The 57,388-nt window shown below is 42.5% G+C and carries 35 protein-coding genes; 27 read left to right on the plus strand and 8 right to left on the minus strand.

Features of this window, described 5'->3' with window-relative positions; translation table 11 throughout:
• Positions 1–154, minus strand: a 154-nt coding sequence (locus tag AC1DV1_RS25080) for a DUF4372 domain-containing protein (RefSeq protein WP_477365371.1), incomplete at its 3' end; no start/stop codon positions are given.
• A gap of 328 nt (positions 155–482) precedes the next feature.
• Here AC1DV1_RS25080 and AC1DV1_RS25085 point away from each other — a divergent pair.
• Positions 483–908: a DUF3592 domain-containing protein gene (locus AC1DV1_RS25085; RefSeq protein WP_477365266.1), complete on the plus strand. Its 426-nt coding sequence runs from the start codon at positions 483–485 to the stop codon at positions 906–908.
• A gap of 277 nt (positions 909–1,185) precedes the next feature.
• Here AC1DV1_RS25085 and AC1DV1_RS25090 read toward each other — a convergent pair whose 3' ends face one another.
• Positions 1,186–1,749 carry an OmpH/Skp family outer membrane protein gene (locus tag AC1DV1_RS25090; RefSeq protein WP_477365270.1) on the minus strand — a complete coding sequence of 188 codons (564 nt, stop codon included), beginning with the start codon at positions 1,747–1,749 and terminating at the stop codon, positions 1,186–1,188.
• Between the two features lie 437 nt (positions 1,750–2,186).
• On the opposite strand from AC1DV1_RS25090, the gene AC1DV1_RS25095 reads away from it, so the two are divergent.
• The 5 genes from AC1DV1_RS25095 to AC1DV1_RS25115 all read left to right on the plus strand — a co-directional run bounded on the left by AC1DV1_RS25095 (position 2,187) and on the right by AC1DV1_RS25115 (position 9,064).
• Entirely contained in the window at positions 2,187–3,359 is a 1,173-nt protein-coding gene (locus AC1DV1_RS25095) for a dipeptidase (protein ID WP_477365274.1), read from the plus strand.
• Positions 3,360–3,389: 30 nt separating this feature from the next.
• Positions 3,390–4,340 (plus strand): energy transducer TonB, encoded by a 951-nt coding sequence (locus tag AC1DV1_RS25100; RefSeq protein ID WP_477365277.1) that lies wholly within the window; start codon positions 3,390–3,392, stop codon positions 4,338–4,340.
• Positions 4,341–4,406: 66 nt separating this feature from the next.
• Positions 4,407–5,363, plus strand: coding sequence for a thioredoxin-disulfide reductase (gene trxB, locus AC1DV1_RS25105; protein ID WP_477365280.1), 957 nt, complete (start codon positions 4,407–4,409; stop codon positions 5,361–5,363).
• Positions 5,364–5,982: 619 nt separating this feature from the next.
• On the plus strand, positions 5,983–8,283 hold the full coding sequence (locus tag AC1DV1_RS25110; RefSeq protein WP_477365283.1) for a family 20 glycosylhydrolase: 2,301 nt from the start codon (positions 5,983–5,985) through the stop codon (positions 8,281–8,283).
• A gap of 19 nt (positions 8,284–8,302) precedes the next feature.
• On the plus strand, positions 8,303–9,064 hold the full coding sequence (locus tag AC1DV1_RS25115) for a hypothetical protein (protein WP_477365286.1): 762 nt from the start codon (positions 8,303–8,305) through the stop codon (positions 9,062–9,064).
• Positions 9,065–9,132: 68 nt separating this feature from the next.
• On the opposite strand, the gene AC1DV1_RS25120 is transcribed toward AC1DV1_RS25115, so the two are convergent.
• Both AC1DV1_RS25120 and AC1DV1_RS25125 read right to left on the minus strand, forming a co-directional pair.
• On the minus strand, positions 9,133–11,418 hold the full coding sequence (locus AC1DV1_RS25120; RefSeq protein ID WP_477365289.1) for a GH92 family glycosyl hydrolase: 2,286 nt from the start codon (positions 11,416–11,418) through the stop codon (positions 9,133–9,135).
• Positions 11,419–11,546: 128 nt separating this feature from the next.
• Positions 11,547–12,449: an AraC family transcriptional regulator gene (locus AC1DV1_RS25125; RefSeq protein WP_477365292.1), complete on the minus strand. Its 903-nt coding sequence runs from the start codon at positions 12,447–12,449 to the stop codon at positions 11,547–11,549.
• A gap of 427 nt (positions 12,450–12,876) precedes the next feature.
• On the opposite strand from AC1DV1_RS25125, the gene AC1DV1_RS25130 reads away from it, so the two are divergent.
• The 18 genes from AC1DV1_RS25130 to AC1DV1_RS25215 all read left to right on the plus strand — a co-directional run bounded on the left by AC1DV1_RS25130 (position 12,877) and on the right by AC1DV1_RS25215 (position 45,427).
• Positions 12,877–13,659, plus strand: a complete 783-nt coding sequence (locus AC1DV1_RS25130) for an SDR family NAD(P)-dependent oxidoreductase (RefSeq protein WP_477365295.1) — start codon at positions 12,877–12,879, stop codon at positions 13,657–13,659.
• Positions 13,660–13,686: 27 nt separating this feature from the next.
• Positions 13,687–14,916 carry an enolase C-terminal domain-like protein gene (locus tag AC1DV1_RS25135; protein WP_477365298.1) on the plus strand — a complete coding sequence of 410 codons (1,230 nt, stop codon included), beginning with the start codon at positions 13,687–13,689 and terminating at the stop codon, positions 14,914–14,916.
• A gap of 110 nt (positions 14,917–15,026) precedes the next feature.
• Entirely contained in the window at positions 15,027–16,682 is a 1,656-nt protein-coding gene (locus tag AC1DV1_RS25140) for a sodium:solute symporter (RefSeq protein ID WP_477365301.1), read from the plus strand.
• Between the two features lie 7 nt (positions 16,683–16,689).
• Positions 16,690–17,172 carry an L-rhamnose mutarotase gene (locus tag AC1DV1_RS25145; protein WP_477365304.1) on the plus strand — a complete coding sequence of 161 codons (483 nt, stop codon included), beginning with the start codon at positions 16,690–16,692 and terminating at the stop codon, positions 17,170–17,172.
• 482 nt (positions 17,173–17,654) lie between these two features.
• Positions 17,655–18,242 (plus strand): sigma-70 family RNA polymerase sigma factor, encoded by a 588-nt coding sequence (locus AC1DV1_RS25150; protein WP_477365307.1) that lies wholly within the window; start codon positions 17,655–17,657, stop codon positions 18,240–18,242.
• 108 nt (positions 18,243–18,350) lie between these two features.
• Positions 18,351–19,499, plus strand: coding sequence for a FecR family protein (locus AC1DV1_RS25155; protein WP_477365310.1), 1,149 nt, complete (start codon positions 18,351–18,353; stop codon positions 19,497–19,499).
• Positions 19,500–19,692: 193 nt separating this feature from the next.
• Positions 19,693–23,217: a TonB-dependent receptor gene (locus AC1DV1_RS25160; protein ID WP_477365313.1), complete on the plus strand. Its 3,525-nt coding sequence runs from the start codon at positions 19,693–19,695 to the stop codon at positions 23,215–23,217.
• Between the two features lie 39 nt (positions 23,218–23,256).
• Positions 23,257–25,140, plus strand: a complete 1,884-nt coding sequence (locus AC1DV1_RS25165; RefSeq protein WP_477365316.1) for a RagB/SusD family nutrient uptake outer membrane protein — start codon at positions 23,257–23,259, stop codon at positions 25,138–25,140.
• A 39-nt stretch (positions 25,141–25,179) separates the two neighbouring features.
• A complete protein-coding gene (locus AC1DV1_RS25170) occupies positions 25,180–26,409 on the plus strand; it encodes a DUF4959 domain-containing protein (protein ID WP_477365319.1) in 1,230 nt (409 codons plus the stop codon).
• A 23-nt stretch (positions 26,410–26,432) separates the two neighbouring features.
• Positions 26,433–27,644 (plus strand): DUF4998 domain-containing protein, encoded by a 1,212-nt coding sequence (locus AC1DV1_RS25175; RefSeq protein ID WP_477365322.1) that lies wholly within the window; start codon positions 26,433–26,435, stop codon positions 27,642–27,644.
• Between the two features lie 172 nt (positions 27,645–27,816).
• Positions 27,817–30,099, plus strand: a complete 2,283-nt coding sequence (locus AC1DV1_RS25180) for a glycoside hydrolase family 95 protein (RefSeq protein WP_477365325.1) — start codon at positions 27,817–27,819, stop codon at positions 30,097–30,099.
• 34 nt (positions 30,100–30,133) lie between these two features.
• Positions 30,134–31,951, plus strand: a complete 1,818-nt coding sequence (locus tag AC1DV1_RS25185) for a right-handed parallel beta-helix repeat-containing protein (protein WP_477365328.1) — start codon at positions 30,134–30,136, stop codon at positions 31,949–31,951.
• A 377-nt stretch (positions 31,952–32,328) separates the two neighbouring features.
• Complete coding sequence (locus AC1DV1_RS25190) at positions 32,329–34,263, plus strand: SGNH/GDSL hydrolase family protein (RefSeq protein WP_477365331.1); 1,935 nt, start codon at positions 32,329–32,331, stop codon at positions 34,261–34,263.
• Positions 34,264–34,407: 144 nt separating this feature from the next.
• Complete coding sequence (locus AC1DV1_RS25195; protein WP_477365334.1) at positions 34,408–35,721, plus strand: alpha-L-fucosidase; 1,314 nt, start codon at positions 34,408–34,410, stop codon at positions 35,719–35,721.
• A gap of 9 nt (positions 35,722–35,730) precedes the next feature.
• On the plus strand, positions 35,731–38,067 hold the full coding sequence (locus tag AC1DV1_RS25200) for a glycoside hydrolase family 95 protein (RefSeq protein WP_477365337.1): 2,337 nt from the start codon (positions 35,731–35,733) through the stop codon (positions 38,065–38,067).
• A 73-nt stretch (positions 38,068–38,140) separates the two neighbouring features.
• Positions 38,141–40,171: an alpha-galactosidase gene (locus AC1DV1_RS25205; RefSeq protein ID WP_477365340.1), complete on the plus strand. Its 2,031-nt coding sequence runs from the start codon at positions 38,141–38,143 to the stop codon at positions 40,169–40,171.
• Positions 40,172–40,218: 47 nt separating this feature from the next.
• Entirely contained in the window at positions 40,219–42,426 is a 2,208-nt protein-coding gene (locus AC1DV1_RS25210; RefSeq protein ID WP_477365343.1) for an alpha-galactosidase, read from the plus strand.
• A gap of 193 nt (positions 42,427–42,619) precedes the next feature.
• On the plus strand, positions 42,620–45,427 hold the full coding sequence (locus AC1DV1_RS25215) for an outer membrane beta-barrel family protein (RefSeq protein WP_477365346.1): 2,808 nt from the start codon (positions 42,620–42,622) through the stop codon (positions 45,425–45,427).
• Positions 45,428–45,518: 91 nt separating this feature from the next.
• Here the strand turns inward: AC1DV1_RS25215 and AC1DV1_RS25220 are convergent, their stop codons facing one another.
• From AC1DV1_RS25220 to AC1DV1_RS25235, 4 genes are read right to left on the minus strand one after another with little or no spacing between them, the layout of a single operon-like run.
• A complete protein-coding gene (locus AC1DV1_RS25220; RefSeq protein WP_477365349.1) occupies positions 45,519–46,172 on the minus strand; it encodes a response regulator in 654 nt (217 codons plus the stop codon).
• Positions 46,173–46,178: 6 nt separating this feature from the next.
• The gene (locus AC1DV1_RS25225) at positions 46,179–46,967 is read right to left on the minus strand and encodes a sensor histidine kinase (RefSeq protein ID WP_477365353.1); all 789 of its coding nucleotides are present in this window, start codon (positions 46,965–46,967) and stop codon (positions 46,179–46,181) included.
• Positions 46,934–47,590, minus strand: coding sequence for a hypothetical protein (locus AC1DV1_RS25230; protein ID WP_477365356.1), 657 nt, complete (start codon positions 47,588–47,590; stop codon positions 46,934–46,936). Before AC1DV1_RS25230 ends, AC1DV1_RS25225 begins: the two co-directional genes overlap by 34 nt.
• An 11-nt stretch (positions 47,591–47,601) precedes the next feature.
• Entirely contained in the window at positions 47,602–48,195 is a 594-nt protein-coding gene (locus AC1DV1_RS25235; RefSeq protein WP_477365359.1) for a hypothetical protein, read from the minus strand.
• Positions 48,196–48,657: 462 nt separating this feature from the next.
• Here AC1DV1_RS25235 and AC1DV1_RS25240 point away from each other — a divergent pair, with 462 nt between their 5' ends.
• From AC1DV1_RS25240 to AC1DV1_RS25250, 3 genes are all read left to right on the plus strand, one after another.
• The gene (locus AC1DV1_RS25240; protein ID WP_477365362.1) at positions 48,658–49,197 is read left to right on the plus strand and encodes a phage tail protein; all 540 of its coding nucleotides are present in this window, start codon (positions 48,658–48,660) and stop codon (positions 49,195–49,197) included.
• A 37-nt stretch (positions 49,198–49,234) separates the two neighbouring features.
• The gene (locus AC1DV1_RS25245) at positions 49,235–50,155 is read left to right on the plus strand and encodes a methionyl-tRNA formyltransferase (RefSeq protein ID WP_477365365.1); all 921 of its coding nucleotides are present in this window, start codon (positions 49,235–49,237) and stop codon (positions 50,153–50,155) included.
• Positions 50,156–50,194: 39 nt separating this feature from the next.
• Positions 50,195–57,388, plus strand: a 7,194-nt coding sequence (locus AC1DV1_RS25250; RefSeq protein ID WP_477365368.1) for a beta strand repeat-containing protein, incomplete at its 3' end; no start/stop codon positions are given.

The following is a 57,388-nucleotide window of genomic DNA, read 5'->3' on the forward strand; positions in this document are numbered from 1 at the left end:
AAAGCATAGTTACCAGATGGTCATATGTCTTAAACTTCTTACAATAATGATTGGAATTGTGCGCAAGGGTTAACTGTTCGACTTTAGCGCCCGGGATATAAGAAAGTAGCTGATTGAAGATCGGCTGTCCGGTAAAAAATGTACTTTTGGGCATAAGTTCAAACTTTGGGTGTGGTAATTCAAAGTTAAACTTTACAGGGGCTATTTGCCCCTGTTTTTTTCTTTAATATGTTTACCGGACAACAGTGAGTAGTGAGTAGTGAGTAGTGAGTAGTTGTGAGTTGTGAGGTCTGAGTTGTGAGTTGTGAGTTGTGAGTTGTGAGGTCTGAGTTGTGAGTTGTGAGGTCTGAGGTCTGAGTTGTGAGGTCTGAGGTCTGAATAAAATAGCCAACAAGATAAAAAATCCAAAAAATCTGATCAATCTGCTTAATCGCGGTTCAGAAAAAAATCCTGTTAATCTTGCTAAATCCTTAAATCGTGTTATGAATGCAACAATTGACGAATTAATATTATTGGCTGGTGGAACCTTTCTTATAGTTTGGGGGATAGGGAAAATAAATGAACGTCGTAAATTACTGAAATCCGGAATTAAGGTTGATGGTGTTGTTTTTAGATTAGAAGAGCGCTTAAGCAGCGGAACAGACCGGATGCTTTTATACTATCCGGTAATTAGGTATGTTACTTTAGATAAAAACTGGATAACCGAAGAATATGGTGTTGGTTCTAATCCTTCTGTATATAAAGAAGGGGACATTGTCAAAATAATATATGACCCTGCAGATCAAAAGCATTTTATAATTGATAACTTTTCAACTAAAATTTTCGGATGGGTCCTTGCCTTAATAGGTGTGGCAATATTAGCAGGTGTATTAATTTACTATATATTAAACCAATATTCTTCAAATTAACGGATGATTGTCAATCTTAATCTGCCGGTTGTGAAGGAGGAATGACATCCAAAAATAAAAAGACTGTCGTCCTGAGTACCTACCCATGACATGTTCTATTTTTGAAGCAGGTAGGCCTGTCACCCTGAGCCCGTCGAAGGGTCGCGCGTAGAGGCCTTTGCCCGCCATGGTTCGACAAGCTCACCATGACAGTCCTTTTCACAATGTCATTCCCCTTTCAGAATTTAACGAAATTTTACCACCCAGGCTGACAGTAACATGGATATGCCATGGGGAGTTACTTCACCGGAGCAGGAGCGGTTTCCTTTTTATATTCCTCATTTAGGCCAGCAAGTACTTCTTTGGTCACATCAAGGCTTTCATCACCGTAAAGCAATGATGGGTTTGATTTTGAGTAAGTAAGTACTATTTTATAGCCTTTTGTTTTAGTATAAGTTTTTAAGTATGCGGTTATACGGTCGTAAAGCTTTGTGTTTTGCTCAGCTTCTTCATCCTGCAATTGCTTGCCTGTATTTTGCGATAGGGCTTGTAATGCCTGTTGTTTTGCTGCCAGGCGTTTCTCTGTAGCGGTACGCTGTACCAGGCTAAGTGAAGCTGCGGTTTTTTGATAAGTGGCTACTTCCTTTTGAAATGCTGTGCCTTTTGCTGTAATTTCGGCTTGGGCTCTTTGCGAAAGATCCTGCAATTTAAATTTCACAGCTTTATAATATTCATAATTGTTAATAAGCGAATCTGAATTAACAAAGACAACTGTATTGACAGTGCCGGTTGCAGGTGCGGTTTGCGCACTTGCGGCAAGCGAGGTCAATATAATAAACGCGGCGATGATAGTATGCTTCATAATTTATATGATTTAAAAACCGCCAAGTTACAGGTTAAAACTAAAAGGGCCCGCCCATTCAGGAAAAAATAAAAATATCTTCTCATTATTGTTCTGATTTTGTGCTGTTTATGGATAAACATAATTTTATTTTTGATACTTCTTGCAGAAGAAGTAAAGGGTTATTTGAAAAGGGACAAGCGGTGCTACCAGTGCAGAAAAATCGCTTTTAAACTTTTTATTTACAAACGGTTAACCTTTAAAAGATAATACACTTTTAAGCTGCCTCGTAGAGGCTACCTGTTTGTAGAAAACGAATAGTTACCCTTTTTTGCTCCTTAGGAGCTACCTTCCTTCAGGATCAACTTTTAAAAGCGATTTACCTGCTCTAATGGTGATGCTGGCTGCATTATATAAAAAAAAGCATATAATATCCCCGAAATTTTTATCTTGACGCTATGAAAAAACTGCTGTTGCCTTTACTTTTCTTTTCTTTAAAGCTTTGCGCGCAGGATGCCGCTAAAATTCACCAGAAAGCAATTTTAATAGATACTCATAACGATGTATTATCTAACCAACTGATTACGAAGTTTGATTTGGGTAAACGGCAAACCGAGGGCGATTTTGATTTGGTACGCGCCAGAGAGGGAGGGTTGGATGCACAGATTTTCTCTATCTGGTGTGGCGAAAATTATGGTAAAGGTACCGCCTTTGCTTTTGCCAACCGCGAAATTGATTCTTTGTACGCGCTTATTAAACGTTATCCGGATAAAATTACGCTGGTACACAACAGCGCCGAACTGAAAAAAGCGGTAGATCAGAAAAAGCTGGCCGCACTGATAGGGGTTGAAGGCGGGCATATGATTGAAGACCGCATGGATTATATTGACAGCCTGGCCAAACGCGGCATGAATTATTTAACCCTTACCTGGAACAACAGCACCTCGTGGGCAACTTCGGCCCGCGATGAGGTGACCAAAAAAGACAGCCTCAAGTTTTTAGGCCTTACCGATTATGGTAAGCAAATTGTTAAGCACCTGAACCAGTTGGGTGTTATGGTTGATGTATCGCACGTAGGCGAACGCACCTTTTACGATGTATTGGCTACCACTACCAAACCTGTTATTGCATCGCATAGCTGTGCCTGGAGTATTGACGCCAGCAGGCGCAATATGAAAGACGATCAGCTAAAAGCCCTGGCCAAAAACGGCGGTGTTATCTGCCTTAATTTTTACAGCGGATTTGTGGATAGCGCCTATTCGCCAAAAGTGGCCGTGTTTTTACATCAGCATAAAGCCGAGCTGGATTCGCTTACCAAAATTTACAATGATGGCGACCTGGCCAACATCAGGCTGAACGCGATGTATAAAGCCGAATCGGACAAAATTCGCCCGCCGCTGAGTTTACTCATTCATCACATCGATTACATTGTGAAGCTTATAGGGGTTGATCATGTAGGTATCGGCTCAGATTTTGACGGTGCCGAATCCTATCCGCTGGGCCTGGATAGCGTGAGCGATTATCCAAAAATTACCGAAGAACTGCTGAAACTAAACTACACCGAAAAAGATATCGATAAAATTTTAGGCGGCAATGTGATGTGGGTTTTAAAGGCAAATACGGGGAAATAATTATATTTGCGGTAACCTTTTTATCACGATATGATTAAAAAATTACTCTTCATTTTGTTTTCCGTAACTGTTATCAGTTCAAATCTATATGCCCAGGATAAGTATGTAGTTTTTATGGATCGTAATGGCGAACGCGTTACTGATAGGATGCAGGCGGTTTCTTATTCATTTATCCAAAAGCTGCAAGATTCGGCATGGTTTGTAAAAGAGTTTGATATGAGCGATACTATCCTCTCGTCGGGCTATTACAAAGATGAAAAATTGACTATCCCAACTGGTAAATTCATTTATTACGAAAAAAAACAGCCATTAACCGGGTTCGCAGGCATAAATGTGGATACCATGAACCATATAAAAATTTCGGGATATTTTTTAAATGGCAAAAAAAATGGTGTTTGGCGCGAGTATGAAAATGGCAGGCTACAATATTTAAAAACTTACATTAACGACAAATTGGATGGGTTATACCAGAATTTTAGCATGGCAGGTGATGGGGTTGTTTTTGAGGGTTACTACGTTAACGGACATAAAGAGGGCGATTGGTGTACTTTGGGGAGTGATGGTTTTGCAGACAGGGTAGAGGTTTATAATAAAAAAGGGGTTGTAGTAAAGAAATATAATTACGTTTTAAGCGATTTTCGTGCACCGGAGATGCCATATAACCTGGGTACTTACATGAAACGCAAGACCGAAAATTACGTTTTTAAAAGAAGCACGGGCAAAATTGTTGTAAGTTTTGTTGTTACAAAAGAGGGGAGCATCACAAATCCTAAAGTAGTCACCTCTTTTGATCAGGAGCTTGACGATTTGGTTGTTGATGCTTTAACCAGTTCTGCAAAATGGAAGCCGGCGTTTGCAAAAGGGCAAAATATCAATTGCAATTTTACCATAACCCTTAATATCTACGAGTCATCGTTGAATTTAGGCAATCCGGCTAATCTCCATAAAAAATACAATCTTCAGACTGTTTCCTACCAATAAATTGTTTACCCTTCACTGACCCTGTAATTCCACTTTTTTTATAAATTTGTGCCTCATTTATAACAAATGTCTGAAGAATTAGAACACGTAAAATGCCTGATCATCGGATCGGGTCCGGCGGGATATACTGCTGCCATATATGCCTCAAGAGCCGATCTTAAACCGGTAATGTATACTGGTTTATTAGCCGGCGGGCAACTAACACAAACAACCGACGTAGAGAACTTCCCTGGTTATCCGGAAGGCATCATGGGCCCCGAAATGATGGAAGATTTCAGGAAACAGGCCGAACGCCTGGGTACCGACATCCGTTTTGGCTACGTAAGCTCGGTCGACTTTACCAGCCTGCCGCATAAAGTGGTGGTTGATGAAGTAAAAACCATTCTTGCCGATACCGTTATTGTTTCTACAGGAGCATCGGCCAAATGGCTGGGGTTGCCATCTGAGCAAAAATACAGTGGCTTTGGCGTTTCGGCCTGTGCTGTATGCGATGGTTTCTTTTTTAAAGGCCAGGATGTAGCCATTGTAGGCGCCGGCGATACCGCTGCCGAAGAAGCTACCTACCTTGCCAAATTATGCCGCAAGGTTTACATGATTGTTCGCCGCGATGAATTCCGCGCCTCAAAAGCAATGGTACACCGCGTGAAAAATACACCAAACATCGAGATATTGTACAATACCGAAACCAAAGAGATTCTTGGCGATGGCCAGAGCGTAACCGCGGTTAAGGTAATTAACAACGTTACCAATGTTGAAACCGACCTTGACGTTACCGGTTTTTTTGTGGCGATAGGTCATCACCCCAACACCGATATTTTTAAAGGCTGGTTAAATATGGATGAGACTGGTTATATCATTACCCGCCCCGGATCAACAGAAACCAATGTAGAGGGCGTATTTTGCTGCGGCGATGCCCAGGACCATATATACCGTCAGGCCGTAACAGCGGCAGGCACCGGTTGTATGGCCGCCATTGATGCCGAGCGTTACCTTGCCGGTAAAGAGCATGTGGTAACGGCGTAAAAGCTCCACCCAACCCTCCCTTAAAGGGAGAGGGCTTTGTGAAAATATTTGCAAGCCATCTGGAAACGGGTGGCTTTTTTTATTGGGTGTTTTTTGTATTGGTTGTTAAAACAACGGTTCCATGCCGGGTTTTATGGTAAACATTTTTAATTGGTTTATCGGTTTAGCTAAATATATCCTTCAGCCGGGGGACTAAATCAATAGCAAAGCCTGCCTGTCTTTCAGACTTTTTTTCTGAATTTTTCTAAAAAAAACGACTTTATTTTTTTTTGAAGTTTTTTGTGTTTTTTTTGAAATAAATTGTCGGTTTTTTGTGTAAAATTTGAAATTAATTGCCTTATTTTTAACTATTTATGAACGGACAGCAGGCAGCTTTGAAATATGAAAAGAAGCAGGTAAATTTGTATTGGTTACCAATAAAATATAACAGTTTCCGTGTTGTTTTGCACGGTATTGTATTTGTCGAATTCGCTTTAATTTGGCTGAAGCAGCGTTTGTTAATTTTAACCATCATCCTATACAGCATGGATTCAAAAACATGCTTTTGTTACAATAGAAAACTTCTTGTAATTTTTTAAAAAGTTATATATTCACGGCTCAGTACMAATCTCATACTACTATGCTCAAAAAGTCTGTCGTGATGCTAAGCGCATTGTTAACCGTGTTTACTATTGTTAAAGCCCAGGATACCGATCCGTATGCGGGGATTATCCCGGCGCCAGTGTCGCTCACAAAAGCTCCCGGAACTTTCCTGTTCAGCCAGGAAACAAAGGTGCAGGCCGATTCGCCGTCAAACACAGCAGTGTTGTTTTTTAAAGATTACCTGGCCGGCAGCCAGGCGTATAACGCGGCCATTGTTGCAAAAAATGCCGGGGCAGCCTCCAATGTTATCACATTAACATCAGCCGGTACCGATAACCTGCCAGCCGAAGGTTACCGCCTAACCATTACCCCACAGCAAATTACTGTTGCCGGTAAGGGGGCCGGTTTGTTTTACGGCATTCAAACGCTTATTCAGTTATTCCCAGCCAATAGGGCTGCCACGGCTAAATTGCCTTGTGTGAAAATTGAGGATTATCCTCGTTTTGGCTACCGTGGTGCCATGCTTGATGTAGGCCGGCACTTTTTTGGCGTAGAGATGGTTAAAAAATATATCGACCTGCTGGCAGCCTACAAGCTAAATAACTTTCACTGGCACCTTACCGAAGACCAGGGCTGGCGCATCGAGATAAAAAAATATCCAAAGCTTACCCAAATCAGCAGTATGCGTGCGCAAACGCTTATTGGTGGCTACCGCGATAAAACACCACAGCAATTTGACGGCACCCCTTACGGGGGATTTTACACCCAGGATCAAATTCGCGATGTGGTAAAATATGCCGCCGCCAGGTACATCAACATCGTACCCGAAATTGAAATGCCCGGCCACTCGCAAGCCGCATTGGCCGCTTATCCCGAGCTAAGTTGCGACCCGACCAAAACCTATAAAGCTGCCGAAACCTGGGGTGTATTTAAAGATATCTACTGCCCGAGCGATAAGACCTTTGTTTTTATCCAGGATGTTTTAACCGAAGTAATGGAACTGTTCCCCAGCAAATACATCCACATTGGTGGCGACGAAGCCCCTAAGGATGCCTGGAAACAATCGGCATTTTGCCAACAGCTGATTAAAAAACTTAAACTAAAGGATGAAAATGAGCTGCAAAGCTATTTTATACAACGGGTTGAGAAATTTGTAAATTCCAAAGGCCGCAACATCATTGGCTGGGACGAGATTTTAGAGGGTGGACTTGCACCTAACGCTGCTGTAATGAGCTGGCGCGGCGAAGAAGGCGGTATTGCAGCCGCCCAGCAAAAACATAATGTGATTATGACACCTGGCAGCCACGGGCTTTATATAGACCACGGCCAAGGCAAGCCAAGCCAGGAGCCACTAAGCATTGGCGGCAACGAGCCATTGTCAAAAATTTATAGCTACGATCCAACTCCCGAAGCTTTAACACCCGAACAAAAAACTTACATTATGGGGGTACAGGCCAACCTTTGGACCGAGTATGTAGCCACCGAAGCTAAGGTGGAGTTTATGCTGCTGCCACGCTTAATGGCCTTATCTGAAATTGCCTGGAGCCCGTTAGCTAACAAAAACTTTAAAGATTTTAGCGAAACCCGTTTACCATCGCACTTAGCCTGGCTGGATAAAAACAACCTGGATTACCACGTGCCGGTTGCCATTGGCGCAAAAGATACGGTAATGATTGGTTCGCAGGTAAGCGTGAACCTGAAATCACCCGTTGATGGCGCAAAAATTTACTATACTATTGATGGGTACACGCCGCGCGAAACCGATTTGGAGTATCATATTCCCATGAACTACGATGTACCAACCGACCAGTACCGCGAATTACAAACTATTGTAATTACCCCATCGGGCAAGCACAGCAACGTTACCCGTACATTGGTTTACAATAAAGCACCTTTTGCTGCCGTTAACTATACAGGCAACGCAAGTGGCCTTAAATACCAATTATTTACCGGCACTTTTGGCAGCACCAGTCAATTAATAGGCTTGCCAACTGATAGCGGAGCGGTAAAAAACTTTAGCACAACAGATTTCAGGAAAAGTAAAGGTAAGTTTGGTGTAATTTACAACGGATTTATTAATATTGAGGCTGATGGCAACTATGGCTTCTCAACATTATCGGCCAATGGCTCGGTTTTATTGATAGATGACCAGGTTGTGGTTGATAATGATGGCAAGCATATAGCCAACGAGCAATTTGGCGCCGCGCCTTTATTAAAAGGTTACCACAAGTTTACATTGAAATATGTAGACGCCGGTGGCAACAACACGTTGAAGGTTTTTATATCGGCGCCAGGCAAAACCAAGGCCGAGTTGACAGCTGATGTGCTGAAAAATTAACAGAAGGATAAAACTTATAATGGTCAGGAGATTTTATTATATAGCTTTTTTTATGGCCGCGTTAGCTATAGCCGGCTGTGGCGGTAATCAACCTAAAACTGCCGGCCCGCCTGCAAAGTCTAAAATGCCCGAACTGATGAAACCGTTCAGGTTTCATAAAATGATTGAGGTTTCGCCAGGGCAAAACTATGATGTATTTAGCTGGGGCAGGGGATCGCAGGAGGCGGGTGCCTTTATGATCCTGCACTCCGATTCGTCAGCGATAAAATATACCACCACAACCGGCGATTTGGAAGGCCAGATTATTGATGTATATAATTCTGATATGGATGTAGATGGCAACCCCGAAATATTAATAGCTGCAAAATCAAAAGATACCATTAACCGCACCAGCATTTATGCATTTGAGTTTAGCAACGATAATGGTAAAGCCAACAAACTCGATTTTCCTAAACTGAACAGCTCGCAGCGTAAAGGTTACCGGGGCGACGACAATTTTTACATTCGCGATGGCAAACTTATCCGGGAATTCCCAATTTATAAAGGCAGTGGTAAAGATGCTGCTTCAACAGGCGCAAAACGCCAGTTGGAATATGGGTTAAGCCGCAACGAATTTACTGTAAAGCAGCTAAGCAAAGATTCTGTTGATGTAGCTCCAAAGGCGGGTACAGCAAATGCCGCACCAAAGAAACAAGACGATAAGCCAATAACCAAAAAATCTGAAAAGAAAAGTTCTTCTAAATCAAGCAAGAAGAAAAAGCATAAAAGGCATAGGGAGTAAAAATCGTTGATAACATGGCTATAGACTTACGAAGTTTTTAAAACTTCGTAAGTCTGCGCACTCAGCTATTAATTCGTTGGCCTGTCAGCTAAGCTGATACCCCAATGCTCGTTGGCTTTTGGTCCCATTACAAATTCAAGGGTACCGCCTTTCATGATATCTTGCTGTGTGATAAATGTATGGGTGTATGGCTTGCCGTTAAGCCTGGCCGACTGGATATAAATGTTTTTAGCCGAGGTGTTTGGAGCGAGCACTGTAAACTGCTTATTCAGCGGAAGCCGCATTACAGATTTGCGCATCACCGGCGTGCCTATCACATAAACGCCACTTGCCGGGTTTACCGGGTAAAACCCCATGGTACTAAAAACGTACCATGCCGACATTTGCCCGCAATCTTCATTTCCTGCATATCCTGAAGATGAAGTGTTATAAAGTTCGCCGCAGATTTTGGCCACATACATTTGTGTTTTCCATGGCTGGCCGGCATAATTGTACAGGTAGGTAATATGATGACTTGGCTCATTGCCATGCGCATACTGGCCAATAAAGCCGGAAGCATTGCCGTTTACCTCGCCGGGTTTGCTGTTAAGGGTGAAAAACGTATCAAGTTTGGCTGTGAATTTCTGCTCCCCGCCAAATAAAGCTATAATTCCTTTAACATCGTGTGGTACATACCAATCATATTGCCAGGCATTGCCCTCGGTATACGGGTTACCGCCATTGCCGCCATATTGCAGTGGATTGAATGGTGCAAGCCATTTGCCATCTGTGTTTTTTGCCCTGAAAAATCCGGTCTGCGCGTCATACAGGTTTCTAAAATATTGTGATCGTTTTATAAAACGGGTATAGTCGGCAGTTTTGTGAAGTTTTTTAGCCAGTTGTGCAACGCACCAATCGTCATAGCCCATCTCGAGCGTAACAGATACCGATTGTGATAAAACATTCTCGGGTATGTAGCCATATTTTTCCCAGGCCTTAAACGGCGAGCCGGGATGATTTGTCACCGACGAGTTTTTTACTGCCTCATAAGCCTGGTTAATATCTATACCAGGAATGCCCTTTAAAATGGCGTCAACTATTACAGGTATGGCATGGTTGCCAATCATGCAATAATTTTCCTGCCCCCACAGTTGCCAGATGGGCAAGTAGCCATAAGCTTTGTATTGGCTTATCATGTTGTTAACAAACCCGGCGCTCCGTTCTGGCTGCACAAGCGTATAAAGCGGATGGGCGGCACGATAAGTATCCCATAAGGAGAAAGTGCTATAGAAACCCCCTTTTGTGTTGTGTATGGTGTAATCGATGCCTGTATAATCGCCGTTTACATCTGCATAGTTGTTTGGTTGAATGAAAGTGTGGTACAATGCCGTATAAAAAATCTGTTTTTGTTGCTCTGTGCCGTCAACCCTTATTTTATCCAGTTCTTTTTCCCATTTGGCATCAGCCTGGGCTACTGTTTTAGCAAAATCCCAACCTGGTATCTCGGTAATCAGGTTCAGCTTTGCATTTTTTGTGCTTACGGTAGATAGGCCTACTTTGGCCATTAGCGGTGTACCATCGGCGGTATCAAAATTCAGCACCGCGCGTAAATCGGTACCGTTTAATAACTGTTGGTCAAAATACTGGGTTCCGCCGTCAACAAGATCGTTGCTTTTGATGGCTTTGTTAAATTCGGCAAAAAAATAAACCTTACGCAATTTGGCCCAGCCGGTAATCACCCTAAAACCTTCAATTGCGTGATCATTTATCATGTGAAATTGGGCGGCGATAACATGGCAGCCAAAATTTGGCTTTTTAAGCGAATGATTTAGATCGATTATCACCCTGCCTTTACTGTTTTTGGGGAAGCTATATTTGTGAAACCCTGCATGTTCTGTAGCGGTAAGCTCGACATTTACGCCATAGTCATCCAGCTTAACCTGGTAATAACCAGCCCTTGCCGATTCTTGATCGTGCGAAAACCTTGAACCGTAGCCGCTGCCGGCCTGTTGTGCATTGCCAGCTCTTGTTTTTTCGTCGCCGGTATAGGGCATAAATAAAATATCAAACAAATCGGGCGCTCCTGTGCCGCTTAAATGGGTATGGCTAAAACCGGCTATAAAGTTATCGTTATGGTCGTACCCGCAGGCAGCATCCCATTCTGGTTCATCACGGGTATCCGGGCTTAGTTGTACCATACCAAACGGAACTGTAGCGCCTGGATAGTTATTACCAGATAAACTACCTTTAACTGCGCCTGTACCAATAAAAGGGTTTACATAAGGGGTTAGTTTCCTGATAGTTTGAGTATGTGCTACAAATCCAATAGCTAACAGTGCGCCAAGACAACAGGCATTTTTATAAAAATTGATCATGTTTTAGGTTGATGATTTTTTACCCCATGGCAAGGGAATTGAACTTGCTAAAAATATAGTTATCCTGGCAAGTACTAAATAGACAATATGCTAAATTGAATGGATAATTTACTTGTAGCACGGGTGTGTTATCCCGTATTCTTCGCCGTAATACGGTATTGCTCGGGAGATGAGCCAATGTATTTTTTAAAAATGCGCGAGAAATAGTAGGGGTCTTCGTAACCCAATTCGGTAGCTACGGCTTTTATTTTATCGCTATTGGCATATAGCAGCTGACAAGCCTTTTGCATTTTTAAGTGAATAAAATAATCAATAGGGGGCATGCCGGTGGCTTTACGAAACAGGTTAGAAAAATGTGATACCGATAAACTATGCTTGCCGGACATATCTTCCACACTCAGTTTTTTGTTTAGGTTATTACGCATAAAGTGGACGGTTTTGGTGATGATGTCACCTTCATCATCCGTATCATGCTGAATGTGCCGCTCGGGCATCAAAAAAGTAGCTATAATATGATACAGGCAAAAGCACGTGCTGTTAATATTTTCAAGGCTGTAGCCCATTTCAAGGGTCTGGTAAATGTTTTGCCATATCGCTATCGCGTTTTCATTAAAAGGGATGTTCACCGGGCCGCGGCCGATGCTTAAGTTGAGCGATTTGTTAAAGCTGTCTATTTTATCACCAGTAAAATGTACCCAGTAAATGGTCCATGGGTCGTCATTATCGGCCCAATACCTCATATATTTATCGGTAGCCGGTATCAGTATAAACTGGTTGCTGCGTACCTCAAAACGCTTGTTATCCACAATATAATAACCTTTTCCCTGCAAACAGTAAATAAGTATGTTGTCTTCGCAGCCTTTTCGGCGTTCGCGATAATGAAATGCCGCCTTAGGAAAATAGCCTATATGCGTAATATAGATATGGAAAAGTTCGGGATGACGTTGTTTGGCATCGCGTAATACTTTTTGAGGAATGCTGATGAATTTTTCACCCTCAAAACCTTGCCGCCTTTTAAAGCTGTTACTCATCAAATATAATATTAAGGAATAATTGGTGTTACAGTGGGATATTACATCAGCAGAAACATAGCATCCGGTATTTGAATGCTATTATAGATAAAACATTCTATAAATTACAATCATTTAACCCGTATTGCAAACCTGCCACAACATTATGCCAATAAACCACAATTTTGCTGGTGGTTTAATTGAATAATCCATTAAAAAAAATGTTTTGGCTATTATAAACTCACAAACATCGGTTTACTTTTGGTTTGTTCGCAACAACCAATATAACCAGCGCTGTCGATCTTGCTTTTAAAGTTTGCCCTATTGCCGGTTAACGGCGGTAAACTATAAATGGTCTGCTTCAAGCCTTTATATGGTGAAAGCATTACAGATTAAATATTAAACGTGTGCACGCCCGGTTTTGCTCTGGCTACACTACAACATTTATATGCTATTAAAAAATAAAGTAATTTTTTTAACTGGTGGCACCGAAGGCATAGGCTTTGAGTGCGCCAGAATATACCACACAGCTGGCGCCAAGCTGGCTATTGTTTCTAATTCGGAGCGGAGCATTGATGAGGCCCGGTTAAAGTTACAATCGCTGGATGTCCTGTACCTTAAGGCTGATGTTTCAGTAGCTGCAGCGATAAGGCAGGCTATTGCCAAAGCTGTAGATTATTTTGGCAAAATTGATGTAATTCATAATAACGCGGGCATCAGCAACCCTTCAAAAGCTGTTCATGAAACCACTGCTGATGAGTGGGATGCCCTTTTTGATGTAAATGTGAAGAGCATATTTAACACTACCCGGTATGGCATTGATGAACTTAAAAAAACGCGCGGCAATATTCTGAACACCAGCAGCCTGGTTGGCGATATGGGCCAGGAGATACATGCCGCATACAGCGCAACCAAAGGCGCTGTAAACGCTTTAACCAAATCAATGGCGCTTGATTATGCACCTTACGGCATTCGCGTTAACGCGGTGGCTCCCGCGGGTGTTTGGACACCCATGCTACGGGCCTGGAGCCAGCAGCAGCCCGATACCAATTCAATTGAAAATTACCTGGATAACATTCACGCCCTGGGATATTGCCCCGAAGGTGATGTGGTGGCCGATGCCTGTTTGTTCCTGGTATCAGACCAGGCCCGTTTCGTAACCGGTTGTATTTTACCTGTTTCCGGCGGCGCCGAATTAGGTTATCGCCGCGTGTTAAATCAAGTTACTTAATCAATCCCCAAAAAAACTATATACAATATGATTAAAAATATTCAGGTTGATGATATTCGTTATAAGCTTGATGGCGCGGCCGGTAGCGATGCCATCCATACCGACCCTGTTTACTCATACGCGGTAACCCGTTTATTTGACGATAGCGGCCATACAGGAGTTGGCTTTGCATTTACTTTGGGCGAGGGTAACGATTTGGTTTGTAAAGCTGCGCAATATTATGCCGATAAAATTAAAGGCAGGGACATTGAAGATACTATGTCCAATTTTGGCGATTTGTTCAGAAGCTTGTCTAACGATCAGCAATTTCGCTGGCTGGGGCCACATAAGGGAGTCGTGCATTTGGCCCTTGCTTCGGTTACTAATGCCTGTTACGATCTGTGGGCCAAAAAGCGAGGGCTACCATTATGGAAACTGTTAACAGACTTAACTCCTGAACAGATTGTATCCACTTTAGATCTGTCGTACCTTGAAGATGAGTTGACTCATACTCAGGCAGTCGCCATGCTCAAAGAGCAACAAACTACCAAAGCAGTCCGCGAAAGCATTTTGCAAAAAGGTTATCCCGGTTATGATACATCTATAGGCTGGTTCAATTACTCTGATGAGAAGGTACGCGAAAACTGCAAAATTGCATTGGCCGAAGGTTTTACCGCCATGAAGCTTAAAGTGGGCTCGGCCGACCCTGAAAGGGATATTCGCCGTGCGCATATTGTGAGGGAAGTTGCCGGCGATAGCGTAAAGGTAATGCTTGATGCAAACCAGCAATGGAACCTGCCACAGGCGATATCGATATGCAATAAACTTAAAAGCATGAATCCTTACTGGATAGAGGAGCCAACTCACCCGGATGATGTATTAGCCCATAAAACTCTGGCAGATGCTATTTCGCCGCTGAAACTGGCTTTAGGAGAGCATGTGCCCAACAAAATCATTTTTAAAAATTACCTGCAAACCCGCTCGGCTTCATTTATCCAGGTTGATGCGGTAAGGGTAGGGGGCGTAAGTGAATTTATAACCGTGAGCCTGCTATGCAAAAAATACGGGGTACCGGTTGTGCCACACGTGGGCGATATGGGCCAGCTGCACCAGCACCTGGTTTTGTTTAACCACATAGCAATTGGTCACGAGGCTTTATTTTTAGAACACATCCCACACCTGCAAAAGCATTTTGTAAACCCTGTGAATATAACCGGCGGCGTATACCAAACACCACAGGAACCAGGGAGCAGCTGCGATTTGAAAGTTTTAAAATAAGAATCAAGAATTAAGAGTCAAGAATCAAGAAAGAAGTTGCATAGTTGTGGCAACAAAATTCGTTGGGTTGTCTTGACTCTTGATTCTTAACTCTTGAATCTCAAAAAAATATGATACACACACCAGATCTGATCATTAGTGGCTTGTACATAGCGGCGATATTTATTATCGGGTTATGGTCGGGTATTCGTCATCAGCAAAAAACAAAAAATAACAATAACGAGGCCGGCGAATATTTTCTTGCAGGTAAAAAACTGCGCTGGCCAATGATCGGCCTGGCGCTATTTGCCACCAATATATCATGTGTGCACCTGGTGAGCCTTGCTCAAAGTGGGTTTGATACAGGCTTGCTAAATGGCGACTTTGAGTGGATGGCAGCATTTACCCTAATACTATTGGCTTTGTTTTTTGCACCTTTTTATATCAAATCAGGCGTATCAACACTGCCCGATTTTTTAGAAAAACGTTATGACAGGGCCAGCCGCGACTGGCTGGCTATTATATCGGTAGTATCGGCGGTGCTAATTCATATCGCTTTTTCGTTACTGGCCGGCGGTATAGTATTGCACACGCTGTTTGGGGTTGATATGTATACCAGTGTTATCATCATCTCTATTATTACTACTATATATACTGTAGTTGGCGGTTTAACAGCCGTAGTAGTTACCGAATCTATCCAAACGGTGGTGCTTTTAGGTGGTGCTATTATCATGAGCATTGCGGCTTATACCAAAATGGGCGGTTGGGAGCCAATGGTTGAAGTATTAAAACATACCGGGCAGCTTAATAAACTATCTATGCTTCGCCCTCATGGCGATGCCAGTGGCATGCCCTGGTATGCTGTTTTCTTAGGTTATCCTGTATTGGGCATCTGGTACTGGTGTGCCGACCAAACCATTGTGCAGCGCGTTTTAGGCGCCAAAGATGAAAACCATGCCAGGGTTGGTCCGCTGTTTTGCGGCTTTATCAAAATATTACCTGTTTTTATTTTTGTGATGCCGGGCCTGTTTGCCTACACGCTGGCGCAAAGCGGGCACCTGGACATTTCGGCATTAAAAAGTGTGATTGATGGGAAAGAAGTGGTAAATAGCAAAGGGATTTATACGTTGATGATTACCCAGTTAATTCCTCCCGGGCTGATAGGCGTGCTTGTTGCCGCGCTATTATCCGGTTTAATGAGCCAGATATCGGGGGCGTTAAATTCAATATCAACCATTGTAAGCTACGATATTTATAAAAGATACAAACCCGAAGCAACAGACAAAAAACTGGTGACCATTGGAAAAATAGCAGCCGGTGTAGCACTCGTTCTGTCGTTAATGTTGTTGCCGCTACTCAATAATTACGAAAGCATATTTAATGGTTTAAATGACATTATAGCCCACATAGCGCCGCCAATAACCTGTGTGTTTTTGTTAGGCGTATTTTGGGAAAAGGCATCGGCTGTTTCGGCCAAATATACTTTATGGATAGGCTCGGCAATAGGGGTAGCTGTGTTCATCATCGGTAAGGTTTACCCTGCAAGCGCAATTGGCTCAATTCCTTTTATGATGATGGCTTTTTATCTTTTTGTTGTGTGCCTGTGTTTACAGWTCGTATTATCGTATATGTACCCCGTTCAGCATACCAAAGAAAGTGCTACCCTGTATTGGAAATCGCCGTGGGAACCTTTGCGCGGTGTAGCCTGGAGAGGTTTAGGCAGCTATAAAGTACTTTCGGTTTTGTTAATTGGCATAATGGCCGTATTGTTTTACATTTTCAGGTAATGGCATCATGAACAAAGTTCTCCATCAAATTAAACAGTTTGCAATTATACTCATCACTTGCAGCATCGGCATATTTGCCTGTAAAAGCGGCGGCAAGAAAATAGCCCTACCACAGGATACTGCATCAAGAAAAGCAGTGCGGTCCACGAATGTACAGCGTTTTGGTATGTTAACAGGCTTAAAGCCCGAAAAAATGGCCTATTATAAACAATTGCATGCGCATGCCTGGCCGGATGTTTTGAAAAAGATAAAAGAGTGTAACATTCGCAATTACTCCATCTATATTCAAAAAATAGGAGATAAATATTTTTTGTTTAGTTACTTTGAATATGTGGGCGCTGATTTTAAGGGCGATATGGCCAAAATGGCGGCTGATACCACCACCAGACGCTGGTGGAAAGAAACCGATCCAACGCAAATGCCCCTACCCGAGGCCGCTGCCCACAAGCAGCAATGGCAAACAATGGAAGAGGTGTTTCATACGGAATAAAACCTTTGTTTAATTTAAATCGTAAAAAAAACATCCTGTTTTGTTAATTGGTTAAAATTGAAGTGGTATCGTAAAAATAAAGTGGTGTTTTAACAGCGAATATTCCATTGTTAGTGAAAAACGTAATGTTTAACTTTAATGGATTTTATTTAGTTTTGATTTTTAAACTGTCGGATCACCAATGGCGACTGTTGCGTTATAAACCTGACGTGTTTTTTTGAGTTTTAATTGCGTGCTTATAACATTTTACCAAGAGGGAATAATGCAGGTAGGTATTGTAACGGATTAGCTTTTTAAAAATTATAAATAAAAATCTAAATAATTTGATAATTACCTGTTAATTTAAAATATGAGGAAAATTTTACCCTTTAACAAAAACGTTATCTTTTTTGAACTGCATCCGTTTAGTACGTTGGTAATAAATGCGATGCCCTTTGCTGGTTATACAAATCAGGCCCGCTAAATGAAAAAGGTGGGTGGTTATGTCTAGTTACGGCACATACACAGATGAGCAGCTTACCGCCCTTTTAAAAGAGGGGGATCATGCTGCTTATACCGAAATTTACCGCCGGTACTGGAAAAAATTGTTGTTAATAGCCTGGAATCACAGTAAAGATGAGCTTGCTGCGAAGGATATTGTACACGATGTATTTATATCGTTGTGGGAAAGATATCCCGAGGTTGAGATCAATAATCTTTCCGCTTTCCTGGCAACATCGGTAAAGTTTACCGTTTACAAGTACTATCAAAAAGAGCAGCGCAGAAACGAGCTGGCGTTAAAAAATTACGAGTATGAAGCTACCGTAAACGATGAACATAAGCTGGACGCGATTTTTTTACAGGAGTATGTAAACGGAATTGTTGAAAAAATGCCCGAAAAATGCCGCCTGGTATTTGGCTACAGCCGTAACCTGGGGATGAAAAATTCAGAGATAGCTACCAAAATACAAATTACCGAGAAAGGGGTTGAAGCAAACCTTACCCGCGCGCTCCGTATTATCAGGGGCGAACTTAAAAATCACGGCTGGATACTTATAGTAGCTATTCATATCCACCGGCTTTTCAAATAAAAAGAGAAGTGCGATTCCTGCCTTCTTTAATTAAATAAACTTTTTTTAATAACCATGTAGGGTACCGTTGTTTTCGCGGTACATCTGTATACTAAAGCGCAATACCAATTGAACCGCCAAGCCATTTATAAGTTAATACGTAAGTATAAAGATAATACTGCGACCGAATCGGAAAAGGAAACTTTAACCGAATGGTACCGTAATGTAGCCAACCAGGATGCCGAATTTCCCGACGACGAAGACAGCGTTGAGGAGGAAATGCTTTTGCGCCTGAATCAGCAAACTAAACCTCAAAAACCGCATCGCTTTTTTTTGAAGCGCTGGTCAGTTGCAGCATCTATACTTTTTTTGCTTTCTGCAGGAACCATTTTTTTTATAAAAAAAAATGGGAATGTTCAGCAGCCAGGCTTAGTTCATAATACGATCATAGCACCAGGCGGCAACAAAGCCATCCTAACTTTGGCCAATGGTCAAAAAATATCGCTTACAGACGCGCAAAAAGGGCAAATTACTCAGCAGAGGGGAGTTCAGATATCAAAAACTGCCGATGGCCAACTGGTTTATACAGCAGCGGATGATAGTAATGGAGGTTTAAATGGAGTTGCTGTAGCGCAATATAACACCATGGAAACACCAAGGGGAGGCCAATTCCAATTGTTTTTACCCGATGGCACCAGGGTATGGCTTAATGCAGCATCCTCATTAAAATACCCGGTAGATTTTGGATCAGCCGGCGAACGCCGGGTTGAATTAAGTGGCGAGGCCTATTTTGAGGTAGCCCATAATAAAGACAGGCCGTTCCGGGTAATAACCAACAGGCAGGTAGTTGAAGTTTTGGGCACCCATTTCAATGTAAATGCTTATAACGACGAACCAAATACCAAAACCACATTGCTTGAGGGTTCGGTGAAAGTCAGCAGCGGCGATAAAAGCGCCATGTTAAAGCCCGGTCAGGAAGCAAGCCTTATAGACCACCTTAAGGTATCTGATGTGGATACTGAAGAAGCTGTTGCCTGGAAGAATGGCTATTTCAGGTTTGATGATGAGCGTTTGGAAACCGTTATGCGCAAAGTGTCCCGCTGGTACAATGTAGATGTTGTTTATCGGGATAATGATGTTAAAGACGATTTGTTTGCCGCTGTAACAACCCGCTTTGCCAATATATCAACACTGCTTAAAATAATGGAACAAACGGGTGATGTTAGTTTTAGTATTGAAGGATCAAAGATTATTATAACCAAAAAGGCAAAAAAGTAAACTGCCAAAACCAATATATAACCAATTATCAACCCTAAATTAAAACAGCATTATGAAGAAAAACACTACCTGAAGAGTAAAAGATAGCTTATGATATAAGTAAGATCAGGAACACTCGCGATGTTCCCGATCTAAAAGCTTATAAGCTAAAATGCTAATGTGACTCCACTTTTAACTTTAACAGCCTTAACAAATGTATAAAAATTTTACTACAAACATTTGTATGCCTTCGGGCTACATCAAGAAATTTCTGCTCATAATGAAGATGACAAGCTTTATGCTCATGCTTGCTTTTATGCAGGTGAGCGCAGCGGTTTTTTCACAAAAAATCACTTATGTAAATAAGGATGCTACGCTAAAGCAAGTATTTAAACAAATTAATAAGCAAACCGGGTACAATATATTCTGGTCGCCCAAAACCATTAACAGCAATCATAAGATAGATGCCGCTTTTAAAGATGCGTCTATTGACCAGGTGCTTGCTACTTGTTTAAAAGACTTTCAGCTAACTTATTTAATTGAAGGCAAATCGGTTATTATTAAAGATCCGCCGGTTGTAAATACCGCCACACCCATTGAAGCCGTTGCCGATATCACCATAACAGGTACCGTTAAAAATGAAAAAGGCGAGGCCCTGGTTGGGGTTACCATCGCCGCTGCCGGCGACAAAAAATCTGGTACACTAACTGATAACAACGGAAAGTTTGTTTTGGATGTAAAAGATGGTACGGAAATTAAAATTTCTTATATCGGTTACAAAACCCAAACAATTACGGTTACAGCTGGCAAAAAGGTTTACAATGTTATAATGGTTGAAGACGTTACTGCAGCCGAAACGGTAGTTGTAACAGCTTACGGCCGCAAACAGTTAAAGGAAGCCATTGTAGGCTCGGTTACCACTGTAAAGCCCGGCAATTTAAAAATACCTGCAAGTAACCTAACCAATGCCTTGGCGGGTCAGGTTGCTGGTGTTATAGCATTTACCCCAAGCGGCCAACCCGGACAGGATAATGCCAAATTCTTTATCAGGGGTGTAACTACATTTGGTTATAAGCAAGACCCGCTGATTTTGATAGATAACGTTGAACTAACTACTAATGATCTTGCCCGTTTAAATGTGGATGATATCGAAAGTTTTTCGGTACTGAAGGATGCAAGCGCCACCGCGCTTTACGGTGCCAGAGGTGGTAATGGCGTAATTTTGGTTAAAACCAAAGAAGGTAAAGCAGGCAAAGCCCAGATTAATGTGCGGGTTGAAAACTCACAATCACAATCGGCAAAAACCATTGCACTTGCAGACCCCATTACCTATATGAGGCTTTTTAACGAAGCTACGCGCACCCGTTACCCCCTGGACCCGCTGCCATATGATGAAAATAAAATCATTAACACACAGGCCACTATTAATCATGCTCCCGGCAGTAACCAATACGTTTACCCGGCTACCGATTGGCTTAATATGTTGTTTAAAAAACGCGCCAATACGCAGCGCGCCAATTTAAGTTTACAAGGTGGAGGTGGTGTTGCCCGCTACTATGTTGCAGGTGCATTCACAAACGATAACGGTATTTTACGCACCGATATCAGGAACAATAACAACAACAACGTTAATTATAAAACATACCAGTTACGGTCGAACGTAAACATTAACGTAACCAGTAAAACGGAGTTAATTATCCGCTTATCAGGTACTTTTGCCGATTACAATGGCCCGCTTACCAGCGATGGAACCCAGCAAACACAGCTTTATAACCTGGCATCGCACACCAGCCCGGTTGATTTTCCGGCTTATTACCCGGCAGATTCTGCCAACTTGCGCACGCAGCACATCTTATTTGGTAATTCGCCGGCAACATCCAATACAGATGGTGGCAGCCAATACATAAATCCATACGCTGAGTTATTAAAGGGGCACCAGAACTCGTCGGAATCGAGAATGCTTGCGCAGTTGGAATTAAACCAGAACCTGGATTTTTTGACATCGGGTTTAAATTTTCATGCAATTATGAGCACCAACAGGCACTCATTCTTCCAATCGTATTTAAGTTACAGCCCTTTTTATTATAATGCTATCAACTACGATAAAGCCACCAATACCTACCAGCTAAACTGGATAAATAACCTGCCTACCGGTAATAACGTAGCGAGGGAATATTTGCAATATAATTCATTCGGTAACAATGCAAGTTCGTTCCTGTATTTGCAAGGCGTGTTGGATTATGCCCACACTTTTGCCGCCGACCATAGTGTGAGCGCAGCTTTAATTGGTACCGAGCAGCAAACACTTAACGGACCAGCAAATTCACTATTCAATTCATTGCCTTTCCGTAACCAAACTTTAGCAGGTAGGGCAACCTATTCATACAAAGGGAGATATTATCTTGAATTTAACTTTGGTTTAAATGGATCGGAGCGTTTCTCAGCAGCCCATCGTTACGGGTTTTTCCCAACCATTGGAGCATCCTGGATTGTATCAGACGAAAAATTCTGGGGCGATTTGTATAACGTGTTTGATAGGTTTAAACTGCGCGGCAGTTATGGCCTGGTGGGTAACGATGCCATCAGTGACAGGAGGTTTTTCTATTTATCTGATGTGAACCTTAATGGAGGTAACTTTGCCAGCTTTGGTCAAAACAATGGTTACTATCGCAATGGTGTGAGTATCAATAATTACGAAAATGATGATGTAACCTGGGAAACATCTAAACAAACCAACTTAGGCATTGAGTTTACCTTGCTTAAAAAGATTAATGTAATAGCCGAGGTTTATAAAAATAACAAATACAATATCCTTCAGGATCGGTCTTCAATCCCATCAACTATGGGTCTTGAATCGGGTATTTCCGCCAATATTGGTAAGGCCRAATCAAAAGGTATCGATATATCGGTAGATGGTAAAGAAAACATTGGTAAGGATTTTTCTTTACAGATGAGAGGAAACTTTACTTATTCAACCAATAAATACACACAGTTTGAGGCTCCTGATTATGCCGAGTCTTACAGGCACCAGGTGGGCCAGCCTATTAACCGCCAATTTGGTTACGTTGCCGAAAGGTTGTTTGTTGACGATAACGAAGCGGCCAACTCACCTTCGCAAATATTTAGTACAGGCGGCTTCCCTCCAAAGGGTGGTGATATTAAATACCGCGATTTAAATGGCGATGGTAAAATTGATGGCGCCGATCAAACTTTTATTGGTAATCCAACGGTGCCACAAATTGTTTATGGTTTTGGTCTATCGGCCAGTTATAAAAACTTTGATCTTTCCGGGTTTTTCCAGGGACAGGCAAAAGTGTCTTTCTTTATTAACCCGGCTACAACAGCGCCATTTATAAAAAGCCCCGAGTCATACTACACCGGTAATACGCAAGTGTTGCAGGCATACGCTAATGATCATTGGAGCGAAGACAACCAAAACCTGTACGCGTTATATCCAAGGCTTGGCCCTGATGGCGCGTCTATTGAAAACAACAGGCAAAACAGCACCTGGTGGCTGCGCGATGGTAGTTTCCTGAGGCTTAAATCTATTGAGGTTGGCTATACTTTGCCGCTAAGGATATCAAAAGCCTTACTGGTAAAAAATGCGCGGATCTATTTTAACGGCTTAAACATGTTTACCTGGAGCCCCTTCAGATTATGGGATCCGGAATTGGGCGGCAACGGATTTGCATACCCTATTCAAAAGGTGTTTAACATAGGTTTAAATGTCAATTTATAACATTAAATAAATATGAAATCATATTATAAATATTTGGTCATGGCAGTTTTCGCAATCTCTTGCGTGTCATGTAAAAAGTACCTGGATGTTACGCCTGATAATGTTGGTACCATAGATTATGCGTTCAGGAACCGGAATGAAGCAGAAAACTACCTGTTTACCTGCTATGCTACTATTCAGCAATTAACTTATGTGCAAAACAACCCTGGTTTTACCACCTCGGGCGAGATCATATTCCCAAACAACCTGACAGATTTCCAGGGAATTGATCCAACCGGATTTAACCTGATCAGGGGTACGCAAAATGCGGGCAATCCCGGACTTAACTATTGGGATGGTTACAACGGCGGCCAGGCAACCTGGAAAGCTATCAGAAGGTGCAATACCATGCTGGAGAATATAGACAAGCCAATTGACCTTGGTGCTGATGAAAAGAAAAGATGGATAGCCGAGGTTAAGTTTTTGAAAGCCTATTATCATTTTGTGCTTTTCAGGCTATATGGCCCCATTCCGATTGTTGATGTAAACCTGCCTATTAACAGCTCAACCGACGAAGTGAGGGTTAAAAGGGCGCCGGTTGATTCGGTAGTAAATTATATGGTAAGGCTGCTCGACCAGGCTGCTGTAGATTTGCCGCCTGTAATACTTAACCCCACAAAGGAACTTGGCCGAATTACGCAGCCTATTGCACTGGCAGTTAAAGCACAAATATTGGCCACAGCCGCAAGCCCGCTTTTTAACGGTAATCCGGATTATATCAGTATAAAAAATAAAGATGGTAAGGCACTTTTCCCTGCGGCTTATGATGTTACCAAGTGGGATAAGGCAGCTGCCGCTTGTTTGGCTGCAATTACCAATGCCGAAGCAAATGGCGCTGCATTACACAAGTTTACAGCTACAGCAAGTGTTAACGGCATTAACGACTCATTAAAAACAGTTTTAGACCTGCAAACAACAATTACCGAAAAATGGGAGCTTAATACCGAGACAATATGGGCTTTAAATCCTGTATTTCCAGATCAGAGCTATTGTATGCCAAGACTTACCTCAAAAGCCGCGGCTAACCCGTCGTTTCAGGGTACTTTCGCTGTGCCAATACAGGAACAAGAGCTGTTTTATACCCACAATGGCGTACCCATTAATGAGGATAAAACCTGGGACTACCTGAACCGTTATGACACCCGCACAGGTGATGATGCCAACAGGTTTTATATAGGAAATGGCTATACTACAGTTAAAGCCCACTTTGACCGCGAACCAAGGTTTTATGCCGACATTGCTTTTGACGGCGGTACGTGGTTTGGTAACGGCCAATTGAGTCAAAATTCGCAATACTACGTTCAAGCACGAGGCAGTGGTGCATTGGCAGGGCCAACAGATAGGGTAAGGTTAAATATTACCGGCTACTGGCCTAAAAAACTGGTGAACTATTTAACTGTATATGACGATGGTTATACCATTGCTGATTATCGCCTGCCGGTAATAAGGTTGGCAGGCATGTATTTGCTTTATGCCGAGGCGTTGAACGAGCAGGGAAAAACCACCGCAGAAGTGTTGCCATGGCTTGACAAAGTTAGGGCAAGGGCCGGATTAAAAGGTGTTACCGAATCATGGACAACCTACTCAAAAGATCCTTCAAAATATACCACACAGGCTGGTCTTCGCCAGATCATTCACCAGGAATCGCGCATCGAACTTGCGTTTGAATGTACACCGGGCTGGGATCTTCGCCGCTGGAAAGAATTGCCGTTGGCCCTAAGCAAACCTTTGCAAGGTTGGAATATTTACGAATCATCGGCAACAAATTATTACCGCCCCGCCACCATGGTTATTCCAATATTTAATGTCAGGAATTATTTGTGGCCTATACTGAATGATGATCTGGTTGTTAATAATAACCTGGTTCAGAATTTAAACTGGTAAGTTAAGTGTCTAATAATCATATCATTAAATATGAAAAAAATGGAAAATATTAAAAATTATTTAGTCCTGCTTTTTGTAGGCCTGATGGTTGCCGGCATAACATCGTGTAAAAGGAATGACGGGGACAGGGAGCCAATATCAACAGATAAATCAAAGCCAGGTATAATTACAAATGTGAAGGTTGATAACTACCCGGGAGGAGCCTATATTACTTATACGCTGCCAAACTCCGATAATATACTTTATGTACAGGCTAAATACCAGATAAGGAATGGCGTATCACGAGATACAAAATCAAGTTACTATACTGATACCGTGAATGTTGAAGGTTTTGCTAAAGAGGCTGATTATGATGTTACATTATATACAGTGAGCAGGGCAAATGTACAATCAGACCCGGTTAAGGTTACAGTGCACCCGCAAACGCCACCCTATATCTCCATTAAAGCTACAACAAGTATCGACGCCGATTTTGGCGGTGTTAACGTTAAAGCGCTAAACCCGCTGAAGAAGGAAATTGGTGTTATCGTCACTGCCTTTGATAAATCAACTAACGCCATGGAGATCCAGGATCAGCATTATACAAAATCCGATACCATTGATTACTCGGTACGTGGTTTTAATACTGATAACAGAGATTTTGGCGTTTATATAACCGACAAATTCGGCAATATATCAGATACCATTAAAAAACCTATTTCGCCATTGTTTGAGCAATTGCTGGACAAAAGCAAATTCAGCCCGTACAATTTAACTTCAGACACCGAAATAGGATATGGTTGGGTGCTCCCCAATTTATGGGATGGCAAAACGGATGGAAACAGCTCAGGCTGGCACACCAACCCGGGGCATAATCCTCCCTTTGTTTGTACATTTAATGTTGGTTTAAGCTACAAACTAAGCCGGTTTATTTTATGGGAACGGCCAGATCAATATGCTTATGGTCATGGTAATCCAAGAATTTTCTCTTTGTGGGGCTCCAACGTTTCCTCGCCAAAAGATTCGCAGTTGCCGGTATCAGCCGCAGTTGGTACTGTTATAGGCGATTGGACAAATCTTGGCAACTATCATTATCCGGATCCACCTTCTGGCTTACCGCCTACAGCCGTTAACTCGGCCGACAATGCTTTTGTAAAGGCTGGTGTAAACTTTAACATATCGTTGGCTGCGCCGCCGGTTCACTTTATCCGGCTTGCTGTTGCCCTAACATGGTCTGGCGGTAACTTTGCGCATGCAATGGAAATTTCGCTATACGGTAAACCAGAGTAGTTAATTTTTATAAAAATATAAACATGAAAAAACTGATATATATACTGCTTGCCTGTTTTGTAGCAGCAGCATGGTACGGTTGTAAGAAAGATGGCCTTGCAACCGATTATAAAAAATTCTACGATGGTCATGAACTAACATACACAGGTGCAGTAGCACAGGCAATTATACAGCCCGGTAACTTAGAGATAGGCCTGAAGTGGAAAGCAAGTTCTGACCCGAGCATTGTAAAGTATATTGTATACTACAACAACGGTGCCGATTCGCAGGTTGTTAATGTTACCACTAAGGTAGATACAATAAGAACCGTGATTAAAAACCTGCAAGAGTACACTTATTCGTTTACCATCTACTCTTATGATGCAAAAGGAAATAAATCCATTCCATATGAATTAAATAATGCTAAAGCTTACGGACCGGTGTACGCGTCTAACTTATTAAACCGAGGCTATGATGCAACCACTCCCTACGTTGTTAACGGCGATGGATCGGTGAAATTAAACTTTATTACTCCCGATACCATTAACATTAAAACTGTTATTAATTACACCAACGCGGCCGGTGTGGCATCGCAGCTTTCGCTTGCTCCAAATGTAAATTCAATAACGCTGCCCACTTACAAAGCAGGTACGCCCATTACGTACAAATCGTACTACATACCGGAGCGTACATCAATCGACACATTTGCCGTTGCGCAATTTGATACATTTCCTACAATCTATATTTATGTAAAATGCGATAAATCTAAATTTTCGGAAGTTCACCTGCCACAGGATGTTAGTACTTATTCTGGCGAAACTACGATCAGTAAACTGTGGGATAACAGCGACGGTCCGCAAGGCTATCCTAATATTTTCCACAGCGATGGCTCATATATTCCACATGTGCTTACGTTTGATATGGGTCAGTCATACAGCAATTTGGGGCAGATGGAAGAAGTTGGAAGGAACTGTTGTAACAACCCAGATCAGTTTGAAGTTTGGGGGATAAATAGTTTAACCGGAGCTACCACAACTTTAAGGGCCGATAACAGTGGCTGGAAAGCAGAAGCTATTGCCAAAGGATGGATATTACTTAAATCGGTTACCAGGACAGATGACGGGCAGGCGGCTTTGAAAGTCGATTTGTTAAGTAATCCTCCTCCTGTCAGGTATATACGCATAAGAGTGTTGCATACCGTAACAGGATCTGGTTATAGCAACATGAGCGAAATAACCTTTTGGAATAAACAATAATTGTTTGTTTAATATAATAAAAGAAGAACCTCCCGGCCACATCTGTTCGGGAGGTTCTTTTTTGACAAATTTTTACTGCTGGTAACAATACTGTTAATGTTCTAAAAACGCAATCATTTGCTAATATCGATGTTTTATATGGATATTTAGCTCATCCTACTTTAAACCAAACATGACCAAAAAGATAATTTATATTGCTGTAATAACCATTGGCAGTGTATTCTTAAAAGCTGCAAATGCACAAAACCAAACAGGCCATGGCGTAAGCCCGCTGGCAATATGGGACGACAAACCTGCGAAAAACTGGATGACAGAAGCCTATCCTATGGGAAATGGCCGCTTCGGCGGGATGGTTTTTGGTGGCCCCGCGCAAGAGCATATCCAGTTTAATGAGATTAGCCTATGGACAGGGGATGAAAACGAAACCGGTGCCTACCAGGCTTTTGGCGATATGGTCATCAATTTTAAAAATAAAGACACTGCACAGGCTATACCTGCCAATTATCGCAGGCAATTGGATATCAGCAAAGCGGTACAGCAGGTTACTTATACTGATAATGGCGTAGCGTTTAAACGCGAGTATTTTTGCAGTTTCCCGGATAAAGTGATGGTGTTGCATTATACTGCCGATAAAAAGGGGGCTTATTCGGCTATCATCAGCCTCAAAGATGCACATGGGGCAAAAACAACCGGCAGTGGCAATACATTGGAGTTTGAAGGTAAACTTGATAATGGTTTAGCCTATAGCGCGAGTATTGATATAAAGCTAATCGGTGGAACTGCTGTGGTTTTGGATGACGAAAAAGGCGGTTCGCAACTGAGTATCAGCAATGCGGATAGTTTTACAATCTTGCTCTCGGCTGCTACTAACTACAGCAACAAGCGCGAGCAACACTGGCGTGGCGAAGCACCAGGTGTAAGGGTGAAGCAAAGCCTGGATGCGGCATCGGCCAAAACTTACCAGCAATTATTGGACAATCATATAGCTGATTATTCGGCACTTTTCGGCCGGGTTGCAATAAACTTGGGTACAACACCACCATCGGATGCCGCCGAGCCAACCTATAAACGTTTGATTGGTTATAAAAAACAGGCCGACCCGCAACTGGAAGCGTTGCTTTATCAATACGGACGATATTTATTAATCAATTCTTCGCGCAAAGGTGGCTTGCCTGCAAATCTGCAGGGGCTTTGGAACGAGAGCAATAATCCGCCATGGCGAAGTGATTATCATTCTAATATCAACATCCAGATGAATTATTGGCTGGCCGAACCTACTAATCTTTCGGAATGTCATATACCGTATCTTGATTATATCAACAGTATGCGTGAGGTAAAAAAGGTAAGCACGCAAAAAGAATATCCTGGTGTACGCGGCTGGACAGTTAAAACCGAAAATGGTGTGTACGGTGGCGGCAGCTTTTTGTGGAACACGCCCGGCAGCGCATGGTATGCCCAGGGTATTTGGGAACATTATGCGTTTACTAAAGATAAAAGCTATTTGCAAACTTTTGCGTACCCGATACTGAAAGAGATTGTGGAGTTTTGGGATGATCATTTAAAACGCCGCCCGGATGGCACCCTGGTTTCGCCACTGGGCTGGTCGCCCGAGCATGGGCCAACCGAAGATGGGGTAACTTATGACCAGGAGATTGTATATGACCTATTTACAAATTATATATCGGCGGCGGATGTTTTAGGTGCAGATAAAACTTATCGCGATCATGTTGCCGATATGCGCGAGCATTTGTTGAAACCTAAAATTGGCAAGTGGGGGCAGCTACAGGAATGGGAAACTGATCGTGATGACCCGAAAGATACACACCGTCACTCATCAAATTTGTTTGGCCTGCACCCGGGAAAACGAATAAGCACTATAAAAACACCCCAACTGGCGCAGGCGGCCAAAGTAAGTTTATTGGCACGTGGCGATGTGTCAACCGGATGGTCAATGGCCTGGAAAATGAATTTTTGGGCACGCCTGCAGGATGGCGATCATGCTTACAAAATTCTGAATAATTTTATTACCCTGGCTGGGGGATCGGGTGTTGATTATAATAACGGCGGCGGCGTTTATTCCAATTTGCTATGCGCGCATCCGCCGTTCCAGATAGATGGAAATTTTGGCTATACAGCTGGCGTTACCGAAATGCTGCTCCAAAGCCAAACCGATGAAATTCAGCTTTTACCCGCATTACCAAAAGCATGGTTAAACGGCAGTGTGCAAGGCCTTAAAACCCGCGGCGATTTCGAGATAACAGATATGGTATGGAAAGGTGGTAAAATTACCCGGATTGTTGTTAAATCGTTAGCTGGCGGAGTGTGTAACCTACGGTCGCCAAATAAATTAATAGCCGAAGGGACAAAGATCCCCGGAACTATAGTAAACAACGACTTTAAATACCAGTTTAATTCAGTTGCCGGTAAAACCTATATTTTCAATGCGGGTAATTAATAGCAAGCGGTTCGGTTTTCGGTATTTTACTATTTTGTTAGCATTTGTAGCTATTCATATCGGCCTACCATCGTATGCAGTAGTCAAATATCCCGATATCAGTAGTCGTAAAGTATCGCCGGGTTGTACCATGTATTATATCGATGCTGAAAAAGGAAATGATGATAACTCAGGAGTTGATAAAAAACATCCCTGGAAAACTTTTAACCAGATTAACCGGCGAATCTTTTCGGCAGGAGACAAGATAGTGATTACAGGTCCTGCAGATTTCAGGGAATCGCTGTTCCTGGTAGCGCGTGGCAGCAATAAAAAACACGTTAAGGTGGTATTTGAAAAAGGTACCTATAATTTTTATCCGGAAGCAAGCTTTAAAAAGCAATTTTTTATATCAAACACCAATGACGATGCTTATACGCCCAAAGCTATTGCTATTTATATTGATAGTTCAAGTTATGTAGATATCGAGGCGTTGGGTGCCAAAATGCTGATGCGCGGCAAGATGATTGAAACCTGTATCGATTATAGCCATGATATCAAAATACATGGCGCTACATATGATTATTACCGGCCAACAGTATCAGAGTTGGAGGTGATGAAAATAGCTGATAATTTCGTCGATTTGAAGATTCATCCCGATTCAAAATATAGCATTAAAGATAGCCTGCTTACCTGGGAAGGGGAAGGCTGGAGGTATAATCCAATATCCTTGTGGCAGGTGCTCGACCCTGCAACAGGCCATCTGCAACGCGTCGATATTAATATGGATGGGTTGAGGTATGCGGCAACAGGCCTGAATAGCGTACGGGTTTATTTTAAAAGCAATCCCGGATTTAAAACCGGACTTATTTATCAAAACCGGGATATTACAAGGGATTGTACGGGGATTTTTTTGGTGCGAAGCAACAGCCTGTCACTAAAAAACATTCACATCAATTTTATGCATGGTATGGGGGTGGTAAGCCAGTTTTGCCGGAATATTGGCATCGATTCTGTTTTTGTGAAACCGGCTGCAAACTCCGGGCGTACCTGTGCCGCCTGGGCCGATATCTTGCATTTTTCGGGCTGCGGGGGTAAAATATCGGTTATTAATTCCTGGTTATCGGGGGCCAATGACGATGCTGTTAACGTACACGGCACCTATTTGCGCATAATCCAGCAACCTCAACCTAATCAGCTCCTTGTCCGGTTTATGCACAACCAAACTTTTGGTTTCGAAGCTTTTGTTAAGGGGGATAGTGTCGCTTTAGTACATTCAAATAGCCTTTTGCAGTATGGGGTAAGCATTGTATCAAAGGTTGTAAGGGTAAATGATAAAGATATATTATTAACCCTTAAAATGCCCCTGACCGATACTATAACGCCAAATGATGTAGTAGAAAATATTACCTGGACGCCCAGTGTATATATAGGTAATAATACCATCGAACGCATCCCCACAAGGGGCGTTTTGGTTACCACGCGTGGCAAGGTGGTAATTGAAAATAACGTTTTTCAACGTACCAACAATAGCGCCATAGCCGTAGCCGACGATGCGGCAAGTTGGTACGAATCGGGGATGGTTAAAAATTTGGTTATCAGGAACAATAAATTTAATTTATGCGGCGGGCCCGTCGTGTTGGTTTCGCCCGAAAATACCCAAAATAACACAACAAAAATCCACAACAATATTTTGGTGACGGGTAATGAATTTATTTTACTGTCAGGCGATGCGGTTTATGCAAAAAGCGCGGCTAATATCAGGGTAGTAAACAACAGCTTCAAAGTTAACGGTGCTCCTGTTACCGAAGCCGGCCTGGTAAAATTTCAGGATTGCACAAATACGTTTGTATTGCATAATAAAATTTATAACTGACAAAGAACTGTAGAAACATATAGGTGTTTTCTCCATGTCTGGATAACAAAATTGATACAAATGCCTTTAGGTTTAGTCATTTGTAGTTGTTTTTTATGGCGTGCCTATTGATAAAGCACTGTTGGAAGATTTTGGAGTAATACGTATATCTAACTCCATGATTTCAGTGGATTGTCCATCGTTTTAAAAGGTTTATCCATTTTTTAAAAAATAATTAGCTGATACATTTACCCTAACCAATAATAACAAGATCGGGTAGATGCTGCATTTTTTTAATACACGTACATTGCCGTAATACGGCCTATTTAAAAATACTTTATTCACTAAAATAGCAAGGCTCACAAACACCTTTGCCCGAAATTGAAATGTTAAAGCCAATGTCGAAATTTAAACACGCTGTTATCTTATTATTGTTACTAACTGCTTTTACTGGTGTCCATGCGCAAAGCAATGCCAGCTTATGGAAAGGCTTTCAGAAAATACAATTAAAAATAGCCGACCGTGATGCTTACTACGTTAAACCAGCGCACCCGCTGCCTGGCAATCCCTGGGTTTGGCGCACATCTTTCCCCGACTGGCATACCGAAATTGACAGTGTTTTGCTTGCAAAAGGGTTTTATATAGCCTTTATCAATGTAGATAACCAGTATGGTGCCCCATCAGCAATGAGTTCTTACGACGTGTTTTATACCTATTTAACCACGCAACTTGGCCTTGCACCAAAGGTGGCCCTCGAAGCGGTAAGCAGGGGAGGCCTTTATGCTTATGCCTGGGCCAAACGTAATCCCGATAAGGTAAACTGTATTTATGCAGAAACACCGGTTTGTGATATAAAAAGCTGGCCGGGCGGAAAGTTGAAGGGTCCTGGAGATGCCGCCGCTTGGAACGAGTTGAAACAGGTTTATCATTTTACCGAAGAACAGGCTATTGCCTATAACGATAACCCAATTGATAACCTGGAAGGCCTGGCATCATTCCGGGTACCCATTTTACATACAATAGGGCTCGACGATAAGCTTGCCCCGCCTGCCGAGAATAGTGATGTGCTGGCCAAACGCTATATTGCTTTAGGTGGTCCCATTAGCATCCATCCTGTTACGCAGGGGCCCATGGAGTTACAAGGACATCATTTTACGGTAGATCGCCCGGGTTATTATGCCGAATTTATTTACAATAACTCATATCCTGTACAAAAAATACTGGCGTATACAGATTATATCAAAACCGCGGGCGGCTTAAATAATTTTTACTACGCTGCTACAGTAAATAAAAAAGCTACCGTTTCCTTTTTAGGCGGATCGATCACTTTTAATCCCGGCTGGCGCGATAAGGTTTGCAAATATCTCCGGGAAACTTATCCCGAAACGGATTTTCATTTTATAGCTGCCGGCATACCATCATTAGGCAGTTTACCGCACGCATTCAGGTTGCAAAGGGATATTCTTGACTCAGGTAAAACCGACTTGCTGTTTGTAGAAGCCGCAGTGAACGACAGGGGCACCGATAGTACTACGCAGGTTCGGGCTTTAGAAGGCATTGTAAGGCATGCAAAAATGAACAACCCGATGATGAATGTTATTATGATGGCTTTTGTTGATCCTCAAAAAATAGAAAACTACGCCAAAGGCAAAATATCGCCCGAACTGCTGAACCATCAGTTAGTAGCCACCCACTACAATTTACCCTATGTAAACCTTGCACTGGAGGTTAACGATAAAATAAAAAACAAGGAGCTAACGTGGGCCGATGATTTTAAAGATATCCACCCCTGGTACCATGGGCAGGAGCTTTACTTTGAAACAATTAAAGCATTGTTGCAGGCCAGCGTTGCTGCAAATTACAAGCAACCTGTTAAAGCTGTTTTACTTAAACCTATTGATAACGCCAGCTATAATAATGGCAGCTATTATAGCATAACTAACGCCAGGCTGGACAGAGGCTGGGCTATAGATGCTAAATGGAACCCAGGGGATGGCTTGTCAACCCGTCCGGGGTTTGTTGATGTGCCCATGCTACAGGCTACAGAACCGGGTAGCGAATTAACCCTGCCATTTAAAGGCACAGCTGTTGGTATTGCAGTAGTGGCCGGGCCCGACGCGGGCATTATATCCTACTCAATTGATGGTGGTGCTTATAAAGACTTGGACTTGTTGACTGAGTTTTATAGCTGGATTCACCTGGGCGTTTACCACATGCTGGGCGACAACCTGAATGGTGGCAGCCACACTTTAAAAATTAAAATAAGCGACAAAAAGAACAATTTGAGTAAAGGCCATGCATGCCGCATTGTTAACTTTTTTGTAAATAAATAAATGAGTGAGTGGTTGATTAGGTTGAATAAGTGAGTAGTTGACCAGATTGAACGAGTGAATAATTATAAAAAGCTGTTCAATGAAATTTCATTAGCCAAACCAACTGAATCTAACTAAAAGAAACCTGATTAATTAAACTATACTATGAAAAGAAAAGCAGGACTATTGGGAGTCCTTTTATTAAGTACCTGTTTAGCTATTGCACAGCAGGCAGCAAGTCCAATTCCGGTTAAAACTCCGAAAGCGGTTATGGATCAATTTATGGCTAAGCGTTTTGGCATGTTTATTCATTTTGGCCCGGTAACCCAACGCGGTACCGAAATTGGCTGGAGCCGTAACGACCAGGTGTCCGAAGAGGATTACGATAATTTGTATCATGAGTTTAACCCTAAATTATTTAATGCTGATGAATGGGTGAAAGCTGCAAAAGATGCCGGTATGAAATACCTGGTTATTACAGCCAAGCATCACGATGGGTTCCTGTTATGGCCAAGTGCCTTCTCGGATTATAATATCTCAAAATCGCCATTTAAAAGAGATATTGTTGGCGAACTGGAAAAAGCCTGTAAAAAACAAGGCCTCACTTTTTGTATTTATTGCACCGTTTTAGACTGGCACGATAAGGACTACCCTATAGATAACCCGCACCATCCCGAAATAAATGCCCGCAAAGGCGATATGACTGCCTTTAAAACCCGTATGAAAAACGAGCTTAAAGAAGTGATAACCAAATATCACCCCTTTATGCTTTGGTTTGATGGCTATTGGGAAACACCGTGGACAACTGCCGATGGCCAGGAAATTTACAACTATATCAAAAGCGTTGATGTTAACGTAATTACCAATAATCGCCTGGGCAAAATAAGCGAAAAATTGGGCGGTGATGCGGTTGGCGATTTTTTAACACCGGAACAAACCATAGGCAAACTTAATATGGATGAGCCGTGGGAAAGTTGCATTACCATTTGCAACCAATGGGCCTGGAAACCAAACGATGGGATGAAATCATTAAAGCAATGCATCCAAACTTTGGTAACATCGGCATCGGGTAATGGTAACTTGCTATTTAACGTTGGCCCGGCGATGGATGGCCACATGGAAGCCCGGCAAGTAGCCCGCTTAAAAGAAATGGGAGCCTGGTTACGGCAAAATGGTGAAGCAATTTATGGCACAAAGGGCGGCCCCTACGTACCAACTGCCGAATATGGTGCAACGCGCATGGGCAATAAGATTTACATCAACGTTTTTCAAAAAAAGGACAGCACATTGAATATTCCATTGCTGCCCAATGCTAAAATCCTAAAATCGTATTTTTTGAATGGCAGCGCGGTAGCAATCCGATCGGATAGTAAAGGCTATAAGATAGAGTTGCCGGCCACTTTACCTGATGAAAACTGTTCGGTAATTGTGCTGGAGCTTGATGTGAACGCCATGGATATCTCTGTAATAAAATCATAATCTGTACTGATGAATTTTAAAAAAAACATACCCGTTGCAGCAGCTCTTTTGTTACTGTCGACGGTTTCAATCGCCCAAAAAAAGGAGCTTACTTTACATTATGATAAGCCCGCATCGCGCTGGGAAGAAACACTTGCTTTGGGTAACGGCCGTTTAGGCATGATGCCTGATGGGGGAGTGAGCGACGAAAAAATTGTACTTAATGACATTACGCTTTGGTCGGGATCGGTACAGGATGCCAATAATTATGAAGCCTATAAAAAACTGCCCGAAATAAAGGCATTGTTGCTGGCTGGTAAAAACGTGGAGGCACAGGCCCTCATTGATAAAGATTTTGTGTGCAAAGGCCCCGGATCTGGGGGCAAACAATGGGGCTGTTTTCAAACCCTGGGCGATTTAAACCTGAAGTTTGACTACAATGGCGCCGACGCTTCAAAATTTACCAACTATCAGCGGGAATTATCGCTGGATAATGCTTTAGCGAAAAGTATCTATACTATTAACGGCGTTACCTATAAACGGGAGTATTTTACCAGTTTTGGCAATGATGTTGATGTTATCAAACTTATTGCCGATAAGCCCGGTCAACTGAATTTTAGTATTGGCATTAGCCGCCCCGAGCGCTCGAAAACCACCACAGTTGGTAATACCCTGCAAATGGAAGGTCGGTTAGATAACGGTACCGATGGTAACGGCATGCAATATATAGCCAATGTTAAAGCCAGGCTAACCGGTGGTACGATAACTGCTATTAACAACAGCCTGGTTATAAAAAACGCCACCGAAGTTATTATCTACGTTTCGGCAACTACCGACTTTAAGAGTCCCGGTTTTAAGGCCAAAATGGCTAAGAATTTAGCTGATGCTATGCTAAAGCCGTACGTTTTAGAAAAGCAGGAGCATACCAGGAAATTTCAGAAACTGTTTAACCGGGTAAGCATCAAATTAGGTGAAGATAACTCGACAGAGACTACCGATCAGCGGCTCATCAGCTTTCATAAAGCGCCCGCCGATGATAAAGGCTTGCCGGTATTGTTTTATCAGTTTGGTCGCTATTTAAGTATTTGCAGCACAAGGGTAGGCTTGTTGCCACCCAACCTGCAAGGGCTTTGGGCCAACGAAGTACATACCCCATGGAACGGCGATTACCACCTGGACGTAAACGTTCAAATGAATCACTTCCCCGTTGAGGTTTCTAACTTGTCTGAGCTAAACCTGCCATTGGTTGAACTGGTGCGCGGTCTGGTAAAAAATGGTGAGCGTACAGCCAAAGCCTATTACAATGCCGATGGCTGGGTTGCCCACGTAATCACCAATGTTTGGGGATGGACTGAGCCCGGCGAAAGTGCTTCATGGGGAGTAACCAAAGCTGGTTCGGGTTGGTTATGCAGCAATATCTGGGATCATTATGCTTTTACAAATGACAAAAACTACCTGAAAAGCATCTATCCCATTTTGAAAGGATCGGCACAGTTTTACAACAGCATATTGGTAAAAGACCCTAAAAGTGGTTATATGGTAACCGCGCCGTCGTCATCGCCCGAAAATAGCTTTATGATGCCCGATGGCAGCGGCAACCACGCCAGTATTTGCATTGGTGCCACTATCGATAACCAGATAATTCGCGAGTTGTTTGCCAATGTAATTACCGCTTCTGAAACTTTAGGTATTGATGCCGCTTTCCGTGCCCAATTGAAAAAACGGTTAACAGAAATTCCGCCCGCAGGTATTATCAGTAAAGACGGCCGCATACAGGAATGGCTTGAAGATTATAAGGAAACCGAGCCACAGCACAGGCATATTTCGCATCTGTATGGCATCTATCCCGCATCCGAAATTACAGCAGATGGCACGCCCGACCTGGCAGCCGCAGCTAAGAAAACCCTGGATGTACGTGGTGACGATGGGCCAAGCTGGTCTATTGCCTACAAACTCTTATTCTGGGCAAGGCTGCACGATGGTAACCGGGCCTACAAACTATTTACCGAGATCATGAAACCGACTACAAGCACAGGCATTAACTATGGTGCCGGGGGTGGTATTTATCCAAACCTGTTATCGGCCGGCCCGCCGTTTCAAATTGATGGAAACTTTGGCACCACTGCAGGTATTGCCGAAATGCTGATCCAGAGCCATGAAGGCTACATCAACCTGATACCGGCTATTCCTGATAGCTGGAAAGCATCCGGCGATGTGAAAGGATTACGCGCCCGGGGTAATTTCACCGTCGATTTTAAATGGAAAGACGGTAAAGTTATTAGCTACCGCGTTACTTCAACCACACCGCGTAAAGTGAAAATAAAAGTTAACGGGGTAATAAAAGAGGTGATGGCGCAAAAGGTGTAATTAAATCAATGTGCTAAACTACCGTCATTGCGAGGTACGAAGCAATGACCTTTATTATTAAAAATACTAGTCAATGAAAATAAGCTTCAAAATAATTTTTACCTTTTCGTTAGTCATACAAACCCTGTTCAGTATTGCATCCGCCAAGCAAACAACTATGGTAACAATTCCATACGGTAAAGGCAACAGCATTGTTTATGATCTTAAAACCGGTATCTATAATGTTTATCATGGCAAAACAACCTTGTTTTCTAATGTAACATCCACTTTCAAAATAAAAGATGCAGCCGTAGCTACAACTGATAATTTATATCGTAAGTATGCCTCAACACCCATAAATGATGGTTTTGGCAAAGGCGAAAAATACGTAGTAACATTTACCGGCAGCGGCCTGCCAAAAATTGAACAGGTATTTTACGTTTATCCGGGCCGGGAATTTTTTCTGACCCAGGTTGTATTAACAGGAAAAAAACTCTCGAGTAATTCCATAATTCCGTTTTCGGGTAACATTGCCGCTGTTACGGGTGACGCCCGCAGCGTTTTTGTACCCTTTGATAACGATACGTTTATCCGGTACAATGCTAAAGAGTTTAAAGCACCGTTCAGCAATACCAGTGCTGAAGTTGGTACGGTATATGAAAACACCAGCCGCAACGGTTATATAGCCGGATCTGTTGAGCACGAGGTTTGGAAAACCGGGGTGCGTAGCAGTGCTACACCAACAGATGGTAACCGAATGGTTGTTTGGAGTGGCTACACGGAAGAAAGTGTAACCCGTGATAATATTGAGCATGGCGATGTTAAAGGCGATATAGTGCAGTCGCCAAAGATATTTATTGGTTACTATAACGACTGGCGTAACGGGATGGAAGAATACGCCAAAGCTAACCGCATTGCCGAACCTCCGATTGTTTTTAACTGGACAAAACCTACACCCGTTGGATGGAATAGCTGGGGTGTAATGCAGGAAAAGCTCAACTACGATAAAGCTACCAAAGTTGCCGATTTTTTTGCCGACAGCTTATCAGCCTTCCGGATAGGTAACACCGCTTTTATCGATCTGGATTCCTATTGGGATTTTATGTTAAAGGGCGGCTTAGAGGGCGATTACAGCAAGCTGAAGGAGTTTGCCAATTATTGTAAAAGCAAAGGCCTGCAACCAGGAGTATACTGGGCGCCCTTTACCGATTGGGGCTGGAAAGATGGTCCCGACAGAAAAGTTGCCGGCACCAATTATACCTATGGCGAAACCTGGACAAAAGTTGGCAAAGGCTACCACGATATTGATGGCGCAAGAGCTGTTGACCCTACACATCCCGCAACGCTGAAACATATTGATTTGGTGATTGGCAAGCTGAAAGAATGCGGCTTTAAAATGATTAAAATAGATTTCCTGGGCCACGCTACGGCCGAGTCTACCCATTTTTATGATCCTGCTATAACTACAGGAATGCAGGCCTACCGTAAAGGGATGGAATACCTGGTGAGCAAACTGGGCGATCAGATGCTTATTTACGCTGCCATATCGCCAAGTTTGGCCTCGGGCCGCTACGTGCATACACGCCGTATTGCCTGCGATGCTTTTAAAAGTATCGATAATACCCAGTACACTTTAAATAGCGTAAGCTACGGTTGGTGGCAAACCTATTTGTACAATTTTGTTGATGCCGACCACGTGGTGTTAAACAACGAAAGTGAGGGAGCCAACCGCGCCAGGGTGCTTTCGGCTGTGGTTACGGGTACATTCATTACCGGCGACGATTTTTCGGTACACGGGCAGTGGAGTGCAAGGGCTATACAGTGGTATCAAAACCCGGAAATATTAGCAKTGATAAAACATGGTAAATCTTTTAAACCTGTTGAAGGTAACACCGGCCAAAACGCGTCTGAGCTATTTGTTCAAAAAATTGGAAGCGCGTATTATGTGGCTGTATTTAATTACTCGGATAAGCCTAAGGAGTTTGCGTTGGATTTTAAAAGATTGGGCCTTCCTCCGCAAAAATATAAAGTTACCGAAATATTAAAAGGTACTGATATAGATTTGAATGTAAAGCTTCCTGCTGCCGATGCCGCATTATATAAATTTGAGTTCAAGAACCAATAGTCAATAAATTTAACCTTATTTGTACCTGATAAATAACCTATAAAAAATTGAAAAAGAAGTTAATAAACAAAGTACTGCCATTTGGCGTGGCGCTTGTAAGTTCGGTTGCGATGGCTATGGGAAGCCACGCTCAAACTGTTACTATTCCGGTGGAAACACAAAATAATGCCCTGGTGCTGCAAACCGATGGCGATAAAACGCTTAAAATGGTTTATTTCGGCAGCAAGTTGGGTAATGCCAAAGAGTACGAACAAATTGGTAAAATGTACCGCCAGGCCGATGATTCAGGTGTGTTAACTGAAGCATACATGGCTTCGGGCTCACAAAGCCTGGCCGAGCCGGCAATAACTGTTACACACACCGATGGTAATAAATCCCTCAACCTGGTTTATGTAAGCCACACCGTTACAAAAGTTGACGAGGATGTGAGCCTGCTGACTGTTAACCTGAAAGACCCTGTTTACCCGTTTGAAGTAACACTATATTATAAAACCTATTTTAAAGAGGACGTTACCGAACAATGGTCGGTAATAAAACATAACGAAAAGGGTGAAGTAACCTTGAACAAATATGCATCGGCCAACCTTAATTTAAAAGGTAACGGCTTTTGGCTAAAACAGTATCACGGTAACTGGGCATTAGAGATGCAGCCAGAAGAAGCCAAATTAACCCACGGCATTAAAACTATTGACAGCAAACTGGGCACCCGCGCTAATTTGTATGAGCCATCTATGTTCATGGTATCTATGGATAAACCGGCTACCGACGATGAAGGCAAAGTAATGCTTGGTGCGCTGGAATGGTCGGGTAATTTTAAAATAGACCTGGAGCTGGATGTATCCAATAATTTAAGGGTTATTGCCGGTATTAACAATGCCGCGGCCGAATATCATCTTAAACCTGCCCAGGAATTTACTACACCGGCGTTTGTATATACCTATTCAGATCATGGTAAAGGCGATGCCAGCCGCAAATTGCAACGTTGGGCTCGCAAATATAAAATTGTTGACGGGCAAGGAGATAGACTAACTCTATTGAACAACTGGGAATCGACCTATTTTGATTTTAACGAAAGCAAACTGTTTGGTTTATTAAAAGATACCAAAAAATTAGGCGTCGATTTGTTTTTACTGGATGATGGCTGGTTTGGCAATAAATTTCCACGTAACGGCGACCATGCAGGGTTGGGCGATTGGCAGGAGAATAAGCTAAAATTGCCTAACGGTATCGGATCGTTGGTAAAAGAGGCAACTGCCGATGGCGTAAAATTTGGCATCTGGATAGAGCCCGAAATGGTTAACCCGAAAAGTGAACTTTACAGCAAACATCCGGATTGGGTGATAAAACAACCAAACCGCCCCGAAAAATATTTCCGCAACCAGTTGGTGCTCGATCTTGCAAATCCTAAAGTTCAGGATTTTGTATTTGGCATAGTGAATGATCTGTTTACCAAAAATCCAACCCTGGCCTATATTAAATGGGATTGCAACGCGGTGATCTATAATGCATACTCGGCTTATCTGAAAAAAGACCAATCGCATCTGTATACCGACTATGTTTTCGGTTTGTACAAAGTATTGGAACGTGTTAGAGCAAAATATCCCAAAGTACCTTTGATGCTATGTTCGGGCGGCGGTGGCCGTGTTGATTATGGTGCGCTCAAATACTTTACCGAGTTTTGGCCAAGTGATAACACCGAACCGCTGGAAAGGGTGTTTATCCAATGGGAGTATTCCTACTTTTACCCGTCTATGACCAGTTCAAACCACGTTACCGATTGGGGTAAACAGCCTTTAAAATTCCGCACGGATGTGGCGATGATGGGTAAACTTGGGTTTGATATTGTAGTAAGTAAATTAAGCGAGCAAGACCTTGCCTATGTGCATGACGCGCTTAAAAATTACGAATACCTGAAAGATGCCATTTGGCACGGCGATCAATATCGCCTGCAATCGCCATGGGATAACGATGCCGCATCTATTATGTATGTTAATGATAGCAAGTCAAAAGCGGTAGTATTTAATTATTTGGTTAATAATCGTTACAACGCCGGAACAAAAGTGCCTATTCGTTTGAAAGGTCTCGATCCGCAAAAAAAATACCTGGTTAAAGAAATTAACCTTTATGCAGGCTCCAACTCATCCATCGAAAATAACCTGGTTTTAACAGGCGATTTTTTAATGACCGTAGGCATCAACCCCGATGTTAACAACGGCAGAACAAGTGTTGTTTTGCAGCTTGAAGAAAGCAGGTAACAAGGATGTTATGTAACAAGGCTGCAACAGTTTAAAATAAACCGTTGCAGCCTTGTATTTTTAGCCAAGTTAATTCCTGTCAGTTTTACAAGTTTAAATCGATAGCCTTAAGTTATAAATCGTTTTGCAACGAATAACTTTCTCGCTTAAGACTTTTTAACTCCGGGCTTAACCCAGCTACATCTGCCTTACCATGAAAAAAACTTTACTCTGTTTATTTATATTGACGTTTGCTGCCATTGGCTATGCCCAAAACCGCCGGGGAGGTGGTAACGGTAATGGGAACAATGGCGCCGGTAACTTCGGAAGGCAACGCGGTACGAAAGATCAAAAAGGTCCTTTGCCTTTTAGGGAAGTTTATGGGATAGTTAAGGATACTGCTGATAAAAAATTGGAAGGGGCAACTATTAAGCTGGTATCGGCTACAGATAGTATGGTTACCAGCACCGGCCCAACAGGTAAGTTCAAGTTTGGGAAGGTTAAATCGGCTACGTTTGTCATCACCGTTACCAGCGTAGGATTTCAAACGATAGTAAGGAAGATGCTGAACAACGACGAATCGCGCAGCCTGGAGCTGGATGCCTTTGTTTTGAAACCACAGCAACATATGTTGGGCGAGGTAGTGATAAACGGTGAGCCAAGTGTTACTTACAAAACTGATACTGTTGAGTATCGCGCCAGTGATTATAWAGTTCGCCCGAATGCTACTGTTGACGAGCTGATTAAGAAAATGGAGGGTGTAGAAGTTGCCAAAGACGGAACGGTTACTCACCAGGGGCAGGCAGTAGTAAAAGCCAGGCTGAATGGTAAAGATTATATAGGTGGCGATGTAGCGCAAGCGATTAAAAATTTGCCTGCAGACATTGTAGATAAAATCCAGATTGTTGATGATTATGGCGATCAGGCGGCCCGGACAGGGATTAAAGATGGCGACCCACAAAAAGTGTTGAATATTACTACAAGGGCCGATAAATCGGTAGGCAATGTTGGTCGGTTAAGCGCGGGTGTAGGTAGTGACGATCGTTATGATAACCGTTTGTTTTTTCAGCGGATAAACGGCAACGAACAGATAGGGTTGATAGGCAGTTTTGTAAACACCGTAAATGGCGTTTCGGGCGGAACCGGCGGCGGCAGCGGCGGTACTACCAAAACAGGCGGCCCTAATATCAGCTACCGCAGCTATCTAACCAAAAAGATTCAGATAAATACCAGCTATAATTATAATTTCAGGGATGTTAATTCTATTAACCATAGCGATGGCCAACAGTTTAGCACATTGGGTACCACTAATTTTATCAGGAACTCCAACTCGCAAAATAATAACAAAACTCATAATGTGAACCTGGAACTGGAGTATAATATTGATAGTGCTAACTACCTAAAAGTGACACCCAGTTTCAGTTACTCGGGTGTAAATTCAACAAACACATCTCAAAGTTTTAAAACCGGCCTTATTCACCAAGATATTTTAGGTTTAACCGGTAGCAATAATACTGTACCCAGTTGGGGTGCCATTGTGTTTTATCAGCATTTATTTAAAAAGCCAAAGCGCAACCTGTCGTTTCAGGTAAGTTACAAMCGCTCAGATAATGAAACTGTTAACGAACAGGATAATAATATTATTTACTACCAGGATTCTACCAATCATGTTTTAAAAGATTCACTGGTTAACCGCCACATTAGCCGGAGTAACCTGAGTAAAAACTTCAGGACGAGTTTTACCTATGTTGAGCCCCTAACCGATGTGTCGCAACTGGAGTTTAATGCGCAGGTAAATTCGCGCAGTTATGATAACCAGGCCTATACCTATAACATAGATTCGCTGGGCAGGCGCAATCTGGTTGATTCATTGAGCAATGTTTTTAAATATTCGTTTACCGAGACGCGACTGGCATTTAACTACCGCATCAATCAAAAAAAATACAATATTTCGTTAGGCGTTACCGGTGTGCCAACAGTTTTAGACGGTACAAAAATAACCGGAGGGGCAGTAAGTACGCATCGCACTAATTTTAACTTAATCCCGATAGCACGTTTTCAGTATGTATGGTCAAAGCAGGAGCGTTTTTCGGTGAACTACTCGGGCAGCCCACAGGAGCCATCATTTAACCAGATTCAGCCTGTGCGCGATGAGTCTAATCCGCAAAACCCGGTTGTGGGTAACCCCGATTTGAAGCCATCATTCAGGAACTCTATTAACCTGCAATACAATAATTACATAATTGATTCAAAGTTTAATGTATCGGCCAATGCTAACGTGAGCTTTATTAAAAACCAGATTGTTACCAATACGGTGCAGATAGCTGATACCCTTGGTGCTTTAAAAAACGAAACACATTATATAAACTTAAATGGCAGTTACACTATTGGGGGTAACTATAATATCTCAAAACAACTGGCCGATCGTAAGTATAACTTATCGCTCAATGGTACAATTAATTACGGGCATGGCATATCCATGAGTAATAACGTGCAAAACTTTACCACTACCTGGCATTTTAATGAGCGCTTAGGCCCCCAAATAAACCCAAGTGAATCGGTAGAAATTAACCCATATGTTTCCTACGATGTGGCAAAATCATATTTTACATTGCCGCATTCGGTAAATACCAATATCAGCACAACGTCTTTAGCCATTGACGGCAAATTTTATTTCCTTACCGGGCGCACGGCTACTTTTGGGTACAGCGCCAACAAAAATTTTGTGAAAGGGATTTCGCAAAATCTTACGCGTAATCCATTGGTAATTAACGCTTACATTGAACAGCAGTTTTTTAAGCGCCGTAACCTTACGCTTACGTTCCAGGTGTTTGATATTTTAAAACAAAACAATTTTATCAACCAGGTAACAACAGAAAACTCGGTAACCAATACCCTCAGCAACGCCCAAAGCCGTTATTTCATGTTTAGTGCCAAGCTAAACCTCCAAAAATGGACAGGCTCGCCAATGCGCCACGGGCAACGCATGAAGAGAAGAGGAGATGGGAGCTTTATTGAGTAGGAGAGCAGCAGCCTCAACTAAATCCTCTCCAAAGGAGAGGACTTTAAAAGAAGGTTTAAAACCAAGAAGGGAGAGGGCAGGGTGAGGCCCCTTATATCTTTATCAACTCCTGCTTCAGCGCAGCAATTACCAGCCCTGTACGTGATTTGGTTTCAAACTTTTGGAACAACGCTTCGCGGTAATTGTCGATAGTGTGCGGGCTCAGGTTCATCATGTCTGCTATTTGCTTGTAGGTGAGGTCACTGCAGCAAAGCTCAAGGAATTTTAATTCGTTAACATTTACTTCAACCTGTTGGGTTTTTACAGGCTGATTGTTTTGAATATTGCGTAATAGTTTGCCACTCACCAATTCATTAATATAAAATGATTGTTTAGCAATACCGGTGATAGCATCAATTAAATCGGATGCCCGGGATTGTTTGAGCATATAACCGCCGGCACCACTTTTAAGCATGCCTATAATTGGCTTATCTTCTTCAAACATACTTAATGCCAGTACTTTTATTTCAGGATGGTTTTCTTTAATCCATTTAGTGCTTTCATAGCCATCCATCAGCGGCATGGTAATATCCATCAGGATCACTTCCGGCAAAGGGTTACGGGATAGCTTCTGGATCATGTCCTGGCCGTTCTCAGCATCAAAAATTACATTTATTTTGCCCGAATCGCTAAGCAGGCTTACCAGCCCCTGGCGAAAAAGGGTATGATCGTCAACAATGACTATATCTATTTTATCAGCGTTCATTAATATTTAGTAGGGTATATTTATAATAATTTCTGATCCGCTTCCCGGAGCCGAGTTGATTGAGGCACTACCATTTATCATCGCCGCCCGTTTGGTGATGTTGTGCAGGCCCATCCCGTTTTTACGTTTCAATGTTTCTTCTACATCAAAACCTTTCCCGTTATCGCGGATTGTTAACTGAAATGAATTTTCAATCTGCTCTAAAGTTATAAATATTTCGGTTGCTTTGGCATGTTGTATAATGTTATTGATAATCTCCTGGAACAGGCGGAAAAGGATTGTTTCCTTGCCGCTATCGGCATTAAATGTGCTAAAGTTTTGTTTTTCAAAATTGATCTTAAACTTCTCTGATCGTTGCAGCCATTCCAGCTCAAATTCAATGGCAGCGGCCAGTCCGCGGTTTACCAGCTCTTCGCCATGTAACAGGCGGGATAAGGCTTTTACTTCTTTGATGGAGCGGCTTGTCAGGTCTTCAATAAAAGCCAGTTTTTCCGCAGCTTTATTGGTATTGTTAAGGTCGATAGAACTTAGGGTTATGGTAGTGATGCTTAATAACTGACCAATGTTGTCATGCAGGTCATAGGCGATGGTTTTAAGGGTTTGTTCCTGTACTTCCATCTGCGTTTTAAGCAACTCATTCTCAAAAGTCTTTTGCAGCAGTAGCTTCTCCTCCTGGTGTTTTTTCTTTTTACGGTTGTACGATACTACGTAAATGATTAAAAACAGCGGAGCAATTAAAAAAATGAGGGAAGTAAGGCCTATCAGGAATACGATTTCCTGTGAAGATACCTGCATAAAAAAGCGTATGACCAAAATGCGTATAATATAATATTTAGTAAATTAAAAATATAGTACCTGATGGAGTGCCCATAAACTACGGTACTTGATTTTGACATGTAATCAAAAAAAACATTGCAGGTAGTACTGCCAAAGTAAAAGAACAAGGCGCCGCTTACCCACCAAAAAGGCGCCGAAAAAGCAAGCTGTTCAAACTGCTCATCCTTTAATTTAAGATAGTAATAATACAGGCATGCAAATACAAAAACTACCGACATTACCGTTGCCGTATTTGAGACAAAGCTCTTAAAATGGGTAGCAAATAGCTCGGCAATAAATATTATCATAAAAATACTGTACCAGGCAATCAGCCATTTACGCGTGTCTTTATACGGTTTGTATAAATTATATAAAGTGTAGCTTACCATGCCACACTCAAATAACAAGAACACATTATATAAATTATGATTGAAGATATGCGCTATCCTGTTCATATAAATGCCTGTAAACTCTACAATGCAGGTTAATAGCAGGTAAGCTATAAATAGCTTCCAGGCCGCTATTTTTTCGTTTGATAGAAAAATAAGGGCGGCCAGGAAGCAAATAAATTCGGCAACAGTATTTATTGTGATAAAAATCATGCGGTTAAATATTATTGTACCAATGTTGCACCTATGCTGCTGCAGGTGCTTGGAGGTGGGCATTGCTCGCCGCGGTTTTCTGGTGGGGTACCTACTATAAAACCACCCGAGCCACTGTTTTGCCCTGGTGCCGGTTTGCCGTTGTAGTAGTCCCAGTGCAGCGTTTTGCCGTCTTTTATTACCGGTGTGGTTGATACCATTATTAATGTATTACGACCCCAATACATTTTATCCGGAATGTGGCCGTCAACAAAAGTGCCTGGATAGTCATTATGATAAGTTGCGAGGTAAAAACGAATGCCATCGCCATGTTCGGTGTCTATTTTTGCAACTAAAGCTTTCAGTCGTTTAATATCGAACCAGATAGCCCGGGTATTAGGCACTTTCACGGTGTCGGGTTTCTGATCAAGCTTAATAATTGAGTCGGCCTTGCCGGCATGTTTTTCATAGTTTTTTACATAGGCTAAAGCTAATTTATACCCTACGGTATCAAGATTAGCCTGTATGTTGGAATCGGCTGCCGTTGTAGTGGCCTGCTTTTGCTGACATGCGCTAAAGCCAATAGCGGCAAAAGCAAATGTAATTAGGGTGATTTTTAGGTTCATGATATTGTTCATTTGAGTTTATCGAAAGTGCTTAATTATGTGTAGAAACACAACATCTATATCAAACCTTTTTTTACCCCTAAAAACACCTTTAAAAAAGCTGATTATACCCTATGTTGTCCTTTAACTATAATAGACATTTGTGAAGTGATGCAAATACAAAACACATTACGTTCGTTCTTTTTAGTTAATTCAAACTCTTAGTTAAATGTAACTTATCTGCAATAATAATGCTTTGTAATACCGATGTTGTGCTTTATTCGATAGGTAAATTAGCTTATAGTAAATTTGCTGTAAGTGATTGATTTTTAAGTTGGTATTCGATAATTTTTTTATTGTGATTATCAAATACGAATTAAGCTTTTATTAAATTTTAATAATATATATTTACCGATAATTAAATAGAATTAACCAATTCTAAACCTAAAATTACTTATAACTAAAACCTAAAATTCAAACACTATGGAACCTTACATTGGCGAAATCCGCATGTTCGCCGGCAATTTTGCACCCCAAGGGTGGTTTTTTTGCGATGGCTCAACATTGCCAATTTCGCAGTATCAAGCGTTTTTTTCTTTATTAGGCACTACTTACGGTGGCGATGGTATGAGCACTTTTCAAATACCAGATCTTCGTGGCCGTGCGCCTATACACTCCGGTAACGGGCAAGGAAAAAATGTATCACGTTATGAACTTGGCCAACTGGGAGGCAACGAAAACGTTACCTTATCTGCGCAACAAATGCCGGCGCACTCGCACGTAATTAACACTGTAACCCTTGGAAACCTGCCACAACCTAATGGTAACTCTATTGCAGGTCTTCCGGTAGATCTTACAACTGGCGAAGGCACAAACAATTGGTCGAACGCAACACCTGATTCAACCTTAAGTCCTGCAACAGTATCGCCAACGGGTGGCAACCAACCCGTAAATGTAGTAACACCTTATTTAGCTGTCAATTTCATTATTGCCTGGCAAGGTATCTGGCCTTCAAGACCATAATAATGAACGGAATTTTGATGAAATTTAATGCATCCCAATGAAAGTTGGTATTGTATCAAATTCAAAAATATGTATACCCCTGCTTTCGTACCTAAGCAGTATCAAAGCAGGGGTTATATTATACTTCGGGAAATCTGCCCATGCTGATATCAGCGTAAATGACATGGCCGGTTTTTGCAGGATGAACTATATATCTTTCTATGCAGAAGATGATAAAAAAGAGCTTTATAACTGGCAACAACTAAACGAACCTGATATAATTTTCATAACAGGGTACGGCCATAAAATTGATGTAAGGGAATTAAGTGGCGTTCTAAAGGGAATATACAATATACATTTTGGTAAACTACCGCAATACAGGGGGCCTTCGCCGGTTTTTTGGCAGTTAAAAAATGGCGAACCGGAATTAGGTTTATGCATACACCAACTAATCGATAAACTGGACAGCGGCGCAGTTATTTGGGAACAAAGTATTAAGAATGAAGAATACCATACCTATAATTATATAAACCAAGCATTTAGCCAGCTGCAGGTGAGGGGGGTAGCGCAGATACTCGCTAAGCTAAATAGCAAGCAAACGCCGGATAAAAAAACACAGGACGAAACCAAAGCCAGGTATTACAAAAGGCCCCAGCTGGCTGATGTAATAATAAACTGGGATGTGATGGAGGCAAGTGAAATCCTTAATGTTATCAAAGCTTGTTCGTCGTGGAATAACGGGGCAAGCACCTTGATAAACGGGTACGAACTGAAAATATTAGATGCCGAAATAACTTTGGCAGCAGCAAATATTAAACCAGGAGCAATTACCATAGCTAATAACAAGTTTAATGTAGCTTGTCTAAATAACAAAGCGCTAAGCATTAACTTTTTCAATATAAGTGCTACTTGTATCCCGGCCCGGCATGCAGGTTTTTATGGTTTAAAAACAGGGCAAACATTTAGTATTAAATTATAACGAGACCCGTACATATAAACGAACAATTAACAACTAATCATGAAAAAACCTTTACCTTACATTAGAAAAGCAATAACCAGATGCAGCCGGTTGTTATTAACTGTTGTATCATTGTTGGTATTGTCTGGGATAATCTCAAGTGCTCAGGCGCAGGTTTATTACCTTATAAATAGCACTACGGGTAATACAACTAACGCGGCAAACGTATTGAAGAAAGTTGATTACAGCGGGAGTAATGATGCTGTTGTTACCAGTTCGATACCTAACCCTATTTTAGCGGAGGTTGACGCGCCCAACAACCGTATATTTACCTATAATGGCTTTTTAGGTAACCGAATTATAAACGTGGTGAATATGGGTACTGGCGCAGTTATCAACACCATTAGCTTACCTTCAGGTATCCAGGTGTCCGGCCCGTCAGTAACAGCAATTAAATATGATCCCATAAATGATTGGGTATATTATGTAACAAATAGCAATGGCGGTGCCGCTGCCCTAAATGCTATATATAGGTCTAAGCCGGATGGTACTCAAAATACCACGTTAGCGTCTGGATTTGCTACGCTGCCACAATGGCTCGCGCTTGATATACCTAACAACAGGGCTTTTATATATGAGGGACTTTTTAGTGCGCGTAAAATATTAACGTTCGACCTAGGGACTAATACAGTAACAGGCAATGCCCCTGTATCTAACATAGCAAACGCCATTGCTTACGATCCAATTACGGATTACATCTATTATATAACGTCCGACAATGATCCATTAAATGTATCTGCTAACGATGCATTAAGAAAAATACATCCGGGTGGCACCGGCGGCGAGATTGTTATTAAATCTTCGGTGGTTAAATGCCCTCAGTATATGACATTAGATGYAGGTAACAATCGTGCATTTGTGTACGAGGGATATTATGGTTCTTCTACCACCATCAGGTTAGATGATACAGGTATATATGGCGTTGATCTTACGTCAGGTGCAACAAGCCTGGTGCTTAGCCATGCTAATTTACAAAATACACCTAATTATCTTAGGGTTTATGCACTATTTACTCCGGCGCGTCCTATTATTGCCACTGCCGCAATTTCAACTTTCTCATCTGCTTCTGCTACTTTAGGTGGTAATGCCACGCGTAGTGATGCAAGCGTAACCGAACATGGTGTTGTTTACAGCAGCAGTAATACAACGCCGGTTATTGGTGGCACTGGCGTTACTAAAACAATAATTGGTACAGGAGGTACAGGAACTTTTTCGCAAAGCATATCCGGTCTTACTGCTTCAACAACATATTATGTAAGATCTTATGCAACCAGTGGTGCCGGAACTTCTTATGGTTCGGTGGTTTCTTTTGCTACACTATCAAATGATGCCACACTTTCGGGGCTTAGTTTAAGTAGTGGTTCATTAAACCCAACATTTGCTTCGGGTACTACTACTTATACAGCCTCGGTACCAAACGGCACAACAACAATTGCCATTACACCAACACGCAACCAGGCCAACGCTACTATCAAAGTTAACCTCACCATTGTATCATCAGGCTCGGCATCTGCCAATTTCAACTTAAATATAGGCGATAATACCGAACAGGTTGTGGTAACCGCGCAAGATGGTTCTACCAAGACTTATACAGTAACCGTAAACCGGGCTAAAACTGCACAAACCATTACTTTTGCTTCAACAGCCTCAAAAACATATGGCGATGCCGATTATGCGCCGGGCGCAACAGCCAGCAGCGGTTTAACTGTTAGCTATAGCAGCGATAATGCAGCTGTGGCAACTATAGTGAGTGGTAAGATTCACATTATTGCACCTGGTACCGCCAATATTACAGCCTCGCAAGCGGGCGATGCCAGTAACCTGGCGGCAACCAGCGTAGTACAGGCCTTAACCGTAAATAAAGCTTCAATTACAGTAACTGCAAATGCTGCAAGTAAAATTTATGGCGATGCCGACCCATCGTTAACTTATTCAGTTACCACGGGTGCATTGGTAGGTAGTGATGCTTTCACCGGCGCATTAACACGCGATGTGGGTACCAATGTTGGTACCTATAATATCACCCAGGGAACGCTGGCTTTAAGCACCAGCAAATACACACTCTCTTTTGCGACCGGTGTTTTAACCGTTAATAAGCGGGCCATCAGTATTCAGCCTGCACCTGCAAGTAAATCTTACGGTGATGTCGATCCCAACTATCCTTATTATTATAGGGTGGGCTCGTTAGCAAGTGGCGATGGAATGGCAGGCTCATATGTACGCGATCCGGGCGAAACCCCAGGTACATACGCGTTAAGCATAGGGACCAAACACCCCGTAAATGCCACAACCGGTGTCGATCAGACCAATAACTATGTTATCACTTATATACCAGAATATTTAACCATCACCAAAAGAGCTATAACGCTGCACCCTGTACCTGCTACCAAAGTTTACGGCAGTGCCGATCCCGGATTTCCTTACCAGTTTACCGTTGGCTCACTTGCGCCTGGCGAAGGTATGACAGGTACATTTGGCAGGCCGGCAGGAGAGGATGTTGGCGTTTACGCGTTAACCATTGGTACAAAAAGGCCGGTAAATGCAACAACTGGAGTATTTACCGATCAGTATTACACCATATCAATTATATCTGATAATCTTACCATTACCAAAAAAACGGTTAATGTAAGCGCAAATGCGCAAAGTAAAACCTTTGGTGATGTTGATCCTGCCTTAACTTACAGCGCCGATGCCCTTGGTTTTAGTGATACGTTCAGTGGCGCACTTACCCGTGTTGCCGGCGAAAGTAATGGTACTTACGCTATTAGCCAGGGCACGCTTGCTTTAAATACTACCAACTATAACCTGAATTTTACAGGCTCAAATTTAACTATAGGCAAAAAAATAATTAACGTTAGCGCCGATGCGAAAAGCAAAACCTACGGCGATACCGACCCAACCTTAACTTACACTGCCGATGCATTGGCCAACGGCGATACCTTCAGCGGTACATTAACCCGTGCAGCCGGTGAAGTATCGGGCATTTATGCTATTAGCCAGGGTAGCCTTGCTTTAAGCAACAACTACACCTTAAATTATACCGGCAGTAACCTTACTATCAGCAAAAAAACTATCAATGTAACGGCAGCTGCAAAAAGTAAAACTTATGGCGATACAGATCCTGCTTTAACCTACACCGCTGATGCTTTACTAAACGGTGAAACCTTTAGCGGCTCGTTAACACGCGATGCAGGAGAGGCAGCGGGCAGCTATAATATTAACCAGGGCAGCCTGGCATTAAATAATAACTATACAGTAAATTATACAGGGAACAACTTAACCATTGGTCAAGCCTTATTAAGTTACGTAGCAACCCCGGCAACAAAAACTTACCTGGCGCCCAATCCAACCTTTACCGGTACCGTAACAGGTTTTATCAACGGTGATACACAAGCTACGGCCACAACCGGTACATTAAGCTTTACATCAACAGCAACAAACTCAAGTCCGCAGGGAACCTATCCTATTAATGGCTCGGGTTTAAGTGCCAATAATTATAACTTTGTGCAATCGCCGGCAAATGGCTCGGCATTAACAGTTGTCTTATCTTCTGATGCAGCTTTATCCAATATATCAGTTTCACCGGGAGCGTTAAACACCTCTTTTGATGCCGCAACATATCAATATTCGGTAAATGTAGATCATAACACTACATCAATTGATCTTACGGCGGTGGTTCATCAGGGCAATGCCACTATGCTTGTAAACGGTATGGCGCTTACCTCAGGTTCTGCAATTACTTTGCCTTTAAATGGCGGTGACAATTACTTTACCACGGTTGTAACTGCCCAGGACGGCACAACTACACAAAGTTACCTGGTAACTGTAAACAGGGCGCTTTCTACAAACACGCTGCTAAGTAGCATCATCACAAGTGGTGTTACATTTAATCCGTCGTTTGATCCTAATACAACAACGTATACCGCTGCCGTAAGTAATCTTGTTACCAGCACAGATATTACAGCAACCGCTGCTGATGTTGATGCCAATGCACAAATAGGTCCCATCAAAATAACAGCAACCACCTCTTATCATTTTCCATTAAACGTTGGCGACAATCCCATCAGTGTTGACGGGGTGGCTCAAAACGGCGATATCAAACATTATAACATCACCATAACCAGGGCACCATCGTCAGATGCCAGTTTATCGTCGCTTAATACTACTGTATTAACGTTTAATGAGCCATTTAGCAGTACCACGTATAACTATACAGCAACAGTAGCCAACAATGTATCACAGTTTAACTTTGTGCCTGTCGGCACAAACAACGCTGCTGTTATTACATTTAACGGTAACCCTGTAAATTATTTAGGCGTTACGCCGACAATTAACTATGGCGTTAACACTTACAATATTGTAGTTACATCTGAAGATGGTACTGCAACACATACCTATACCATAACAGTAACCCGTACGCTATCGTCAGATAATAACCTGTCGACACTTTCCATTCCGTTCGTTACTACCATAAATGAACAGTTTGATCCAGCCGTATTAAATTACACTGCCGACCTGGCAGATTCGACCATCACCGGTTTGCCGCTTACAGCTTACTCTTACGATCCGAATGCTACGATGAAAATAAATGGAACCGCGGTAGCCAGGTTTGCCAATTACACCATGACTTTACATGGCGGCGCAAATACCTTTAATATAGTAGTTACGCCGCAGGATAACAGCACTGCAAAAACGTATACGCTGGTGCTTACACGCGCAGGTACGCCACCGCCGCTACTGTCGCCTAATGCTACTTTATCTGCGATGTCTATTTCGGCTACCGGCTATAGTCACAACTTTAATTTTGCTTTTGATGCGCTTACTCCGCTTACCGTGGCAAATAAAATAACCGGGGTGAGGATTCATCCTGTAATCCCTGCCGATGGTGCAACAGCTACTGTTAACGGCGTTGCATTAGCTTATGATGCCAGTACAAATCTGTTACCGTTAAATGTAGGCGATAACACTTTTGATGTGGTTGTAACCGCAGCGGATGGTGTTCATCAAACAACAACGACGCTGCACATGAACAGGTTGCCGTTTGCTGATATCAGCCTCGCCTCATTGGTTTTAAATGCCGGCACCTTGAACCCTGCTTTTGTTGGCACTACACTTACCTATTCTGCGTCGGTGCCTTATAGCGTTAGCAATTTAAACGTAACTCCGGTTGCCAATGCTGTCGATGCAACAGTTACCGTAGGGGCCGCAACTATTAGCGCCGGTGCACCAAGTGCAAGTGTTCCGCTTAACGTGGGGCTGCCAAACCGTATAAGAGTAACGGTAACCGCCGCAGATGGTGTAAATACTCAAAATTATGCCATAAATGTAACCCGTTTGGCCCCCGATGCTACACTTGCTTCGCTAACACTTGGCAGTGGTACGCTTAGCCCGGCCTTTAACAGTGCAACCACAACGTATACCGCTTCGGTAGGCGGTAATGTTGGCAGCGTTTTAATCACGCCAACCGCAATAGATCCAGGCGCCGTAATAACCATTAATGGTTCGTTAATAGGCGCATCAGCAACCGTGCCTTTAACTGCAGGCGACAACAGTTTTGCTATAGTTGTAACGGCCGGCGATGCCGCTGGCGGAACTGTTACCCAAACATACAGTGTAACAATAACCAGGGCAGCTACATCTTCGGATGCCACGCTTGCCAGCTTGAACTTAAGTACTGGGACATTAAGCCCGGTATTTAATGCCAGTAATCTGACCTATACCGTCCCTGTAGGATCGTCGGTCAACTCTTTAACCATAACCCCGGCCGCTACAGACCAAAATGCAACAATAACCGTTAATGGCTTGCCAACCAATGTTGCCGGCACATCAACGGTAGCATTAACTCCGGGCGCCAACATTATCCCGATAGTGGTTACGGCGCAGGACGGCAGTACCACCAGCACCTATACGCTAACGGTTAACCGTTCGAATGCTGGGTTGTCTACCAATGGGAATTTGAGCTCACTAAGCCTGAGTCCAGCTTCTATGCTGACAGCAATAACAGGCAGCAGCGCGGTAAATTATCAAACTTCGGTACTGGCCTCAACATCCAGCATAAGTGTTACGGCTGCAAGTGCAGATCCAAACGCGGTAATAAGGGTTGAGGGCAATCTGGTGTTGAGCGGCAATGCATCAGCACCGATAACGCTGAACGCAACCGGAGCTACCACCRTTCATGTTTCTGTAACAGCYGAAGATGGTGCCACTATTCGTACATATTCCATTACCGTGTACAAAAACGGATCAAGTAATACTTCAATAAGTTCATTGGCATTAAGCCCGTCAAGTCCATTGTCGGTAACAACGGGTACCAGTAATATAAATTACCAAACCTCGGTATCGGTTACTACAGCTACTGTTGGCGTTGTAGTTACAACTATAGACCCGAATGCGGTGATACGGGTTGAGGGCAATCCGGTAGCCAGCGGGGTTACATCCGACCCAATAACACTTAATGCAACCGGTTCCACAACAATCCATGTATCAATAACAGCCGAGGATGGTGTCAGTGTCCGCACTTATTCCATTGTTGTAAATAAAAACGGGGCAAGTAATGCCTTGCTTACCTCCCTAAATCTAAGTCCCGTGTCAACGCTGACAACTACAACAGGCAGCAGTACCATAAATTATCAAACTACGGTCTCTGCAGCCACAACCAGTATAAATGTTAAGGCTATAGCGTCAGATCCTAACGCGGTGATACGGGTCGAAGGTAATATTGTGTCAAGCGGTAGTACATCCGATCCAGTAACGCTGAATGCTACCGGAACTACTACTATTCATGTTTCTGTAACAGCCGAGGATGGTGTCACCATTCGTACCTATTCTATCGTTGTGTATAAAAACGGATCAAGTAACCCCGCTTTGAGTTCATTAAGTGTAAGCCCGGCTTCTATGCTGACTGTTATAACAGGCAGCAGTACGGTAAATTACCAAACTTCGGTATTGGCCTCAACATCCAGCATAAGTGTTACGGCTGCAAGTGCAGATCCAAACGCTGTAATAAGGATTGAGGACAATGTGGTGTTGAGCGGCAATGCATCAGCACCGATAACGCTGAACGCAACCGGAGCTACCACCGTTCATGTTTCTGTAACAGCCGAAGATGGTGCCACTATTCGTACATATTCCATTACCGTGTACAAAAACGGATCAAGTAATACTTCAATAAGTTCATTGGCATTAAGCCCGTCA

It is taken from the genome of Mucilaginibacter sp. P4_D1, assembly GCF_056401935.1.

Excerpts from the sequence above, each read along its gene's own strand:
- AC1DV1_RS25085 (WP_477365266.1), top strand. The coding sequence starts at position 483 with ATGAATGCAACAATTGACGAATTAATATTATTGGCTGGTGGAACCTTT.
- AC1DV1_RS25090 (WP_477365270.1), bottom strand. The coding sequence starts at position 1,749 with ATGAAGCATACTATCATCGCCGCGTTTATTATATTGACCTCGCTTGCC.
- AC1DV1_RS25095 (WP_477365274.1), top strand. The coding sequence starts at position 2,187 with ATGAAAAAACTGCTGTTGCCTTTACTTTTCTTTTCTTTAAAGCTTTGC.
- AC1DV1_RS25100 (WP_477365277.1), top strand. The coding sequence starts at position 3,390 with ATGATTAAAAAATTACTCTTCATTTTGTTTTCCGTAACTGTTATCAGT.
- trxB (WP_477365280.1), top strand. The coding sequence starts at position 4,407 with ATGTCTGAAGAATTAGAACACGTAAAATGCCTGATCATCGGATCGGGT.
- AC1DV1_RS25110 (WP_477365283.1), top strand. The coding sequence starts at position 5,983 with ATGCTCAAAAAGTCTGTCGTGATGCTAAGCGCATTGTTAACCGTGTTT.
- AC1DV1_RS25115 (WP_477365286.1), top strand. The coding sequence starts at position 8,303 with ATGGTCAGGAGATTTTATTATATAGCTTTTTTTATGGCCGCGTTAGCT.
- AC1DV1_RS25120 (WP_477365289.1), bottom strand. The coding sequence starts at position 11,418 with ATGATCAATTTTTATAAAAATGCCTGTTGTCTTGGCGCACTGTTAGCT.
- AC1DV1_RS25125 (WP_477365292.1), bottom strand. The coding sequence starts at position 12,449 with ATGAGTAACAGCTTTAAAAGGCGGCAAGGTTTTGAGGGTGAAAAATTC.
- AC1DV1_RS25130 (WP_477365295.1), top strand. The coding sequence starts at position 12,877 with ATGCTATTAAAAAATAAAGTAATTTTTTTAACTGGTGGCACCGAAGGC.
- AC1DV1_RS25135 (WP_477365298.1), top strand. The coding sequence starts at position 13,687 with ATGATTAAAAATATTCAGGTTGATGATATTCGTTATAAGCTTGATGGC.
- AC1DV1_RS25145 (WP_477365304.1), top strand. The coding sequence starts at position 16,690 with ATGAACAAAGTTCTCCATCAAATTAAACAGTTTGCAATTATACTCATC.
- AC1DV1_RS25150 (WP_477365307.1), top strand. The coding sequence starts at position 17,655 with ATGTCTAGTTACGGCACATACACAGATGAGCAGCTTACCGCCCTTTTA.
- AC1DV1_RS25165 (WP_477365316.1), top strand. The coding sequence starts at position 23,257 with ATGGCAGTTTTCGCAATCTCTTGCGTGTCATGTAAAAAGTACCTGGAT.
- AC1DV1_RS25170 (WP_477365319.1), top strand. The coding sequence starts at position 25,180 with ATGGAAAATATTAAAAATTATTTAGTCCTGCTTTTTGTAGGCCTGATG.
- AC1DV1_RS25175 (WP_477365322.1), top strand. The coding sequence starts at position 26,433 with ATGAAAAAACTGATATATATACTGCTTGCCTGTTTTGTAGCAGCAGCA.
- AC1DV1_RS25180 (WP_477365325.1), top strand. The coding sequence starts at position 27,817 with ATGACCAAAAAGATAATTTATATTGCTGTAATAACCATTGGCAGTGTA.
- AC1DV1_RS25190 (WP_477365331.1), top strand. The coding sequence starts at position 32,329 with ATGTCGAAATTTAAACACGCTGTTATCTTATTATTGTTACTAACTGCT.
- AC1DV1_RS25195 (WP_477365334.1), top strand. The coding sequence starts at position 34,408 with ATGAAAAGAAAAGCAGGACTATTGGGAGTCCTTTTATTAAGTACCTGT.
- AC1DV1_RS25200 (WP_477365337.1), top strand. The coding sequence starts at position 35,731 with ATGAATTTTAAAAAAAACATACCCGTTGCAGCAGCTCTTTTGTTACTG.
- AC1DV1_RS25220 (WP_477365349.1), bottom strand. The coding sequence starts at position 46,172 with ATGAACGCTGATAAAATAGATATAGTCATTGTTGACGATCATACCCTT.
- AC1DV1_RS25225 (WP_477365353.1), bottom strand. The coding sequence starts at position 46,967 with ATGCAGGTATCTTCACAGGAAATCGTATTCCTGATAGGCCTTACTTCC.
- AC1DV1_RS25230 (WP_477365356.1), bottom strand. The coding sequence starts at position 47,590 with ATGATTTTTATCACAATAAATACTGTTGCCGAATTTATTTGCTTCCTG.
- AC1DV1_RS25235 (WP_477365359.1), bottom strand. The coding sequence starts at position 48,195 with ATGAACCTAAAAATCACCCTAATTACATTTGCTTTTGCCGCTATTGGC.
- AC1DV1_RS25240 (WP_477365362.1), top strand. The coding sequence starts at position 48,658 with ATGGAACCTTACATTGGCGAAATCCGCATGTTCGCCGGCAATTTTGCA.
- AC1DV1_RS25245 (WP_477365365.1), top strand. The coding sequence starts at position 49,235 with ATGAAAGTTGGTATTGTATCAAATTCAAAAATATGTATACCCCTGCTT.